The organism is Bacillus sp. CCNWLW194, from assembly GCF_037120585.1.
In the GTDB taxonomy this organism is placed as follows: Bacteria; Bacillota; Bacilli; order Bacillales; family Bacillaceae_G; genus Bacillus_A; species Bacillus_A basilensis.
The window spans coordinates 1-57671 of record NZ_JBBBBL010000018.1 but is presented as its reverse complement, the minus strand read 5'-3'; the positions used below and the strand labels follow the sequence as shown (position 1 = coordinate 57671).

Annotated in this window: 29 protein-coding genes and 4 pseudogenes (1 of these 33 running past the window's edge); 10 read left to right on the top strand and 23 right to left on the bottom strand. The window is 34.9% G+C overall.

What is annotated here, in order from left to right:
* Nucleotides 1-309 carry the 5' portion of a M15 family metallopeptidase gene (locus tag V7S50_RS28440; protein WP_242256042.1) on the bottom strand. 423 nt of this gene lie to the left of the window's left edge, so only the first 309 of its 732 coding nucleotides appear in the window; it begins with the start codon at nucleotides 307-309; its stop codon lies off the left edge, out of view.
* Nucleotides 310-567: 258 nt separating this feature from the next.
* Between V7S50_RS28440 and V7S50_RS28435 the strand changes: the two genes are divergently transcribed.
* Nucleotides 568-822, top strand: a complete 255-nt coding sequence (locus tag V7S50_RS28435; protein WP_242256077.1) for a SunI/YnzG family protein — start codon at nucleotides 568-570, stop codon at nucleotides 820-822.
* A 101-nt stretch (nucleotides 823-923) separates the two neighbouring features.
* On the opposite strand, the gene V7S50_RS28430 is transcribed toward V7S50_RS28435, so the two are convergent.
* The 14 genes and pseudogenes from V7S50_RS28430 to V7S50_RS28365 all read right to left on the bottom strand — a co-directional run bounded on the left by V7S50_RS28430 (nucleotide 924) and on the right by V7S50_RS28365 (nucleotide 42892).
* Complete coding sequence (locus V7S50_RS28430) at nucleotides 924-4190, bottom strand: VaFE repeat-containing surface-anchored protein (RefSeq protein WP_336376699.1); 3267 nt, start codon at nucleotides 4188-4190, stop codon at nucleotides 924-926.
* 499 nt (nucleotides 4191-4689) lie between these two features.
* Nucleotides 4690-6327 (bottom strand): peptide ABC transporter substrate-binding protein, encoded by a 1638-nt coding sequence (locus V7S50_RS28425; protein WP_242256048.1) that lies wholly within the window; start codon nucleotides 6325-6327, stop codon nucleotides 4690-4692.
* 263 nt (nucleotides 6328-6590) lie between these two features.
* Nucleotides 6591-6785 (bottom strand): DUF4177 domain-containing protein, encoded by a 195-nt coding sequence (locus tag V7S50_RS28420; protein ID WP_001198561.1) that lies wholly within the window; start codon nucleotides 6783-6785, stop codon nucleotides 6591-6593.
* A 687-nt stretch (nucleotides 6786-7472) separates the two neighbouring features.
* Nucleotides 7473-9122, bottom strand: a complete 1650-nt coding sequence (locus V7S50_RS28415; RefSeq protein WP_336376700.1) for a M4 family metallopeptidase — start codon at nucleotides 9120-9122, stop codon at nucleotides 7473-7475.
* An 875-nt stretch (nucleotides 9123-9997) separates the two neighbouring features.
* Nucleotides 9998-10185 (bottom strand): annotated as a pseudogene (locus V7S50_RS28410) (hypothetical protein).
* A gap of 1429 nt (nucleotides 10186-11614) precedes the next feature.
* Nucleotides 11615-12313 carry a YrrS family protein gene (locus V7S50_RS28405; RefSeq protein ID WP_252209358.1) on the bottom strand — a complete coding sequence of 233 codons (699 nt, stop codon included), beginning with the start codon at nucleotides 12311-12313 and terminating at the stop codon, nucleotides 11615-11617.
* 237 nt (nucleotides 12314-12550) lie between these two features.
* On the bottom strand, nucleotides 12551-12946 hold the full coding sequence (locus V7S50_RS28400) for a sodium:proton symporter (RefSeq protein ID WP_242256054.1): 396 nt from the start codon (nucleotides 12944-12946) through the stop codon (nucleotides 12551-12553).
* A 202-nt stretch (nucleotides 12947-13148) separates the two neighbouring features.
* Nucleotides 13149-13277, bottom strand: coding sequence for a hypothetical protein (locus tag V7S50_RS28395; RefSeq protein ID WP_336376711.1), 129 nt, complete (start codon nucleotides 13275-13277; stop codon nucleotides 13149-13151).
* Nucleotides 13278-13939: 662 nt separating this feature from the next.
* The gene (locus tag V7S50_RS28390) at nucleotides 13940-14662 is read right to left on the bottom strand and encodes a thioesterase II family protein (RefSeq protein WP_001172938.1); all 723 of its coding nucleotides are present in this window, start codon (nucleotides 14660-14662) and stop codon (nucleotides 13940-13942) included.
* A complete protein-coding gene (locus V7S50_RS28385) occupies nucleotides 14649-15353 on the bottom strand; it encodes a 4'-phosphopantetheinyl transferase family protein (RefSeq protein ID WP_063224400.1) in 705 nt (234 codons plus the stop codon). Before V7S50_RS28385 ends, V7S50_RS28390 begins: the two co-directional genes overlap by 14 nt.
* A gap of 363 nt (nucleotides 15354-15716) precedes the next feature.
* Nucleotides 15717-30599 carry a non-ribosomal peptide synthetase gene (locus V7S50_RS28380; RefSeq protein ID WP_336376701.1) on the bottom strand — a complete coding sequence of 4961 codons (14883 nt, stop codon included), beginning with the start codon at nucleotides 30597-30599 and terminating at the stop codon, nucleotides 15717-15719.
* Nucleotides 30596-37066 carry an amino acid adenylation domain-containing protein gene (locus V7S50_RS28375; RefSeq protein WP_336376702.1) on the bottom strand — a complete coding sequence of 2157 codons (6471 nt, stop codon included), beginning with the start codon at nucleotides 37064-37066 and terminating at the stop codon, nucleotides 30596-30598. Before V7S50_RS28375 ends, V7S50_RS28380 begins: the two co-directional genes overlap by 4 nt.
* Nucleotides 37067-37068: 2 nt before the next feature.
* Entirely contained in the window at nucleotides 37069-41625 is a 4557-nt protein-coding gene (locus V7S50_RS28370; RefSeq protein WP_336376703.1) for an amino acid adenylation domain-containing protein, read from the bottom strand.
* Between the two features lie 13 nt (nucleotides 41626-41638).
* Nucleotides 41639-42892, bottom strand: a complete 1254-nt coding sequence (locus V7S50_RS28365; protein ID WP_000858625.1) for an MFS transporter — start codon at nucleotides 42890-42892, stop codon at nucleotides 41639-41641.
* Between the two features lie 974 nt (nucleotides 42893-43866).
* On the opposite strand from V7S50_RS28365, the pseudogene V7S50_RS28360 reads away from it, so the two are divergent.
* The 4 genes and pseudogenes from V7S50_RS28360 to V7S50_RS28345 form a co-directional block, all read left to right on the top strand.
* A pseudogene (locus V7S50_RS28360) lies at nucleotides 43867-44368 on the top strand (ABC transporter permease); the annotation flags it as partial.
* Between the two features lie 254 nt (nucleotides 44369-44622).
* Nucleotides 44623-44841: pseudogene (locus tag V7S50_RS28355) on the top strand (MerR family transcriptional regulator); the annotation flags it as partial.
* 111 nt (nucleotides 44842-44952) lie between these two features.
* Nucleotides 44953-46416, top strand: coding sequence for an exo-alpha-sialidase (locus V7S50_RS28350; RefSeq protein WP_336376704.1), 1464 nt, complete (start codon nucleotides 44953-44955; stop codon nucleotides 46414-46416).
* A 373-nt stretch (nucleotides 46417-46789) separates the two neighbouring features.
* Nucleotides 46790-48175, top strand: coding sequence for an IS4 family transposase (locus tag V7S50_RS28345; protein WP_336376710.1), 1386 nt, complete (start codon nucleotides 46790-46792; stop codon nucleotides 48173-48175).
* Between the two features lie 993 nt (nucleotides 48176-49168).
* Here V7S50_RS28345 and hfq read toward each other — a convergent pair.
* Both hfq and V7S50_RS28335 read right to left on the bottom strand, forming a co-directional pair.
* Nucleotides 49169-49357 (bottom strand): RNA chaperone Hfq, encoded by a 189-nt coding sequence (gene hfq / locus V7S50_RS28340; protein ID WP_252209282.1) that lies wholly within the window; start codon nucleotides 49355-49357, stop codon nucleotides 49169-49171.
* 22 nt (nucleotides 49358-49379) lie between these two features.
* On the bottom strand, nucleotides 49380-49715 hold the full coding sequence (locus V7S50_RS28335; RefSeq protein ID WP_063224394.1) for a hypothetical protein: 336 nt from the start codon (nucleotides 49713-49715) through the stop codon (nucleotides 49380-49382).
* 444 nt (nucleotides 49716-50159) lie between these two features.
* On the opposite strand from V7S50_RS28335, the gene V7S50_RS28330 reads away from it, so the two are divergent.
* The 3 genes from V7S50_RS28330 to V7S50_RS28320 all read left to right on the top strand — a co-directional run bounded on the left by V7S50_RS28330 (nucleotide 50160) and on the right by V7S50_RS28320 (nucleotide 52370).
* A complete protein-coding gene (locus tag V7S50_RS28330; protein WP_242253571.1) occupies nucleotides 50160-50819 on the top strand; it encodes a GntR family transcriptional regulator in 660 nt (219 codons plus the stop codon).
* Nucleotides 50806-51798, top strand: coding sequence for a DMT family transporter (locus V7S50_RS28325; RefSeq protein ID WP_242253572.1), 993 nt, complete (start codon nucleotides 50806-50808; stop codon nucleotides 51796-51798). The genes V7S50_RS28330 and V7S50_RS28325 overlap by 14 nt, the downstream gene beginning before the upstream one ends.
* 296 nt (nucleotides 51799-52094) lie before the next feature.
* Entirely contained in the window at nucleotides 52095-52370 is a 276-nt protein-coding gene (locus tag V7S50_RS28320) for a hypothetical protein (RefSeq protein ID WP_106103767.1), read from the top strand.
* Between the two features lie 52 nt (nucleotides 52371-52422).
* On the opposite strand, the gene V7S50_RS28315 is transcribed toward V7S50_RS28320, so the two are convergent.
* The 5 genes from V7S50_RS28315 to V7S50_RS28295 form a co-directional block, all read right to left on the bottom strand.
* Nucleotides 52423-52656, bottom strand: a complete 234-nt coding sequence (locus V7S50_RS28315; protein ID WP_242253574.1) for a YuzF family protein — start codon at nucleotides 52654-52656, stop codon at nucleotides 52423-52425.
* A gap of 239 nt (nucleotides 52657-52895) precedes the next feature.
* Nucleotides 52896-53129: a hypothetical protein gene (locus tag V7S50_RS28310; RefSeq protein ID WP_242253575.1), complete on the bottom strand. Its 234-nt coding sequence runs from the start codon at nucleotides 53127-53129 to the stop codon at nucleotides 52896-52898.
* 296 nt (nucleotides 53130-53425) lie between these two features.
* Nucleotides 53426-53572, bottom strand: coding sequence for a BC1881 family protein (locus V7S50_RS28305; protein ID WP_000738544.1), 147 nt, complete (start codon nucleotides 53570-53572; stop codon nucleotides 53426-53428).
* Between the two features lie 547 nt (nucleotides 53573-54119).
* Nucleotides 54120-54581 (bottom strand): CarD family transcriptional regulator, encoded by a 462-nt coding sequence (locus V7S50_RS28300; RefSeq protein WP_336376705.1) that lies wholly within the window; start codon nucleotides 54579-54581, stop codon nucleotides 54120-54122.
* A 215-nt stretch (nucleotides 54582-54796) separates the two neighbouring features.
* Nucleotides 54797-55705, bottom strand: a complete 909-nt coding sequence (locus V7S50_RS28295; RefSeq protein ID WP_336376706.1) for an acyl-ACP desaturase — start codon at nucleotides 55703-55705, stop codon at nucleotides 54797-54799.
* Nucleotides 55706-56253: 548 nt separating this feature from the next.
* Here V7S50_RS28295 and V7S50_RS28290 point away from each other — a divergent pair.
* The gene (locus V7S50_RS28290) at nucleotides 56254-56553 is read left to right on the top strand and encodes a hypothetical protein (RefSeq protein WP_336376707.1); all 300 of its coding nucleotides are present in this window, start codon (nucleotides 56254-56256) and stop codon (nucleotides 56551-56553) included.
* A gap of 299 nt (nucleotides 56554-56852) precedes the next feature.
* Here the strand turns inward: V7S50_RS28290 and V7S50_RS28285 are convergent.
* Nucleotides 56853-56960 (bottom strand): annotated as a pseudogene (locus tag V7S50_RS28285) (integrase); the annotation flags it as partial.
* 131 nt (nucleotides 56961-57091) lie between these two features.
* Here V7S50_RS28285 and V7S50_RS28280 point away from each other — a divergent pair.
* On the top strand, nucleotides 57092-57295 hold the full coding sequence (locus tag V7S50_RS28280; protein ID WP_000410775.1) for a cold-shock protein: 204 nt from the start codon (nucleotides 57092-57094) through the stop codon (nucleotides 57293-57295).
* The last annotated feature ends 376 nt before the right edge of the window (nucleotides 57296-57671 follow it).

The following is a 57671-nucleotide window of genomic DNA, read 5'->3' as shown; positions in this document are numbered from 1 at the left end:
TGCTGCCTCTTTACGAAGGTAACTCTTTTCTAGCGTTCCACTGAATGAGAATGGTACATTTGGTACAACTAAATCCTCCGGTTTATAGTCTTCAGGCAATCCATATTCCTTATTAACTACAGCCTGTATACTAGCAAAAGAACTTGCTATGTTTTTTGAAGTACCATTTTTCTCTTTATTTATGGAGTTTTCATGAGTTTCATAGTTTGTTTTTTTTGGTTCTTTACCAATAGATTGATTGGTATAAACGATAAAGATACCAAGTATCACAATCATACATGTAAAAATCCCTACTAATTTAATTCTCATTATTCATTTCCTTCCTGCCACTCTTAATATTTCTCGTTTATAATACTACAACCATATCAAATTCATATTAATTTTAAGTGAACTTTTGTTCTTAACATATTTCTTAACAGAAAGACAGTATATCCTCCTTTGCGTTCGATACGCTAAAGATACTAACACGCAGAAACCAATACCATTCCTACATATGGAAAAATAATCTAAAAATTTATATAATAAGATTAGAAGTGTAGCATTCTATTATAGAAAGGTCTTGGTATGATGCTAGGTATTAATGTAAAAAAAACAAAAAAAGAGTTAATTATTTCATGGCAATTGACGGAGATTACGATTCCATTACGTGATGTAATCGAGGTTACCGAAGATGATACTTATGCTGGTGTTGAAGAATCAAATGTGATCCGTATTGGAACACCATATGGGACAACAGATCGTATTTTAATTAAAACAGCCAAACAAAATTATGTATTATTTACTACAAATAAAGTTTCGATTTTAAATGCCATTCATGCTTAAAATCGAATGTCCAAACTGACTCAAACAAAATCCAAATTAAGTACAAAAATGAAAGGTCTTCTATTTATTAGAAGACCTTCTTTGTAAAATTTATATAGTTTTTATACGTTTCTACGTTTGATAAATAATACAGTTCCAAGAACTAATAATAAAAGGCCAGCGCCCATTGAGATCCGCATCGATATATCTCCACCTGTAACTGGTAATATTCCTGATTTTAATGTCTTTTCTGCTTTAGGTTGTTCTGATGTTTGAATATTTTTATCCGGATGCGGCTGTTCTGATTTCGGTTGCTCTGGTTTTGGTTGTTCCGGTTTTACTTCTTTAAATTTCACTGTTTGCCCCTTATCTTCGATGTCAACATGTATAGCTACCAAGACATTATCTTGATACAATTCTTCAAACACTACCACTTCTTTACCTTGTAATGCAGAAGCATTAAATGTGAAATCGAGTGTGATAGAACCATTTTTCTCTTTTGGAGTAAACTTAGATTCTACTGTTACTTCTTTACCATCAACTAATAATGGTTTTTTTGTTGCTTTATCCATTAGTTTACCTTTTACAACGTACTCTTTACCCAAGATTAAGTCTTTGTATTCCACTTTATCTTGGATTGTTACAGATTTAGAAGCATCTAACTCTTTAGAACCATCAGCTTTGTTTGTAGCTGTCGTTTTAATAGAAGGTTCTACAAATCGAACTGTTTGACCTACATCGTTAATGTCAGCATGCGTTGCAATTACTTGACCTTCATGTAATAAGTCTTCAAACACGACTACTTCTCTTCCTTGCTGTTCAGCACCAACAAAAGTAAAGTCTAATGTTACAAAACCGTTCTTTTCTTTTGCAATAAATTTAGTCTCAGCTGTTACTTCTTTACCATCAATTAATAATGGTTCGTTAATAGCTTTGTTCATTAATTTTCCTTTTACAGTGTACTCTTTACCAACAACTAAGTTAGTGTACTCCACTTTATCCTGGATAGTGATAGAATCCTTTGAATGAACCTCTTTTCCACCATCAGCTTTGTTTGTAGCAGTTGTTTTTACTGATGGCTTAACGAACTTAACTGTTTGACCTTTATCATTGATATCAGTATGTGTAGTAACAACTTTTCCGTCTTTCAGTAACTCTTCGAATACTACTACTTCTTTTTCTTCTAAACCAGTTGCATCAAAAGTGAAATCTAGTGTAATAGAACCGTTTGCTTCTTTTGGTGTAAACTTAGTTTCAGCAGTTACTTCTTTACCATTTACAACTAATGGTTTATTAGTCTTTTTATCCATTAATTTACCTTTTAAAGTGTACTCTTTACCTACTTGTAGGTCTTTGTATTCCACTTTATCTTGGATTGTTACAGACTTAGAAGTGTGCATTTCTTTTGTACCATCTTTTTTATCAGATGCTGTTGTTTTAATTGAGGGAATCTTCTCATCTTTGACGATATGTTTAATTATTTGACCATTCTCTTTGATTTCAAAAGAAAACGTCTCTTCATTTAAAACGTAACCGTTTGGTGCAATAGTTTCTTTATATGTGTATTTTCCAAATGATAACTTTTCAAATTTAGCGATACCTTTATCATCTGTTTTACCTTTCACTACTTCTTTCCCTGCTTCGTTATAAATCGTAAATTCTGCATTTGGAAGCTTGTTGTTTCCATCAGCTACATCTACCTTTGTAATTTCCAAATCACCTTTAATAAGATGATTGACTGCTAATAACTCAATAATTTTCCCGTGTTCCTTTATTTCGAACACGATTTGTTCTTTAACAAGAACGTAACCGTTTGGTGAAGTCTTTTCTACAAATGAATACTTACCATACGCTAGATCTTTAACGTTAATCTCACCATTTTTATCTGTCTTATATTCACCAATTACTTTTCCACTTGCATCTTTTAACTCGAATACTGCACCTTCTAACTTTTTACTAATATCTTCGGTATCTACTTTTAATAGTTTTACACTACCTTTTACTTCGGTATTTTCTACTGTAAAAGTAAGTGTTTTATTGTGCTCTTTAATTTCAAAAGGATACTTTGTTTTATTTCCGATATATCCATTTGGTGTTTTTGTCTCTAAGAAATAATACTTACCAAATGTAAGGCCTTCAACATTTGCAATTCCATTTTCATTTGTTACTGCCTTTTTCACTTCTTTTCCATCTTCAGTAAAAACAGTGAATTCAACATTAGGTAGCACTTTACCTGAATCACTAAGTTTTTTTATTTCAATGTTTCCCTTTGCCTTGTTGTTTACTATTTGAACAGCCCCAGTTTCTCCTGTCTTAACCTCAATGGTTTGTGGTTTATCACCTAAAACATAGCCTGTTGGCGCTTTTATTTCTTTTACAGTATATGTACCAATTGGTAGGTTATTTAATTCTGCAGTACCATCAGCACCAGTCGTAATTTTTCCAACTGATTCATTATTCGCATTAAAAACCTCGAATACCGCACCAGCTAATACTTCTCCACTTTCTCCAACTTTTTTAATTTTTAAAGAACCAGCTGCTTCCCAATTTACTGCAAGGTCACTACTAAGCTTTTCTTCATTTCTTTCTAGTAATACTGTAGCATTCTGAACAGTATCCGTACCACGGTAAGCAATTGCTTGAACTTTTGTTAAGTTTGCAGCAACACATAGATTAAATTCACCTGTTTTTGTATTTTTAGGAATTTGGATACGGAATTTCTCTCCAACTGAAAGTTGATCTTTCACTTCACCATTTTCACTAACAATTTTTACTCCATTAGGTGCATTTTTCGCTACTACTTTATAAGAACCACTCTTAGCATTTGTTTGTACTGTGTATAGATTTGTTTCAAAGAACTCACCCTTTAATTCTGCTTTTTGCTTTTCAGCAGGAATCACATTCATAAAAATATCTTGAGTATCTTCACTTTTGTTTGCAGCATTAATAATTGTCTTAGCCGCTTTTTCAACATTTTTATTCTCATGTTTTAATTCATTTACATCAAGTTGACCTAATGCATTCCAAACCGCAAGCTGAGTTGCATAATGTGCTTCATTCTTATTAGCTACTCCCAGTTGTTCTGCACTTTTTTGTGGGAAACCATTTAATAAGACCCTATATACTACATCATCCGTTTTCCCCATTTCAGGAAGATCTTCACCATTTGGTGATTTTAATCCAAGAGTTAAGCAATAAGCAATTTGACCGCTTGAATTTTTAATCATTTCAGTTCGAATGTACTTACCTAGACTATTACTATAACTCCAGTCCATTGAATATTTCTCGTGCGTCATAACCTCTGCACTAGCCCTTGGTAAAAACACATTAAGGAATAATGCCAGTACTGATAATAATGTAAAAACTCTTATAATAACTCTCTTACCCAATTTTGAAACCTCCCTAAAATAAATTAATCGAGTATATATCGCAATATCTAAAACATTCACGATCAACCCGAGTATCATTATAAAACAACAAATTAGGAATATTAAATACGTTTGATTAAAAATTCAAAAAATTTACACATTTTAATATTTTTCAAGTTTTTAATTGAAATTACTATATACAAATCTCAAAACACGCCCACAATTAACAAAACAAATATGTATGTGAAGTATGTAAATAGCAGTTCTTTTGTTCAAGTCATTAATTTTCCACAGTATTTTTTAGCTAGTGAAAAAGGTTGATTTAAATCACAATTTGGGTTATTTTGATTTCTTGTTTTCTAATTGTAACAAACAAAAACTCATTCTTAATTTTGTTTCTATTGAACAATTAAAAAATTTGCATATTATAATCTGAAATGTAATACGACTTTTTGTGGAAAGTAAAAAAGAGTTGAATACTTTTTTATCAAGTACTCAACTCTTTTCAATTTTAAACTTTTTATTTTTGAATCAAATATGCATTTTTGTAAGTATAAGCACCACCAAATTGATGCTTTTCAATTCCTTTTACATAATCCTTTTGCAGATATGCTTTACCAGTATGATAAAGGGGAGCAATAGCAGCATCTTCTAACAACACTCTCTCGGCTTCTCGTAAATAATCCCATCTCTTCTGTTGATCTAATACAGCTTCATTTTTAGCTTTATTTATAAAATCGTCATAACTCGAATTTGAATACTTCATTTTATTATTTGGATTATCTGTCGTAAATAATTCTAAAAAACTAATTGGATCTTTATAATCAGGTGCCCAACCTACCATAGAGATTTCATACTGCCCTGTTTGTTCAAGCTGCAATTTTTGTTTAAATGGCTGTTGCTTAATCTGTATTGTTAAACCCTGTAAATGTTTTTCAAGTTCTCCTTTTATATACTCTGCTATAATTCTTTCATTATCTTGCTCAAATGTTAGAAGCTCAAGTGTGACATTTTCTATACCAAGTTCTTTTTTGGCATCTTCCCAAGTTTGTTTAGCCTTTTGTAAATCATACAAAACAAGAGAACCATTTTCCTTTCGAAAATCTTTTTGATTTGCTTCATTCGTATATCCTGCCGGTATAAGACCTTCTGCAGGTGTTGCTCCAGTACTGCCAAAATGATTTACTATCTCTTCTTTATTTATTGCTAAAGAAATAGATTGTCTGATTTTTTTATTTGCTAATGTAGTGTTTTTTTCATTAAAACGTAACATAGCTATTCCAGCTTCTTTTTTCATATGTAATTCTTTGTTGTCTTTGTATTGCTCAAAATGTTTTGCAGTAATTGGAGCACGATCAATACTACCCGATTCATATAAATTTATTGCCGTCATCGTATCTTTTACAATATTAAAATCTATTGCCTCTAGCTTTACTTGTTTCTTATCCCAATATCTATTATTCTTCTTCAATTGAAATTCTTGTCCATGCTTCCACTTTTCTAACACAAATGGCCCATTATATATAAGATTCTCCGGTTCCAAACCATAGCTACTTCCTTTTTCTTTTACAAACGATTCATGCTGAGGTAAATAAACAGGTAGTGCTAATAATTGCAATAAATATGGAACAGGCTGTTCCAATTCCACTTCTAGCGTATAATCATCTATTGCTTTTACTCCTAACTGATCAGCAGCAACTATACCTTTATTTATTTCTTTGGCATTTTTTATATAAAATAACATGTATGCATATTGAGATGCTGTTTCAGGATTTAATGTTCGTTTCCAAGCAAAAGAAAAATCATGTGCAGTTACCATTTCACCATTTGACCATTTAGCATCTTTTCTCAAATGAAATGTATATTTTTTCCCATCCTTACTTTTCTCAAATGATTTCGCTACACCAGGAATAGGATTATCTTGTTTATCCAGTACATATAATCCTTCAAATATATTTTGCATAATATGTGATGACGTACCATCCATAGCTTTTGCCGTATCTAAAGATGGGATTTCTTCCGGTATCGTTAAGTTTAATACCTGTTTTTGACTTTCAGCTTCAGCTTTATTAGTTTTATTAGTATTATTACCACAAGCTGAAAAAATTAAGGAAGTGATAATTGTAGATACTAGTAAACTAATCTTTTTCTTTTTCATAGATTTTCTCCCCGAATCCAATAAATTTTATAATTAGATATACATTACCCTGAAATATTATACCAAATTATTGAAATTCAGGTAAATACTTTTTCATTTTTAATTGAGTGAGCTCAGCAGAGTAAGATGGCTATGTTAATCCTTTTCCTGTTTCTTTATAAATATTAAGCTATAAATACCTCTCTTCATACGTTCAAGAAAAGTTTTTTTGTCAGGAAACAAAAAAACGCCTTGAATAAATCCAAGACGTTATGCTGATATTATTATTTGATTTGGCGTTTAAATATTGCCTGTAAACCATTTTGAATACTACCGCCACTGCCTAAGCCAATAATTGAAATAAGTTCCCAACCATCAATCCCTAACTTATTAAACTCGCCTTCTAAATCTAACCCCTTAGCACCAAAAAAACTTTTAAATGTACCATCAATTTTAAGTGTTTTATACTCCCATTGCATAGACAACTCTCCTAAACTAAAATAGTAAGTATGTAGATATATATACTATTAATAATACCACGTATACCTTTGTTCATCCATTTATCATCAAAATTCTCTCCCCCACAAGAATGGTCAGTTCAATTCTCTATTTCTAATTTTTCTCTTATAATTCTCTCTCTTTTACGGTTAATATCTATTGTCTGAGCTACTAGCCAGATTAATGATATATGTTTTTCTACATTCATCGTATTCAAGTGGTGTTTTCTAGTGATAGAATCCCTTAATTTTTTCTCTTTTCTTCAATTGAAAAAGCTGTTTTTCTATAAAATAATTTAGCAAAATATAGATATCATACTGGTACTCAAACTTCCAATATAAATAATGATATTTCAGTGACATTTCTAGCAGGTGATCGTATTTCACTAAAAGTAACGACAGGAGGTGCAAATGCTACAACAGATACTGTAGCTCAAGTTGAAATTTTTTAATATACAAGGACACGTAGAAAGGACATTGTTGTTGCAAAATTGTATTTTTCTTATCTTAAACAGAAGAAGAAAAGCGTGAACAATATATTTATCGAGTTATGAAGTTTACATTCTCATTTAATGAATATTTTATAGGTATATAAAGGCGTAGCAAAAATCATTCTTGATTACTCAGTAAAAAAAGACCTGGCGTTATATATCAGGTCTTTTTCAGGTCTTATTCTATACCAACTGCATCATAAGCTTTCGCTACAGCTTGTACTTCTTTTGAATTTTTACCATATAAATCTTCTGCGGCTTGAATTGCAGCTTGGCGCATCATTTTAAAATCAGATTTTGCTGTTAAATATTTTGTAAGAGCACGATAGTAAATTTTTTCTGTAGCTTCGCGGCCAACGCCATTTACTTCCACACCGTAATGCCAGCCACCTTCCGACAATAAATATGCTGCTTTATTATTGATACTACTGTTAATATGAACACCGCCATTATCATATGGTCCAGGATAATATTTTCTATAATGATCTGGATAACCTTGAGTGGGTTCTAATGGATTGGGAATAGATGCAGGATGACTTAAGGATCGCATCGCATCCCCTGCTATATCTGGTGTATAAATATCTTCCCCCATCTCCCAATCATCACGGTCTACCATCGCACCGAAAATATCCGAAAATGACTCGTTTAATGCACCAGACTCATCCTGATACTCTAAATTTGCTGTATGCTCTGTTACAGCATGTGTTAACTCATGGGCGACAACATCTAAGCTCGCAGAAAATGGAATAAACAGTTTTCCATCTCCATCACCATACGACATATACACACCGTTCCAACTAGCGTTATTCCAATTTTCTCCTACGTGAACAACAGAACGTAACTTTGCTCCTTTGTTATCATAGGAATTACGATTAAATGTTTTATTATAATAGTCGTATACTTTTTCTGCATTTACATGTGCATCAACACCTGCTTTATCTTCAAAGAACTTGAACTTACTTTCAATTTCATAACCTGTATATCCCATTCCTTTTGATGTTGAATCATAGGATTGTTTAAACAAATTTCTCCAATCAAACGTATAAACACCGTTTCCACGTTTACCATCAAATAAATGGAATGCACCTGTTTTTTCATTTTGAACAATTTCAAATGATTGTCTGTTTCCTAAAACACCATATCCAAAACCAGTAATATGATCGACCGCATTATATTTATTGATCACATTGCCATTTGTTGCATCAATAAAATAATGCCAGTAGCCTGATGCCGGTTTTGAAACAGAGGCTTTTACAAGATAGGAAAGATAATATTGTCCATCTTTTTCATAAACGTATAAATCTTTCTTCATACCATCATAGTTATCTACTTTTCCAATCTCTTTCTCAATACCAGCTTTCGCAATATTTACAGCATCATCTTCTGAAATGCTTGCAGTTGATGGGATATTTTTATTTTCTAAATTCGGTATAACTTGTCCAAAAAATGCTTTCACATTATTATTTTTATCAAGTGCTACTGTTTGATCAGATCCATATACAGGAACACCATTATATTTTTCAATAAGCTTCACATGCGTTGTTTCCGCTTCTGTGTCTTTTTCTTCTTTAACGATTTCAAAATGTTTCTCTATATTTCCTGCTAATTTAAACATGTCTTTCTTACTCTTTAAATACTCGAACACAGTCTCTTTTTTATCTAGTCCTTCTGGTGCTTTCCACTCTTCCCCAATATAAGATGGTGTTTGAAATTCTTGGTTGTATTGAATCTTTTGCTCTGCTGCATATGTACGTGACGTTCCTAATGGCGCAAAAGCCCCTAAAGCCATAGATACAGCTAATGTTGAAGATAAAATCACCTTTTTCAAAATACCACTTCCTATCCCATTTTTTTACACTTTCATATAATTCTAGAGATAATGGTAAAGTGCCTTCTATTTAAAACAGTATAAAAATTAATCAGAAAATTAAGACAATAAAACTTATAACCATTTCTTATTCCATTTTTACATTTTCTTTATCCCATATTGTTATATTCCATATCTATTTGTAAGTAACTAAATAAAAACGGAATATAAATGTATATCATTCTACCTTACTATGTAAAAAAAATAACTATAAATAGATTAAATTCCTTTTTTAAAAGAAACCTATAGAACTGAAATGCATTTGAATCGTAAATGAAAAATTACACATAAAAAGTTGAATTGATTTTTATGTTTCTACAGAAAGGGATAGGAAACGATTTCTGGTATTAGGGGCCACTCTGGGATTTGAATACAAATAAAAAAAGAACCTACCTTATTGAAGTTCCAGTAATGTACGATACAGATCGATTTAACTTACACATGTAATTTGTCATATTTGTTTAAAAATCAAATATATATTCTCTACACTCCTCAGTTATCAGTAGGTCAAGTATTTAAAAATCTCAAAAAGTCCTTTTAGATTTTCTGAAGAGACTTTTACTTAAGTAAAGTTTAATAAAAGCCGTAGGAGTTTAATGCCTACAACTTTGTAAAAGGATTTTGATTTACTATAAAATATCCTCTAAAGGTTTATTCTTAAAATTTACTTTTAACTTGATGTTGATATGACGTAACCTTAAATATTTCGAAATTTAAAAAGCTCCCTAATAATGTTAAATGGGCTTGGCTCATAAAAATGATCTGTATATCAAAGATGAATTGATTTACAGATCATTTTTATAATAATTTTTATAAATAATTGCTAAGTAGTGAATTTACATAAATGCTTTTAGAAGTTCTTGAACTAATGGGATTGCTCCACCAATAAATTTTAAAACTGCCATTGCGATTTCCATATTATTTCCTCCTCTTTTGTTAGTACTGGGATGTGATTAATCTTTATGTCCTTATTATAGTAAGCGTTTACATATATAACAATACATTTATGTATGCAATATTGCATATTTATACATTTAGACAATATTGGACCTCTATTAGTCATCATTTAATGGTACCATAACGAGGTGAGAGTCTTTAAGGGTTCTCCTTAATAGGAGGAAATATGGAAAAATCGCAAGATATTTACAGTAATCTAAAATTTAAGAGTTGGTTTAATCAAGTATTAGCTGTAGGAGGAATATTAGGATTCTGCTACTTTGTTTTATATGGGTTCTGTTTCTTAGTTGATATGTAAATATTATACAACTACACTAGTGAAGTCTTGCCTACAGAGGTAAGACTCTTTTATTGTACTCGAGATGAACAAACTACATACAATAGTTCTCAGGTTCTTCAGATTACTCTGTATGGTTCCTTGTTCCTCTATGTTCTAACCATTATCTCCTATCATTGAAAGTACATAAACTTCTATTTGAAAACTTCCATTTATATTGGAAACACAATTGTATTGATACAAAATATCTTTTTACTAGATACATATTAAAAAGACAAGCATAAGTTGGATTACGTTTTGGTACAATCTTTTTATCTTTGAAAAGGACTTAAATCTTATTAATAGATTTGAGTCCTTTTGTATGCGTTAATATATATATACATATAAATATAATATATTAAAAATAATTTAAATGCAAGAATACTAGTAAGGGAACCGCCAGCACTTCGGAAAAAACAAGCTAAGCCAAAAAATACAATAAGTTGCCCATATGGACAGCTTATTTACATAATTTTCTTTATTGGAAGTACACTTAAGACCATCTTCAACTTAATAGGAGTCTAATATCTCAAGTTTCTTAGCTAATCCCCAACTATTTAGACCTAAAGATGCATAAATATTGTAATCAAAATAATTCCCGTTTATCAATGTTTCCTATAACTCTTTAATATCCTTATAGAATATAGGCCAACCTTGCATTAAGATATTTTTCATATATTTCTTACTACAAATATAGACGGTATTATCCTTGTTGCAGTTTTAATTTTAATTAAGTCTATTGTAATTACACAGATTGAAATATCTATTCAATTTCAAAAATAGTACAGGGAATGTATATAAAAAGATCACTTGTCTTGGAAACAAGTGATCTTTTTATTAGATAAACCGCTACTTGCTAACAGCAGGTAATTGTTATCCTATTCATATGTTCAATAGATATTATAACACATTTTTTAGTTATATAGACGGAATAGTTCCTAATGAAATGAGACCAAAAATATTTCAAAATGTACCATTAATTATTTAGTATTTTAAAAATGCAATTTTGAATCTTTCGAAGCACTAAATCAGGTAGATTCTAATATACGTCTGCAGCAGGATCTAACAATTGAGTCCTAGTAATTAATGCTGGTAACATAACAAAAAGAGTCCTGATTGAAACGAACTCTTTTATGAGTTTTTACAAAAGTAAACTTTGAAACACATAATTCCATTTCTATTATTTTACCACTTGTACAGATACTGGTTTCCACCCCTGATTCTCTACCCAATCAATATCAACCTTATATTTTTTGTTACTTTGCTTATCTCGCACATTACTGTAGGCTTTATTATTACCATTATTCCCAATAAAATCGAAAATCAATTGGCTCTCTGGAACATCAACAGCATAAGAAATTGCTTTTTTCATCTCATTCCAATCTACTGTCCCTTCTTTAAATTTCATTTCAGGTTTAGCCCCTTGCTTTGTACCAATTGGCTTCCAAGAAGGATTAGTTTGAGAACCCTTTTCTTGAGATACCGATTTTTCTGCTTTTTGTTTCTCTTCTAACTGTGCTGCTTCTTTCTCTTCACGTTTCTTCTCTTCTAACTGTGCCGCTTCTTTCTCTTCACGTTTCTTCTCTTCTAACTGTGCCGCTTCTTTCTCTTCACGTTTCTTCTCCTCTAACTGTGCCGCTTCTTTCTCTTCACGTTTCTTCTCCTCTAACTGTGTCGCTTCTTTTTCTTCACGTTTCTTCTCCTCTAACTGTACTGCTTTCTTTTCTTGAGCAATTGCTTTCTTTGATGTATTAGAAGAGGTAAACAACTGGTATGTCACTATACCAACTGTCACTAATATTAAAGTAAATGCAATATTAAAAATTGCCTTTTGACGACGATTCTGTTGTTTTTCTTGAAATCTGCTTACTTGTCCCATTCTTCAAACCTCCGTGTTTACTTTCTCCTCTACTCTTTATGTATTATCCCTATAATTCTTAATATTTTTATTAAATAATAGAAATACACTACACTTTCCATACAGGATTTCATATCACAATAAAATTTGTGTTTTTTCAAGCATCTGACATATGTTATTCAAAATAGTTTAATACATTAAAAATTGATAAGTTTCTGCACTTAAACAACTTTCAATTTTATTCAAAGTTGATTCCAATTACGTCCACATTAGATCTCCTGTAGAAAGCTTTTTAACAATTAAACCTCTTCTTCCCTTATTTATAATTTTTAAATTAAATTTCCCTCTATAGTATAATAAAGATGTTTCGTTTTCTAACGGGGTATGTCGTAAAATCAAAAGGGATTTTATCTCTTTTACCTTCTTTTCAGAGTAAATTTTACCACTAGGAAATTCTATTATTCCTAATGTAATCTTTAATTCGCTCTCATCAAAAGGCCACTCCTTATTAAGTTCCCTTATCTTTTGTATAAAGCTTCTTTTGGTTTGTCCTATATAGAGCAATGTTACAGTCTTAGCATATACTCTAGAGATTGCAAATATCCCCTTCTTAGAAGCTTCTTCCCTATTATAAAAATCATTTATACTATACATTCCATACCATTTAATATGTACTGTTTCTATGAATCACACCTCATTTTTAGATAATATTATAATTTCTGAATGTTCAAATTATAATGAGTACATAGTCCTGATTACTTGAATTATAAATTGTGCTTTTCAATAATACATTTTATTATTACTAATTTCAATAATGCAGAAAAAATACAATATTATAGTTTAATTACAAAACTATCTAAAAACAAATTGAAGTCGTACCAAATATTTTATTTTTTTCAATGTTTAGTGCGCGGATGGCACCGATAAAAGCGACCCCTTTTACCCCGCCTCCTTCAAATACTAAATTACGAAATGGATATGTCATTATATACCTCCAGTAGAGAAATTTTAGATCTGTTATAGTATCGGAAGTATATTGAAATATATTCCAAATAATATTAAGAACGTTTCATGCTACGCGATACGTATGGCGGATTTATCTTTATTCAATGGATGAATTGTTTGAAAGAGAAGGAATTTGCTTGGAATGGTAATGTAGGATAGGAAATAAGAAACGGAGCGCATCTTTGGGTGCTCTTACCCTAAGTATACCTGAGTCTATTTGTTTCCTTCCCGAAAGAGATAAATAGTTTTGTTCCCATTCATGAAATAGTACAATGTATGCACAATTACATATCTAATTAATTGCTTTTAGTGTTATATTTTAATAGCGATGAATGCTATTATTTCATAAGTTGTCAACAAGCGTTATGTATGAGAAAAAGGAAGGGGCCAAATAGGACCATTCCTTTTTCTACCAATTAACTAAATTACTCTCTGGTAAAAATTTAAAAAGCGATGCAAATAAGTTGCATCACTTTTTTAGATAAATAAGGGAAGTAACTCTTACGATTCAATGAGTCTTTTTTCCTGCCTTTGAAAAGTTCGTTTAGGCTTCAATGCCCTTATTCAATGATATTTCAGCAATTCCTTTATTTTTTATATTTAATATTTTGTTCCTTAGCCATGAATATACTTAGAAAACCTCTAAAAACTATTTGATAATCTTTTAGAATCTAACTTTCTTATAATACTCTTTGCTATTTCTTCAATATTTTCATTTAGAAAGAAATGATTACCTTCAAAAGAATGAAGAGTACACGTTTTACTTGTATATTGCTCCCATATTATTACTTGATCATATGTAGTAAATTCATCATTTTCCCCATTAAATATAAGAAAATCAATATCACATGGTTGTATATTATTGTCATGAATATATGTCTCGACAATTTTAAAATCTGCTCTTAGAATTGGGAGAAAAATCTCCATTAATTCTTCTGATTGAAGTACCCCGGACGGTGTACCTCCCATTGCAATAACTTCTCTTTTAAATTGCTCATTAGAAAGATTATGTCGGATATTTTTTATTTTACTATTTGGATGATTTCTACCGGACAAAACAAGAAATTCAGGCGATACGTTTTTAGAATCTTTTATTTTTCTGGCTACTTCATAGGCGATCAAACTTCCCATGCTATGCCCGAATAGAATGTAGGGCGAATCATCTATCTGCATAACTATTTTATTGTAGACATCATTTACTGCCTCTTCCATACTTTGGTACAAGTTTTCTTCAATTCTATATCCTCTACCAGCTAACTCTATCGGGACTACCTCAATATATGGATTAAAGTGATTTTTCCATTTTGCGTAACTAAACGCAGATCCCCCAGCATGTGGAAAGCAAAAAAGTTTAGTCTTCTGCATTGATTTTCTCCTTACTTTCAAATTTGCATATATTTTGGCAAATTGAATAAATGTCTTTAATTATTATCTCTTGCGGAAATTCATCCCTTGTTGCACAAGCAGATATCTTATAATTTGGCTCAATGTTATATTGTCTAAAGTAAAAGTTTTGAGGTATATACTTATATGAAATTAAAGTTCGTGACTCTTTTTTTATAGAGAATGAATTTAACGGGATATAAAGCCCTTTTCCAATCGTTTTTATATAACTTTCTTTTAATGTCCATAAATCATAAAAATAATTAATTTGTTCATCAGAATTTATATTAGATATATCATAAAATTCTTCCTCTGAAAAAAATTCATTTGCTAATTTAAGAGCCTCTATTTCTGAAACCTTTTCTATATCAATACCCACATTAAAATTAGCAGTAGTACAAACCACCCATTCTCCTGAATGTGACAGATTAAAATGAAAGTCAGAAAAATTTTCAACAAAAGGTTTTCCATACTCATTATATATAAATCTAATTTCTTCATTATTAATTTTATACTTTTGGCAGATTAGAGATCGGATTAGTAAATCCCCTATCAGGGTCCTATTAATGTCGCATGAGTTTAATAAACGCTTCATTCGTTCTTTCTTCTCATTTGAAACCAAGTTACTAAGTTGCTTAAACAAATGACTTTCAATATTCTTTGGTATTTTCACAGCTTGAATGTGTATGATAAATCACTTCCTTTTTTAAAGGATGGCTTCATATATGTGCTTTACATAAATTCAAATTAACTTTATTAAATTGCAAATACAATAGAGAAGGTGCATATTTACATATCAATGAAAATATACACCTTTCCTCAGTAATGTCATCAAAGCATTAGCTTTTATTACAAAAAATGGGGAGCATTTACATTATTCTATGAGCAACTCATATAGGCTTCTATGTCTCTATCAATTAATTTTTGCATTATCCTCTTAAAAAGTAATACTCTTGATATATTCATTATTGCCTACACTTTATTTGCAGTTATTGGGCTGCCCTTTTCGTTCATAGCGTTGCATCTTTTGCACTCTCTACTTTTCAGTTAATGAAAGGGATGTTTCTTTTATTCCTTCAAATTCATTTAATAGATACTTAGCTATCTTTTCAACTGCGGGGAAGTCTACTATTTCTTCATGTGATCCAGGGACAGAATACTTATTTACTCTTCCTTTTAATAAAGGTCCCCAATCTGTAAACAACTCTTTTCCTTCCTCAGCACTAAAGTAGATAACTTCTCCAAAGTATGGTATCAAATCATTCTCTGCCATTAAGTTCAGGCATTTCCTATGAGCATTAATAACTTGCTTCAAATTCATAAGATCTGCATCAGGCGGGAGTACTCCTTCCATAATTAATCGCTTCACAAGCATATCTTGCTTATGGACGAGGCCTTCTTCCTGCTCTGTTAAACCTACAGGAATGAAATGCTGAGAGATATATGAGAGCATATCCTCCCTTGTTTTATGATCCTGCTCTGAAGGTACTTTAGTATCCATAAGTACCAACAATTCAACTTCCTCTCCTTGATTTCTTAGTACAGTTGCGATTTTATAAGCAATTGCACCGCCTAAAGACCATCCTCCAAGACGATATGGGCCCTCTGGCTGAACACTTTTTATTTCTTCAATGTAAAGTTGAATTAGTTCCGGCAAGGTCGAGTCGTCAATCTCTCTCTTTTCTATGAGAGGATTCTGTAAACCATAAAATGAACAGTGATTCTTAAGCAATCTTGCTAGTTGAATGTAACAAAATACATTCCCCATAAACGGATGAACGCAGAAGAAAGGTATTTTCTCTGATTCTTGTAGTGGTACCAGCGCTGATACAGATTTTGTCATATCATGCTTATCACGAATAAGGTATGCGATTCCTTCCAATGTTGGATTCTTAATCAATGTAGACACCTTAATCTCTTTTCCAAACTTCTCCCTAATTTTTGAAACTAATTTGATTACAAGGAGAGAGTGTCCCCCTCTATTAAAGAAATCATCATTTACATAGACATCTTCTATCTGTAACACATCCTGCCAGATTTTAACCAACTGATATTCAATTTCATCCCTTGGAATGATTGGTGTAGAGAAGTTATTTTCTCTTTGAATAGTTAAACTGTTCAATGCCTTCCGATCAACTTTTCCATTCATTGTAAGAGGAATCTCGTCTACCTCAATAAAGTGTGCGGGAACCATATAATTCGGTACTTGTGTCTTGAGATATTCACGCCATTCATGCATACTTCCAGCTCCAACTACATAAGCAACCAATCTCTGTTCTCCTAATTTATCCTCTGTTACCAAAACTACTGCTTCTTTTACCAATGGATGACTCTCTAGATTCGCTTCAATCTCTTCAAGTTCAATACGGAAGCCCCGAATTTTCACTTGATTATCAATTCTTCTCAAGTAATCTAAATTACCATCAGGTAAATAACGAACCAAATCTCCTGTACGATATAAACGCTCTTCTTCATTAAATGGATGACGAATGAATCGCTCTGCTGTTAATTCTGGACGATTCAAGTATCCTCTCGCTATACCTGCACCACCAATATATAGCTCACCTGTTACACCAACTGGAACAGGCAACCCATTTCTATCCAATACATAAGTTTGAACGTTCGGCAATGGACGTCCAATTGTAACTCGCTTACTATCTGTTTGGATATGATAACACGTTGTATCAACCGTACATTCTGTAGGACCGTATACGTTATAAAAATCAATTTTTTCAGTCTCTACTAGCTGTTCCCATAATGATGGCATGATTGCTTCACCACCGACCAATATCTTACTTGGTACATGAACATCAGCACTTGTTTCTAGCAATCCTCCATCTATAAGTAATTGAAGTAATGAAGGTGTCATATCAAACATTTCCAATTTATTCTCCCTAATATAGGACACAAATTGTTCCGGATTAGTGCGAACTTCACTTGGGATAATATATACACTTGAACCATGAAGCAGCATTTGTAATTGCTGAATAGATACATCAAAGGCAATTGACGCATTTAAACCGACGCGCATATTACCAGGTATCTCATGTGAGAAAACTTCTTTTTGTAAACCATATGATAGGTTTATTACAGAATGGTGCTGTACTAAAGCACCCTTTGGATTCCCTGTCGAACCGGAAGTGTAGATAACATACGCTAAGTTTTCCCCTGTTGCCTCACATATCGGCGAAAGTTTGCTTTCTCGAGAAATCATTGCTTGGTCCCTATCTAAGCAAACTGTCTTGATTTCTTTAGGTATCCAGCCTACTAATACCTCATTTGTAACCAATACTTGAATTTCTGTGTCTTCTAAAATATATCGCAGGCGGCTTTCCGGATTCGATGGATCCAATGGAACATAGGCTGCTCCAGCCTTCCAAATTCCCATGAGACCAACAACCATCTCAACTGAACGCTCAAAACAGAGACCAACCAATGACTCTGTCCCAATTCCACATTTCTGTAGATGATGGGCCAATTGATTAGCTCTTTCATTCAGCTCACGATATGTTAGTTGCTGTTTTTCATCTACCACTGCCACCGCGTCAGGCGTACGATTTACTTGCTCTTCGAATAGTTGATGAATCACATTCTCACGTGGATAGGATATAGCATTATCATTCCATTCTTCTAATAGTTGCCTTTGTTCAGCTTCCGTAATATATACCAGCTCCGATAGAGTTTGATCAATGTTTTTGAGCATTTGCATCAACACTTGGTGTAAATGACCCAACACTCGTTCAATAGTTATTCTATTAAACTTACTACAGTCATACATTAACTTTAACGATAACTGGGTTCCTGGAACTACAGCCAACCCTAATGGGTAGTGGGTTTGCTCTACTCCTTCCAATTCACCAATTTCTAGATTTTCTGAAGACTCCTCTTTCACTGGATAATTTTCAAACACATATAAACTATTAAACAACGGTGTTCCTCTAGGAACTTCACTCCATCCCTGAATTTCTGTTAAAGAAGCATACTCATATTGTCTTCTTTCTATCTCTTCCTCTTGCATCTTCTGCAACCAATCCATTACTTTTATATCATCCATCAAATGAATTCGCGTCGGTGACGTTGTAATGAAAGGACCTACGATGTTTTCAACATCAATAATCTCCGTAGAACGCCCTGAGCTTGTTACACCAAAGACAATGTCATTTTCTCCACTATACCGGCTCATGAGATATGCCCATGCACCTTGAATTACTGTACTCAAAGTAAGTTTATTGCGTTTCGCCCATCCTTGTAACGCTTGAGTCTGCTCTTCTGATAAATAGGTAACCTTTTCTGTATAACCTTTTTCTTCCTCTTTACTTTCTAAGCCCAGCAAAGTTGGTGCAGTAAAACCTTTAAGCTTTTCTCTCCAGAATTGTTCCGCCTGCCCCTTATCTTGTTCTCTGAGCCATTGGATATATTTCTTATATGGTGAGGGTTTAGGTAACTTTACAGCTTCTCCATTCATTCTCTTCTGATAGACTGTAAGTAATTCATTAAAGACCAATGGTAAACTCCATCCATCCAGTAAAATATGGTGATGGGTCCAAACAATCCGATATTCTTCCTCACCTTCTTGAATGACCGTTACCCGCATCAATGGCGCTTCATCAAATTGGAAGGCTTGTTTTCGATCTAATGCCAAAAAGACTTTTCTTTTTTCCTCTATCTCTTTAGTTGTCATTGTACGCCAGTCTTCTTTGTTCACTTTAAATGGGATATTTTCATACACCACTTGTAATGGTTCTTCAATTTCGTCCCAAACAAATGCTGTACGAAAAATTTCATGCCGCTGAATTACAGATTTCCACGCCTGCTCAAAAGTAGGAATATCCATTTTCCCTTTAATCATAAAACTTAATTGCACTATATACGGTGCAACATGTTCATTCCCTTGGTCATGCAATGTGTGGAAAATCATACCTTCTTGCAAAGGTGATAGTGGATATAAATCAGTAATCTGATTGTTCTTTCCACGATTCATTTTGTTTAGTACATTTGTCAAACCTACTTGGTTAAGATTAGCCATTGCAAAATCCGAAATGGTCAGTGCAGATTCTCTATCTGAAGGTTGAATCAATCTGCTCAGTTGATATAGCATATTCTGTGCAATACTTTGAATCGTTGGTTTGGCGAATTGTCCAACATTGTATACCCAAGTGAACTGAAGTTTTCCACTCGTTACAACCCCAATTACATCAATTACATGCGATCGCTTGGAACCGGCAGCATGATCTAAACGCTTAAATTCGTTCTCCGGCATAAACATTGCATCGCTAGAAAACATTTGATCAAATTGTCCAAGATAGTTAAAACTAATAGACGGTGTATGTTGAGAGCTCAATTGCTCACACATTGTTGCGTTCATGTAACGCAACACCCCATAATCAACACCCTTATTAGGAATTTTGCGAACTTGTTCTTTAACTGCTTTTAATGCTGCAATTGGCGTATTAGCACTAGTAATATTTAAATGAACTGGGTAAATACTTGTAAACCATCCCACGGTTCTCGATAAATCAACATCTTCAATAATCTCTTCTCGACCATGCCCCTCTAAATCTACGCTTAGTATCGGTTGCCCCTTACATGCTGCTGTAGCTTGTACCAATGCTGCTAATAATACTTCATTGATTTGGACACGGTGAGTGCTTAAAGTCTCTTGCAATAACATACGGGTCTCATTCTCATTTAACACCACAGTAATTTCCTCAGTTACTGCGCTTACTGGATTACTTATAGTACCATCTACTGGCAGTATAACTACGTCTTGTTCAGCCTGCTGCTCCCAGTAATGTAGCACTTCTTTTGATATTCCAGTTTCAGCGTAATGTTGTAATTTCTCCGACCATTCTTTAAAAGATGTACTCTTCATAGGTAATTGAATTTTTTGCCCTTGGACTGCTTGCGTATATGCTGTTTGCAAATCTTCCAATAAAATTCGCCAAGAAACACCATCCACGGCTAAGTGATGAATTGTCCAAAATAATCGGCCAGTCTTCTCACCTTCATCAAAATACACCATTCTCATTAAAGGACCATCATGTAAATTCAATCTTTCTTGTGCAACATTAATCTCTTTTTGAATAACTCCATGCCAATCCGCTTCCGGCACTTCGTCTAATGAAATGACAGTCAGCATCAATTGTTCTTCAATTCCTTCATTCCACTGTTCCCAAGTCCCATCAGGTAAACGTTCATATCTTAAACGCAGGGCATCATGGTGAAGTAGAAGGTTACGCGCTGCCTTTTCCAGTGATACTATATCCAGTTTCTCTTTCGTTCTAAAGAACATGGATTGATTCCAATGATGTGGGTTAGGATGATTTTGTGCAAAAAACCTTTGCTGAATAGGTGTAAGTATCGTATCTCCAGTTATAATTCCTTGTTCGGCTTGTACACCTTGTTCTTCTTTGACTACCTGTGCCAACTCAGCAATCGTTTGGTGTTCAAATAGTTGTTTTGGTGTCAACTGTAAACCAGCTTGCTTCGCACGAGAGACAATCTGAATGCTTAGAATTGAATCTCCACCAATTTCAAAAAAGTTATCATAAATACCAATACGTTTTGAACCTAGCACACGTTCCCAAATGATAGAAAGCTTATGTTCACGTTCATTTCTTGGGGCCGCGTACCCTTCTTGTGTTCCTTGATAATCTGGTATAGGTAACGATTTCCGATCAACCTTTCCATTTATGGTTAGCGGTAATTCTTTCATTTCGACAAAGTAGGAAGGTATCATATGGATTGGTAGTTTTATTTTAAGATACTCACGCCATTCTTCTAAACTGCCCTCGCCCACTATATAAGCTACTAACCTCTTATCTCCCGACTGATTTTCCCTAACTATTACAACTGCCTCTTTTATTAAGTCATGCTCCTGTAAAGTCGACTCAATCTCCCCAAGTTCGATTCGAAATCCTCTAATCTTCACTTGATTATCCATTCTTCCTAAATAGTCTATATTACCATCAGAAAGATATCTTACGAGATCGCCTGTTCTATATAATCTCTCGCCTTCTTTGAATGGATGAGAAATAAATCGTTCGGATGTTAACTCTGGACGATTTAAGTATCCCTTCGCTAGACCCGCTCCTCCGATATAAAGTTCACCCATCACACCAACTGGAACTGGCAACCCATTTCTATCTAATACATAAGTTTGAACGTTAGGCAACGGACGCCCAATCGTTACTCTCTCACTATCTTTTTTGATATGATAGCATGTTGCATCAACCGTACATTCTGTAGGACCATATACATTATAAAACTCAATTTTATCAGTCTCTACTAGCTGTTCCCATAATGACGGCATAATCGCTTCGCCGCCAACCAATACCTTACTTGGAACATGAACACCATCGTACGTTTCTAACAATCCGGCATCTATAAGTAATTGAAGCATTGAAGGTGTTATATCAAAGATTGCTAACTTGTTCTCCCTAATATAAGCTACAAACTGTTCCGGATCACTTCGTACTTCATTCGGAATAATATACAAACTTGAACCATACAACAGCATTTGTAATTGCTGGATAGATGCATCAAAGGCAATTGACGCATTTAAACCGACATGCATGTTAGATGGTATCTCATGTTCGAAAACCTCTTTTTGTAAACCATGCGACAAGTTTAGTACAGAATGATGCTGTATCAAGACACCCTTTGGATTCCCCGTCGATCCCGAAGTATAGATAACATACGCTAGGTTTTCTCCTGTTACTTCACATTTTGGTGAAAGAATGCTTTCTTTTGAAATCATTGCTTGATCCCTATCTAGACAAACTGCCTTGACTTCTTTGGGTATCCAATCTTCTAATGACTCATTCGTAACTAATACTTGAATTCCAGTGTCCTCCAAAATATATCGTAGACGACTTTCTGGATATGATGGGTCCAATGGAACATATGCTGCTCCAGCCTTCCAGATCCCCATAATACCAACAATCATCTCAACTGAACGCTCAAAGCAAAGTCCAACTAATGATTCAGTCCCAATCCCACATTGCTGAAGATAACGAGCCAATTGATTAGCTTTTTCATTCAGCTCTCGATATGTTAACTGCTGTTTTTCATCTACCACTGCCACCGCGTCAGGTGTACGATTTACTTGCTCTTCAAACAGCTGATGAATCGCACTTTCCTGTGGATATGCTGCGGCATTACTATTCCACTCTTCTAACTGTTTTTGCTGTAATCCTGATAGTATAGGCAACTTAGCTAATGATTTATCAGGATTCTCCACGATTACATTCAACCAGTTTCCAAAATGTTCGGCCATAGATTCAATAGTTACACTGTCAAATAAATCAGTCCTATAAACAAAAGTAAGCAATAAACCGTCTTCCACTTCTGCAGCAGTTAAACTTAAATCAAACTTAGCGATTGGAGCGTTACTCTCTATTACTTCTATATTTCGTCCATATAGTTCTGGTAGCTCCTGTCCCGTATTTTGCAAAGTAAACATGGTTTGGAAAATCGGAGAATAACTTGTACTTCTTTCAGGTTGGATAACCTCTACAATTTTCTCAAAAGGAACATCTTGATACTCATACGCCTTCAATGCTTTTATACGCACCTGTGACAACAACTCTTGAAATGCCGGTGCTTTACTTAAATCAGCTCGATAAACCAACGTGTTGACAAAGAAACCAATCAACCCTTCAATCTCTCGATAATTTCGATTTGCAATTGGGCTGCCAACAATAATATCCGATTGTCCTGTATAACGGGCAAGGAAACTTTGATACGATGCCAATAAGGTCATGAAAAGCGTTGCCCCTTCTTGACGACTTAGTTCGTTTAATTTATCCAGTAATGAGCGTGACAACAACACATTATGAGTTAATCCATGGTGGGTTTGTACTGGAGGACGCGGACGGTCCATCGGCAACATTAAAACTGGTAACTCACCAGATAATTCTTCCTTCCAATATGCAAGCTGTTGATTTAGTACTTCATCTTTCAACCATTCTCTTTGCCATTGAGCAAAATCGGCATATTGAACTGGTAGTGGTGCAAGCTCTGCTGGTTTTTCACCAATCGCCTCCTCGTAAAATGCCATCCATTCTTGAAGTAAGATTTCCATCGACCATCCATCTGAAATAATATGATGCATATTACACAGAAGAACCCATTCTTCTTCTGAAATTCTTATGAGTTTCCCACGGAACAATGGCCCTTGTTCTAAATCAAATGGAGATTCGACTTCAGTTTGAATCCATTGCTCCAACTTTCTTTCTCGCTCCTCTAATGAAAGCTTAGTTAAGTCCATTTGGAGAAGCGGGCGGAAAACGTACGGTTGAATCTGCTGGACAGGATGGCCATCCTCTTCATAAAATACAGTCCGCAAAGATTCATGACGCTCTATCAACTGATTCCATCCCAACTCCAATCCCTCAGGTAACCAATTCCCTGTAAGGCGGCATGCCATTGGCATATTATAAAGTGCACTATTAGGTGCAAATTGATCAATAAACCATAAGCGCTGTTGGGCATAAGATAGTGGAATATTATTTCCGCGTTCCATCGGCACCAATGGTGGAATTTCTCGTTTTTCGCTCCCCTTACGTAACTGATCTATTCGTTTCGATAATGCCTCGACCGTTGAATATTCGAACAGTTCACGTACTGGCAATTTGATTTGAAAGACTTCCTGTAAACGTGAGACCACTTGTGTAGCAAGTAGAGAGTGACCACCAAGCTCAAAGAAAGAATCCTGAACACCAATTTCTTTTATTCCTAGCACTTGACTCCACACTGAAGCGATAAGTTCTTCCAGCGGAGTTCGTGGGTATACAGTATTTTCGGCGGATTGTTCACTAAGTATAGGCAATGCCTTCAAATCAAGTTTTCCATTCGGTGTAAGTGGTAAAAATTCCATCTCAATAAAGTTTGTTGGAACCATGTAATTTGGTAAATGTGTTTGTAGATGTTCTCGCCATTCATGTACACTTCCTTCACCAACTACATAAGCTACTAATCTCTTGTCACCTTGATTATCCTCTCGTACCAATACAACTGCTTCTTTCACAGAAGAATGTGCCTGCAAAACAGCTTCTATTTCTCCCAATTCAATCCGGAAACCACGAATTTTCACTTGGTCATCTATACGTCCATGGAACTGGAGATTACCATCAGAAAGATAACTTGCTTTGTCTCCTGTATAATAGAGACGTTCTCCTGACTTGAAAGGATGTGGAATAAATTTTTCTTTTGTAAGATCCGGACGATTAGCATATCCACGTGCAAGACTCTTCCCTCCAATATAGAGATCTCCAATTACACCAATTGGTACTAGCTGAAGATGAGAATCTAACACATAAACTTCTGTATTCGCAATCGGTCGACCAATCGATGGCGTACCTGTTGTCACTCCTACAGGTACATAACAATCTGTGGTAACAACGGTATTTTCCGATGGACCATACTGATTAATTACCGCAAAAGGAATATCGTTAGATGGATACTGCGTTAATTGATCCCCACCAGTAATGATAAAACGAAGATCCGTTTTATCTGGCCAAGATAATTTCAAGAGCCTTTCCAAAATAGGCGTAGGTGCAAAGCTAGCTGTTATTCGTGAATCAATGAGCCAGTCCCTTAGTGCTTCTGGATTAATTCTCAGTTCCTCTGTTGACAAGTAGAGTGTTGCGCCAGCAGTTAGATACGGCCAAATCTCCTGGACAGCCGAATCAAAAGCAACCCCTGCAATCTGAGTCGCACGATCCTCTGCTGAAATATGATAAACTTCCTGATGCCAAGAAACCATATTCATTAATGAGCGATGTTCAACCATGACACCCTTCGGTTTTCCTGTAGAACCAGAGGTATAGACAATATAGGCTAAGTTCTCTGGATTTATTTGACGTGTAGGTGCGATTACGCTTTCCACCGTTAATTCTTCTAACCTCACCATTTCGACGTGTGCGAAATGTCCTTCTTGTGCTTCCGCCGTCACTACAAATTGAATTCCTGCATCTTCAATCATGTATTCTAACCTTGATTTTGGATACAACGGATCTAAAACGACATAAGCTCCACCAGCTTTTAAAATGCCTAGTAAACTTGCCATCAGCTCAGCTGACCTCGGAAGATAAACTCCTACCACTGACTCTGGGGCTACTCCCTTTCGCTGTAAAACATTTGCCAACTGATTTGCTTGTGTATCCAGTTCACCATAAGTCCACTGTTTTGTTTGATCAACTACCGCAATCGCATCAGGATGCCTTGCTACTTGCTCCTCAAATCTGTCGCAAACAAGACCCTGATGAGACATTTCCATTACAGTGTCATTCCATGTTTCTAATAACAAAGTACGCTCGGGTTCTGATAGCATGCTTAGGTCATGCAACGGATTTTGTGGGCGATGAGAAACTTCATGTAGCCATTTCTCAAAGTGTCCTGCCATCCGTTCAATAGTAGTAGCATTGAATAAATCCTTATTGTACTCAAAAGTAAAAAGTAATCCCTCTTCCGTCTCAGCTGCCATTACACTTAAATCAAACTTTGCAATTGGACTATGGCTTTCTATCATTTCAATACTTCTACTAGATAACACCGGAAACTCTTGTTTCATATTTTGCAAGATGAACATAGTCTGGAAGATTGGCGAATGACTTGTACTTCGCTCCGGTTGCACAACTTCTACAATTTTTTCAAATGGAATATCTTGATATTCATACGCCTTCAATGCCTTTTGACGAACCTGATACAGTACATCTTGAAATGTCGGTCTACCACTCAAATTAGCTCGATAAACCAGCGTGTTAACGAAGAAACCAATTAGTCCTTCAATTTCTCTATAATTCCGATTCGCAATTGGGCTTCCGACCAGAATATCTTCTTGTCCCGTATAACGAGATAGAAAACTTTGATATGCAGCTAAAAGCGTCATGAAGAGTGTAGCCCCTTCTTTTCGACTAAGTTCATTCAATTTATCATGTAGCGTGCTTGGCAGAACCAGAGTGTATGTCGACCCGTGATGTGTTTGTATTGCGGGACGCGGGCGATCCATAGGAAGTTGGAGTACAGGAAGCTCCCCAGACAATTCTTCCCTCCAATATTGGAGTTGTTGATTAAGCACCTCCTCCTTTAGCCATCCTTTTTGCCACTGAGCAAAGTCGGCATATTGAACCGGTAATGGTTCAAGTTCCGCTACCTTTCCATCCGTTGCTTTCTCATAAAATGCCATCCATTCTTCAAGTAGGATTCCCATTGACCATCCATCTGAAATGATATGATGTAGAGTACAAAGGAGTATCCATTCTTCCTCTCCCACGTGCAAAATACTTGTCCTGATTAATGGACCCTCTGTTAAATCAAATGGCACTTCTGTTTCTTGTTGAATTAAACGTTTAACTTCTTCTTCTTGATCTTCAGAAGAAAGCATAGTTAAATCCGTTTTCGGAATTGATTGAAAAGCATACGGTTCAATTTGCTGTACGGGTTGACCGTTCACTTCGTGAAAGACCGTCCGCAGTGATTCATGACGTTCTATTAGTTGATTCCATCCCGTTTCCAATGCTTCAAGTAGCCAATTCCCTGTAAGGCGGCATACCATTGGCATATTGTAAAGGGCACTATTAGGTGTAAATTGATCAATAAACCATAAGCGTTGTTGGGCATAAGATAGTGGAATAGCTTCTCCCCGTTTCATTGGTATTAGTGGCGGAATCTCTCGTTTTTTATCTCCTTTACGTAACTGATCTAATCGCTTTGCCAGTGACTCCACCGTTGTATATTCAAATAGTTCACGTACTGGTAATTCGATTTGAAAAATTCCCTGTAAACGTGACACTACTTGAGTAGCTAGTAGTGAATGACCACCAATTTCAAAAAAGGAATCCTGAACACTAATATTTTTTATTCCTAACACTTGGCTCCAAATGGAAACGATAAGCTCCTCCACTGGTGTTCGTGATGAAGTAATATCTTCACTTACGAACTGTTCTTCTAATTCTAGTAAGGCTTTCCGATTCACCTTACCATTTGGAGTGAGTGGCATACCTTCAATTTGGAAAAAGTATGCTGGAACCATATAATGTGGCAGTTGCTTCTTGAGATATTCACGCCACTCTCCAGTATCCCCTTCGCCCACTACATAAGCTACTAACTGCTTATCTCCTGGTCGATCTTCCTTCACCAACACGACTGCTTCTTTTACAGATGAGTGATCATGTAAAGCTGCTTCAATTTCTCCCAATTCAATTCGGAATCCTCTAATTTTGACTTGGTTATCTATTCTTCCAATATATTCTAAGTTACGATCATTCATATATCTCACCAAGTCACCCGTTCGATATAATCGTTCCCCGTCCTTAAAGGGATGCGGAATAAAACGTTCAGTAGTTAAATCTGGTCGATTGAAGTAGCCACGTGCCAATCCTACTCCTCCAAGGTAAAGTTCCCCTGCCACACCAATCGGGACCACTTGTTGATATTGATCTAACACATATAACTCTGTATTATCAATCGGACGACCAATCGGAATAAGTATTGGTTCTTTTTCTAAATCACAATCATAATAAGTCACATCCACAGTCGCTTCAGTAGGACCATACAAGTTAATTAACTTTGTTTGCTGAACATTGTAAAAGATCCCCTTAAACCGGCGAACCTGCTCAGTGTTTAACGCTTCTCCACTAGTAAAAACTTGAATTAAAGACGATACATCCCTTTTCGAATTATATAGTTCCATATAATCTAAGAAAGTAGATAACATCGACGGAACAAAGTGCATGGTGGACACACGATATCGTTCAATATACTCCTCAATGACCGCAGGATCTTTCTCTCCTCCTGGTGGAAGTAAACAAACACGTGCTCCTACAAATGACCACCAAAATAATTCCCAGACAGAAACATCAAACGAAAACGGTGTCTTTTGTAAGATTGTATCGTCCTCGGACAATGGGTATTTTTTCTGCATCCACTGTAGGCGATTGATAACGGAATGATGTTCAATCATTACCCCCTTTGGATTTCCCGTCGAACCTGAAGTGTATATAATATAGGCTAAGTTATTTGCTGTTACTCCACTCACCGGAGCTAAATTACTCTCTTTAGAAATCATTACTTGATCCCGGTCTAAACAAATTGCTTGAATATCTTTAGGTAACCAGTCCTGTAGTGCCTCTTTTGTTAACAGCACTTGAATTTGTGAATTCTCCAAAATGTATCTCAGGCGGTTTTCGGGATAACTTGGGTCCAGTGGGACATAAGCCCCACCTGCTTTCATAATCCCAAAGAGACCAATAATCATATCAGGAGAACGTTCAATACATATACCGACTAATGATTCAGGTCCGATACCTCGTTTTTGTAGAAAATGTGCCAATTGATTCGATTTTTCATTCAGTTCTTGATACGTTAGCTTTCCACCCTCATAAACTACCGCCACTGCATTAGGCGTACGTGCAACTTGCTGCTCAAATAGCTCATGAATCATACAATCATGACCATAAACTACGTCCGTATCATTCCATTCTTCTAGGAGTTGTTTCTGCTCAGTATCCGATAGCATTGAAAGCTTTGTATATGATTCATCTGGATGATACGTGATTTCATTTAGCCAGTTCTCAAAATGTACTGCCATACGTGCAATGGTACTACTATCAAATAAATCCGTGTTGTATTCAAACGAGACAAATAGACCTTCTTCCACTTCATAGGCAGTTAAGCTCAAATCAAATTTAGCAATAGACATATTACTTTCTACCATTTCAATACTTCTACCAGGAAAATCTAGTCGTTCTTGTTTTATATTCTGTAGTGTAAACATGGTCTGAAATATAGGGGAATGACTTATGCTTCGTTCAGGTTGCACAGCTTCTACCACTTTTTCAAATGGTATATCTTGATATTCGTAAGCTTTTAACGCCTTTTTCTTTGTTTGGTTCAAAATCTCTCGAAAAGTAGGGGTGCCACTCAAATCTGAACGGTAAACCAACGTATTAACAAAGAAACCAATTAATCCTTCTACTCCCTTATGGTTCCGATTTGCAATCGGACTACCAACTAGAATATCTTTTTGTCCCGTATAACGAGCAAGAAAGCTCTGGTATGCGGCCATTAAAGTCATAAATAAAGTAGATCCTTCTTGTCGACTTATATCCTTCAATTGACTGAGCAATTTATAAGGAAAAATCACATGATGCGTAGCCCCAGAGTAAGTCTGCTTAACCGGTCGAGGTCGATCCACTGGCAGTTGTAAGATAGGAAGCTCACCAGACAATTCTTCCTGCCAATACGTAAGCTGACGATTTAGCACATCACCTTGCAACCACTCCTTTTGCCACTTCGCAAAGTCTGCATATTGAATAGATAGTGAACTTAATTTAGCAGGATTTCCGCCCGTTTCTTCTTCATAGAAAGCAAGTAATTCATTCATGAATATACCAATGGACCAAGCATCAGAAATAATATGATGCATCGTACACAGTAATAACCATTCATCCTTCTCTAATTGAACAAGCTGATTACGAATTAAAGGACCATTCATTAAATCAAATGGTTCTTGCGCTTCTCTCGCAATTAAACTATCTACCTCTTTTTCTTTTACTTCTAGAGGAAGTTGAGAGTAATCTCTTACAGGTAATGCTCTAGGAAGGAATTCGACAATTTGTTGCACAGGCTGTTCTCCTATTTCTTTAAAAACAGTTCGTAGTGATTCATGACGTTCAATGAGTCGATTGAATCCCTTCTCTAATGCTTCAGGTATCCAATTTCCTTTTAGATGCCATACTGTTGGAATATTATATAAAGAACTGTTTGGGTTAAATCTGTCCATAAACCACAAACGTTGTTGTGCATAAGACAACGGGAGTGCTTCTTTATTCTCCTTTTTTTGCATTTGCTTCTGAAGCCATGCTCTCTTCTCAGGAGAAAGTGAACTCAGCTTTGCAAGTAAATCACTTCTCATTTTTTTACCCCTTCCTCAATCAAATTACTCTCGAATATCCCTTGTGCTTCTTCCTCTGATAGCTCTTCTAATTGCTTAAGCAGTTCTAGTAATTCTTCATCATTACTGACTTCTGCTTCTTTTTGAATATAGTCTTGAAGACTTACATTCTCCTTACTATCATTCTGCATTTCTTGATTTTTGTTATAGAGCAATTGATCAATCTGTTCCGCCAATTGCTGCACCGTATGAAACATAAATAAATCATGCAATGGTATCTCGATTCCAAAAGCCTCTTTAAGATTGGAAACAGCTTGCGTAGCGAGTAGTGAATGACCACCAATTTCAAAAAACGAATCTTGAATTCCGATGTTTTCCATACCTAAAACTTCATGCCATATCGAAACGATTGTTTTTTCCGTAGACGTACGAGGAGCAATATAACCACTTGCTATCTCCTGTCTCTCTGGTGCTGGTAAGGCCTTCCTATCAATTTTCCCATTAGGAGTGAGTGGAAATGCATTTAATCCAACAAAATAGGCTGGAATCATATAATTTGGTAGTTGATCCTTGAGATAATCACGCCACTTTTGAGCATCCCCATCTCCTACAACATAGGCAATCAAACGTGGATCGCCAGGATAATCTTCCCGCACCATCACAATAGCTTCGTTAACTAATGTATGCCTTTGTAATGCCGCTTCAATTTCTCCTAGTTCAATCCGGAACCCACGAATTTTTACTTGATGATCGATTCGTCCAACATACTCCAAATTTCCATCTGGTAAATACCTTACTAGATCTCCAGTCCGGTATACTCGATCTCCTTCTTTAAACGGATGCGATATAAAACGATTTTGCGTTAAGTCAGGGCGGTTTAAATATCCACGTGCTAACCCTGATCCACCAATGTATAGCTCACCAACTACACCAATTGGAACCATTTTTTGTTCGGCACTCAGTACATATACTTCTGTATTGAATATTGGTTTACCAATTGGTGGTACCCTATGCATGACACCCTTTTCTAATTCCATATACGTGGAATACGTAGTATCTTCGGACGGTCCATATAAGTTGTACACCTTTTCAATCGTACTTCTCTCGTATAAATCTTGAACAAGCGAATATGGCAATGGTTCTCCAGCCAAATTCATCACCTTTACCGAAGAAGGTATTGTTTTTGTTCGAACCAGTTCCTTCGCTGCCGATGGCACAGTATTAACCAAAGTTACACCTTTGGAAGACAACTTCTCTAGATGTAAAGCATTTTCAGTGACAATCACCTTACCACCCATCGTTAAGGGAACAAATACTTCAAAAACGGATAAATCAAAAGATAGCGAAGTTGAAGCTAATACTCCCGCTAATTCCTTTCGAGAATACGTGTGATGCGCCCAATGAATCATTGTTACTGTATTCCTGTGCTCAATCATTACTCCCTTTGGATTTCCAGTGGAACCTGAAGTATAGATAATATAGGCTAAGTTATCGGCCGTCACTTCACTCATACATACCGTAGTTACTTCTTGTTCTATTTCTGCTCGATTACCATCAATACAAATCACGTCAACGAATTTAGGTATAACCATTTTTTGTTGTAACTTTTCCTGTGTCACCAGTACCTTTATTTGAGCATCTTCTAAAATGTACTGCAGTCGACTTTCCGGATACGCTGGATCAATTGGGACATATGCTCCTCCCGCCTTCATAATTCCTAAGAGACCGACAATCATCTCGGATGAACGTGTAACGCAAATCCCAACCAATGATTCGCATGTTACACCATTTTTTTGTAAATAATGTGCCAACTGATTCGAGCGTTCGTCCAACTCTCGATATGTTAGTTCTTCATCTTCGCACACTACTGCAATTGCTTCTGGTGTTTTTTCCACTTGTTCTTCAAACATTGTATGAATCGTGCTTTCTTCCATATCTATAACACCCGATTTATTCCATTCCTCTAATAGTTGCTTATATTCTACTTTCGATAACATATTCAGTTCTGATAGTACACATTTTGGATGAGAGACAATTTGATTTAACCAATGTTTAAAATGACTTGCCATCCGTTCAATGGTTGTATCATTAAACAAATCAGTATTATATTCAAAGGTTAGTGATAATCCTTCTTCCGTCTCAGAAGCAAATAAACTCAAATCAAATTTGGCAACAGAAGCATGGCTTTCCATGAGTTCCATTTGTCTTTCAGATAGCTGAACAAACTCTTGTTTCGTATTCTGTAAAGTAAACATAGTTTGGAATATTGGTGAATGACTTGTATTCCGTTCAGGTTTTACGGATTCTACCACTTTCTCAAATGGGATGTCCTGATACTCGTATGCTTTTAGCGCTTTTTTTCTTACCTGCGACAAAAGTTCTTGGAACGTCGGATTTTCACTGAAATCAGCTCGATAAACCAACGTGTTTGCAAAGAATCCTATTAATCCCTCAATCTCTTTCACATTTCGATTAGCGATTGGGCTTCCAACTATAATGTCGTCCTGTCCTGTATAACGAGAAAGGAAGCTTTGATACGCTGCCATCAATGTCATAAATAAAGTGCATCCTTCTTGCAGACTTAAATCTTTGAGCTTTTCCTGTAGGGAATTCGCCACTATTAAGGACTGACTTGCACCACGATGGGTTTGAACTGCAGGTCTAGGACGATCCATCGGTAATTGTAAAACCGGTAGTTCCCCAGATAATTCTTCCTTCCAATATTGAAGGTGCTGATTCAAATTCTCTTCTTTTTGCCATTCCTTCTGCCACATGACAAAATCTGCATATTGGATAGATAACTCCTTCAATTCCGCCGGTTTGCCGCTTAATGCTCCTTCATAAAAAGCCATCCATTCTTCAAGTAAGATTCCCATTGACCATCCATCTGAAATAATATGATGCATCGTACAAATGAGAATCCATTCTTCCCTGTCCACTTTCAATAATCGTGTTCGAATCAGAGGACCTTGTCCAAAATGAAATGGTTCCTCCGCTTCGTTTTGAATGAGGCGTTTCATTTCTCTTTCCCTATCTTCCAAAGAGAGATCTGTTAGATTCGTTTGAGGAATATGTCTGAATACATGAGATTGAACTTGTTGAAAAGGTTCACCCTCTTGTTCTAGAATTGTCGTCCTTAATGATTCATGACGCTCCAACAATTGATTCCATCCGACCTCCAATGCTTCAATTGACCATTCACCTGTTAAGCGACACGCTGCATGGATATTGTACATAGCACTATTTGGCATTAATTGATTAATAAACCATAGACGTTTCTGCGCATAGGAAAGTGGGATAACTTCTTCTCGTTTCATAGGTACAAGGGGAGCAACCTCTCGTTTTTTATCTTCTTTTCGTAACTGATCCACTCGTTTCGCCAATGCTTCCACTGTATCGTGCTTGAAAAGTTCACGTAATGGAATTTTAATTTGGAACAGTTCTTGCAATCGAGAGACGATTTGAGTAGCAAGTAGTGAGTGCCCACCACGTTCAAAGAAGGAATCCTGAATGCCAATATTTTCTGTTCCTAACACTTGACTCCAAACCGAGGCAATAAGCTCTTCCGATGGCGTCCGAGGTAGCACATTTAAATCTTCAATAGCTTGCTCATCAGGTGCTGGCAAGGCCTTTCGGTCAATTTTCCCATTCGGAGTAAGCGGGAAGTGTTCTAACTCTATAAAGTGCGCTGGAATCATATGATTCGGTAATTGGTTTTGTAAATACTCTCTCCACTCTTGGGTATTTCCATCGCTTATTACATATGCAACCAATCGTTGATCACCTGGACGATCTTCTCTAACTAATACGACAGCCTCTTTAATAAACGAACATTTTTCTAAAGTTGCTTCAATTTCTCCTAATTCAATCCTAAAACCACGCATTTTGACTTGATGATCCATTCTACCTATAAATTCTATATTTCCATCAGTTAGATATCTTACTGAATCTCCTGTTCGATATAGTCGTTCCCCCAATCGAAATGGGTGCGAAATGAATTTTTCAGCAGTAAGATTCTGACGATTTAAGTATCCACGCGCTAAACCAGCACCACCAATATATAACTCACCCTCAGTTCCTATTGATTGCAAGCGTTGATTTTGGTCTAATACATATAATTGCGTGTTCTGTATTGGCTGCCCAATAGAAACAAATTCTTGATTAGGCTGAATATCAAATGCATTCACATAAATAGTGGCTTCAGTTGGTCCATAAAAGTTGGTTAATTTCACTTGTCCACTATAATTCCATTTCTGTTGAAATCGTCTAACTAACCCTGAACTTAGTTCTTCTCCACCAGAAAATACATGGCGTACAGAGGAACAATTCATGTTCAATTCAATATGATTGAAGTGATCTAAGAAAACAGATAACATCGAAGGTACAAATTGAACTATAGTAACCTGATGTTGTTTAATAACTTCAGCTATAATAGAAGGATCTTTTTCTCCACCTGGAGGTAAGAAAGATACACTTGCACCAACATGAATGCCCCAAAACAATTCCCAAACAGAGACATCAAATGAGAATGGCGTTTTCTGCAAGACCACATCCTTTTCAGAAAGCGGATATTTATGTTGCATCCATTCTAGATAATTAATTACTGAATGATGCTCAATCATTACTCCCTTTGGATTCCCTGTAGATCCTGAAGTATACATAACATACGCTAAATTTTCTCCTGTTACACCACTTATACATGGGGTTGATTCTTCTTTTTCAATTGCAGTGTAATCTTTATTCATACAAATCGTTTCGATATTTTCAGATACAAACAAGTTTTTAGAATTCTCTTCCGTCACTAGTACTTCGATTCCAGCATCCTCTAATATATATCGAAGCCGACTCTCTGGATAAGTAGGGTCAAGTGGAACATACGCTGCTCCTGATTTTAGAATACCTAATAACGCTATCATCATTTGTAATGAACGTTCCATATATACACCAACTAGAGACTCTGGGCCTACACCATGCTTTTGTAAATAATGAGCTAGCTGATTTGCACGCTCCTCCAACTCTTTATAGGTAATTTGTTCATTTTCGTAACTAGCCGCGATTGCTTCCGGCGTTTTTTTAACTTGCTCCTCAAACATCGTATGAACCATGCCTTCAGCCGAATAATTAACTTGAGTATGATTCCATTCCTCTAGTAACTGTATCTGTTCTTCTTCTGTTAAATGAGTAATTTCAAATAGTTTTGAATCTAGGCTCTTCGTCATCTGAATTAATATTTGCAATAAGTGATTCTGAATCCGATTTATTGTTTCTTCATTAAAAAAGCTTCGATCATACATCAACTTTAAAATAATTTTCTTACCGGGCATTACAATGAGTGTTAAAGGATAATTTGTTTGTTCCGTGCTTTTAACATCTAGTAATCTTAAATCATCATTTCTCTCACCTTGAATTGGATAATTTTCAAACACATACAAGGTATGAAATAAGGAACTATTTCGCGGAACCTCACTCCAGCCTTGAATATCTATCAATGAATTATACTCATACTGTCTTCGTTCCATTTCTTTCATTTGTATTTTACGAAGCCAATCTACTACTGATGTATTATCCGTTAATCGAATTCTGGTAGGTAATGTGTTAATAAATAGCCCCACCATATTCTCTGCTCCCATTAAATCAGTAGGACGTCCAGCGCTAGTTACGCCAAATACGACGTCACTGTCACCGCTATACCTACTCATCAAATAAGCCCATGCACCTTGTACTAACGTATTCAATGTTAATCGACTATTTCGTACCCACTCTTGTAAATTCTCAGTGAGTTCCTCAGATACCTGATAAACACACTCTCCATAGCCCTTCTCCTGCCCTTGATCCTTTCTTTCCATCGCTAATGGCGTAGGTGCATAGAACCCTTTTAATTCTTCTTTCCAAAATTCCTCTGCTTGACTTTGATCTTGTTTATTTATCCACTGGATATATTTTTTATAAGGAAGAGATTTAGGAAGATTCAACAATTCTCCCTTTATCATCTTGAGATAAACTTCCATCACTTCACTAAAGACCAATGAAACACTCCAACCATCTAGCAAAATATGATGATGTGTCCAAATAATTCTCGTTTCCCCTTCTGCTTCTTTAATCGCAGTAACTCTCATCAATGGTGCTTCATCCAATAAAAATCCTTTCCTACGATCTGCAGTCAAAAACTGGTGTAATTTCTTCTCCTTCTCCTCATGCGAATGGGTACTCCAATCCTCTTGATGAATAGTAAAAGGAAGACGTTCGTAAACTGCTTGTAGAGGTTTTTCTACTTCCTCCCAAACAAATACTGAGCGCAGAACCTCATGTCGTTGAATAACATATTCCCAAGCTTTTTCAAAAGTAGCAACATCCAATTGCCCCCTGAGCAAGAAACCTACTTGTACAATATAGGAAAAAGAATATTCATCATCTTGATCGTATAAAGTATGAAACAGTATTCCTTTTTGCAAAGGTGATAAACCATATATATCAATAACGTCTCCCATTTCTACACCCTCTTCTTTGTTAATTTAAGTAATACTTTGCTCAAGCTTTCTTCCGTAAGATCCTCTGCATCAGCAAAATCTGATACCGTAAAAGCAGACTCTGTTGTTGGTTTATTTATAAGTTGGCGAAGATGCCTTAACATACCATCTGCTATCACTTGAATTTTTAATTTAGAAAACTGTTCCCTACTATACATCCAAACAAAATGTAACTTTTCATCTCTCACCATTCCGATAACATCAATTAGATGAGATGGTTTGGAATCTGGAGCATGATCTAAAAATGTAAACCCTGTCTCTTGCATAAACAAAGATTCCATTGAAAACACCTGATCAAATTGGCCCAAATAATTAAAGCTTATTGAAGGCTTTTGCTGATAAACCGGAATTAACCCTTTATTCAAGTAACGTAAAATACCATAGTCAACTCCGCGATTCGGAATTCGACGCAATTGTTCTTTGACAGCCTTTAACCCTTCTATAGGTGTTTGAGTTCCTTGAAAATTGAGATGAACGGGATAAATACTCGTAAACCAGCCCACTGTCCGTGATAAATCAATACCTTCAATCATCTCTTCTCTTCCGTGTCCTTCTAGATGAATAGAAACCGTTTGCTGATTTGTAAAATCGACGATAGCTTGTCCTAATGCCGTTAATAGTACCTCATCAATCCTTGTCTTATGAGTCACTGGAACTTCGTGTAACAATGCATGTGTTTCTTCTATTCCTAAAGTCCTCGTCACTTGATCAATCGATTCTTCTGTTGTTTCTTGTATTGGATAGTCCATTGGAATTGTCATCGTTTTTATTTCTACTTGTTCATTCCAATAATCCTGTACTTCTTTTGAAATACCCGAATCACTGTATGTCTGGAGTCGTTCAGACCATTCTTTAAAAGATGTACTTTTCGCAGGTAAGCGAATTCCTTGACCTTGTTTCATCTGGTTATATACCACCTGTAAATCTTCCAATAGAATTCTCCACGATACTCCATCTACTACTAAATGATGAATCACCCAGAATATTCGATCATTTCCAGTCAAGTTATCCTCAAAGTAAACTACTCTCATTAACGGACCAGTAACTAAATTGAAACTATCTTGATTAATGTTCATCTCTTCTTGTATTATTTTATTCCACTCTTTTTCATTAACTTTGTTCCGTTTTACAACATGGAGTACTGACAGCTCATCAGTCCCTTCATTTCTCTGCCTCCATGTTCCGTTTGATAACTGCTCGTACCGAAAACGTAAAGCATCATGATGTTTGATTAAATTTAATATTGCTGCCTCTAGTAACTTCACATCCAATCTCTCTTTTACTCTTAAAAGCATTGATTGATTCCAATGCTCTGGATGTGGATGTTCTTGCTCGAAGAACCAGTACTGAATTGGAGTAAGAGGCACATCTCCTGTCACAATCCCCTGCTCCGCTTGTACTCCCTGCGTTTCTATAGCCACTTGTGCCAGCTCGGCAATAGTCGGGCATTCAAACATTTGCTTTGGAGTAAGTTTTAACCCTACTTGACTTGCTTGAGATATGATTTGAATACTGAGAATCGAGTCGCCACCAATTTCAAAGAAATTATCATAGATTCCCACCTTTTTAATACCTAATACTTGCTTCCAAATTGTAGCCAGTATCTGTTCATTACTATTCCGAGGGCCAACACATTCACTATTAATCTGCTTTTCCTCTGGCATAGGTAAGGCCTCACGATCAACTTTGCCGTTAGCTGTAAGTGGAATGGCTTCCATCTTCACGTATCCTGAAGGTACCATATAGCTCGGTAGTTTCGCTTTAAGATACTCTCTCCACGCACCTACATTTCCATCTCCTACAACATAAGCTACTAATCGTTTATCACCCGGTTGATCTTCTCTTACAATTACAACTGCCTCTTTTATAGATGCATATGCATTTAAAGTAGACTCAATCTCCCCAATCTCAATTCGGAAACCGCGTATTTTAACCTGATGATCAATTCTTCCACGATAATCCAGATTACCATCTGGCAAATACCTCGCTAAGTCTCCTGTCCGGTATAATCTTGCTTTCGGATCACTACTAAATGGATGAGATATAAAGCGCTCTGCTGTTAATTCAGGTCTATTTAAATACCCACGCGCAAGCCCTGCCCCGCCAATATAAAGCTCACCATCTACACCTATAGGAACAGGTTGTTGATAAGCATCTAATATATACACTTCTAAATCTGGAATCCGTTTTCCGATATTACTTCTCGAAGCATGATGCACATCATCTAGAGTAATTGGATAATACGTAACATGAACTGTAGTTTCTGTAATTCCATACATGTTAATTAGCTGTGGTTCTTTATCCCCATATCTTTGAAACCACGGTAACAAGCTAATGGGTTCTAACGCTTCTCCGCCAAATATCACATAACGCAGCTGCAAGTTTTTATTCTTATCTTCATGTTCACACACTCGTATTAATTGTCGAAATGCGGAAGGTGTCTGATTTAGAACTGTGACTTCTTCCTCCACCAATAATTGATAAAAATCTTTTGGCGATCGACTAATCCAGTACGGAACAACAACTAATTTTCCACCATATAATAATGCTCCCCAAATTTCCCATACTGAGAAATCAAATGCATAAGAATGAAAAAGCGTCCAAGTATCTTTTTCATTAAACTGATACCAACAATCCGTCGATTTAAATAACCGAATGACATTGTGATGCTCTATCATAACGCCCTTTGGATTCCCTGTTGATCCCGAAGTATAGATTACGTAAGCTAGATTTTGGGAATTCACATCAGAAACCGGCAAGGTCTTACTTTCTTTCCCAATCTCTTCTTGATCACGATCCAGGCAAATCGATTCAACATTTTCTGGTAACCATTTCAATTCTTTTAAACTTTCTTGCGTTACGAATAACTGAATGCTAGCATCCTCTAAAATATATTGAAGTCGCTGCTCTGGATATGTTGGATCAAGTGGAACATAAGCCCCACCAGCCTTCAAAATCCCTAAAATACCTACAATCATTTCGAGAGAACGTTCAACACACAGTCCAACTAAAGTATCAGGTCCTATTCCCTTTTTCTGCAGATAATGAGCTAACTGATTTGCACGTTCATTAAGCTCCTTATAAGTAACTTTTTCTTTTTCATACGTAACTGCAATAGCGTTTGGATAAATCATTGCTTGTCGTTCGAACAATTCATGAAGAGTTTCCCGAGGTGGGAAATCCAGCTTAGGATTGTTGAACTCAACTAAACTTTTTCTTTTATCTTCATCAGAAATAATTTCGATTTCAGCTACCTTCTGCTTTGGGTTTTCAAAAGTGTTTTCCATTATCGCTAACATAACGTTAAAAAAGCGTTTTATCTCTTCCTTAGAAAATAGCTCCTCACGATAATCAATATGTACATGTAAAGAGTCTATATCAATTAGATTTTCAATATGCACTGCAAAATCTTGTACCTCTTCACGGTTTGCGATCCATAGTGAGTCACCACTTTCATCACGATCCCTATAATCAATCGTAGTTCCGAAAAGTCTCACATTGCTGTTATTCTCTTTATTAATCTGCTTTAATAATAAATCAAATGGATATTTCTGATGTCTTAATGATTTACTTTGTTTTCTGGACACCCTACCAATAAATGAAAGCACTTCTTCTTCTGGATCAATATCCATTCTTAAAGGAACTGTACTCACCATCATTCCAATCAATTTTCGTTCCATTTTAGTCATACGGTTGCCGTAAGCCATTCCTAATGCAATATCAAGCGATGAAGTCCACCGATACATGGACAACGAGAAAGCAGCGACAAAAAGAGTATATAAACTAAATTTGTAATTTTGGGAAAATAACTCTATTTTTCTCTTCAAATGCTCCGATAATATAAACGTCTCGCGTGATGCTTTGGTACTAACTTGGTACGTATTATAGGGTTTCAATCCGGTTACAGATGGAAGTGTTTTAAATTCCTCTAACCAGAATTTTTGATCTTTTTGAAAGCGACTACTATTCAAGTATGTTTGTTCATTGGCCAGAAATTGAACATATGAATTTTTAATTTCGCCTTCCTCAGTCTCGTTATGCATTTCATAATAATATTTTGCAATCTGCTCAGTAAATATTTGAATTGATAAACCATCCATGATAATATGATGAACATTTCCAAAGACTGCACATTCATTATCGTTTAATTTTATTAAAGCGAAATAGTATAAATTTGAATTAAGTAATGTAAACCTTTCTTTTGTTTTCTGCTCAATCCATTCCTCAAGCAAATCTGAATTCTCCACATTACTGAAATCGAAAAACTCAAATTCTTGTTCTTCATGTTTAATAAAATATTGTTTAGGTTCCTGATGCCCATTTTCTTTTAATCTAATGCACAGACCGTCATTTTCACTGATAACACGATTCACAACTTGGTTTAATTTTGAATAATTCATTTTTCGATGAAGTTTAAATAAAAATCTTAAATTACATATCCCTTTATCAGAATGAATAACTTCTGTATACCATATTCTTCGCTGCGGGTGACTTAATGGAAAACATTCCTCATTGGTCATAAAAATCTTCCCTTCAAAAATTATTTGCTCTTATAGGTTCGTGTTTATGTTTAGCCCATAAATATTTCTGCAGTGAAACTCCAATTACTCCAATGACAACAAGCCCAATCCCGCCATAAACATAGAGTTGAGTTACTCCAAACAAATGCACTAATGGACCACTCATAGCAGGAGAAATAATTAGAACTGCGTTTGTTAAACTGCTTTGAATACCAAATACTCTTCCTACTTGATCTTGATCAGATTCTATTTGTAAAATGACTTGATTAGATACAAGCATCAGCCCACTTCCAATACCAGCGATAAAACTAATCAGATAGGCCAAAACGAAGACCGTACCGGGCGTTATCAAACCAATCCCCCCAAAACCAATTCCCATTAAAACCATGCCTCCACATACTACCCAACCATATTGAAATTGTTTTAATTTCTGAGTTAGTAATGCACCAAGTATTCCGCCAAGACCAATAATAGAAATGATATATCCCATTTTACTTTTATCATGTGGGAATAAGCTCTTAAATAAAGTCGGGAATTGTGAGTCTACTAATTGTAATACTGCCATGGCTATTGTAACGAAAATCATAGTTGATAATATTATCCGATTAGATAACACATAGCCCCACCCTTGTACCCAAGCGGCCCAAGTGCTTTGCTTTTGCTTTTCAACAAGTTCTTTCGATATAGTTTCTTTGAATTTTATTGTGGGTATCAGAACTAACGTAGCTAATAAACAACTTATAGCTCTTATAATGAGGCAGAACTCTGGCTGAAACCAACTCAGCAACATGCCCCCTATAAGTGGGCCTACTATCTTGGTACCCTGCTCTACTATTCCGTTGATACTTACTGCTTTAGTAAGCAAATCTGGGGATACAATCTGTCTTGTTAGTGTTTGTTGTGCAGGATAATAGAAAACAATAAAAATGGAACGAATCATTAATGCCACTAAGAGCCAGTGGATATTTTGTACAAATAAAAGAGCAATTGTTATTAAACCAACCATCAAATTACAGAACATCATAATTGGAATTTTTCTAAAACGATCTGCAATAACACCTGCCCATGAGCCAAAAATAATTCCAGGAAGTGCATATGCAACAGGGATCAATCCAATCATAGTAGGATCTACTTCCCATTCAAACCCAACTATAGTCATAATCGCTAACATATCAATAAAAACACCAAGCATAAGCAATGAATAGGCAGAGAAAACTTGTAAATAAACCCTATTTCCTAATAGGCCTTTTGAATCGGTAGTTTTCATAAAATGTGCTCCTTAAATTTACTAAAACGGATGTTTTGGTGTACACAATACCTCTTTTTTGCACATAATTTATAACTCTACATATATCCATCCGAAATTTAATAGTATTCAAACTTCAATAACTATAAAATTCAATATCTTTGGTATAATTTATGCATTCAAATATATTTATTTTTAGTTTTTATACGTTCACTTCTGACTCTAAATAATCTTTTTCACCTATAAACGTGGACAAATTAAATGATTTCTAGTTATATCGTCATTACAACCACAGTAAAAAACGATAATATTTCATTAATTTATCTGAACAACTTTCTTTGATTTTCATATTCTACAAACTAAAACTCTACTCAATGAAAATAATCCATTAATAGCTATCTAACCCTAAAATTTATAATAGTTAAACCATCCAAATTACACCCTCTTTTCAGAATTGTCTTTTTTTTCTATTTAAAATACTATCACACAAATTTTCTAGCTACTATCTTCATAAAGTTGAAATAATCAAATTGGAAAATTCAGATAAAAACAAGGTGAATTTGCAATTATCTTAGTTAATATTATTTTCACAAACGCTATTGAGTCATAACACACGATATACTCCTCTTTTTCCACATGTATGTTAATCATAGAAATTACTTCTTTTCCTTAAAACACTCTCGTTACTGGTTTATTTTTCATAAATAGGTCATACCTTTTTCCCCTTTCATTCCTCTTTATATTTTTATCATACGCAATGAAAATCTCCCCTCCTCATTTATTGTTAATGTGTTAAAAACCGCTCTTTGATACTAAGTGTTTTTCTGTCATATACGGTAGTGTCAAAATGTCATGTTTTTTATGACATAGCTATTAACCCAGCCGGGTCCCACTCAATTTTTATTATTCTTTATAAATATGACAGAAGTTCACTATCGACTATGACTCGCCGCTTGCTACACTCTCTTCATACGCTAACTCGTTGTGCTAATAAAAATGTAGCTAAAAAACTTACAAAGATAATTCCAAATGATTATACAAACGCATATCGACCTTTTATATTTGATTCCCCGGTATTAAAATGGTTAGAAAGTAAACAAGTGAATGCGATACTATCTATTCTTAGTGTACTAGTAGGAGTTGTATTTTTTATATTTACAATTAGTTTCTTATACTTCCGTTCATCAATATATTTAGATTGATATTGAGATAAAAGCCAATTTCAAATACTTTCTATATTAGGGTTAACTAAAAGAGAGATAAAAAAATGTAGCCCAACAAATTAGCATATTATTTTTTATACCTATTTTGATTTCTGTTCTTCACAGTAGCGTGGCCTTCTTGGCAATAAGGTTTTTAGCGCAGAGCAGGCACATAGACTTACCTATTGCAGGAAATTCTATTCTCATATTCACGAGCTTTATTAGTGTACAAATAATTTACTACCTTATTATTAGAAGAAGTTATTTGCGTCAAATACTTCATTCCATAAATTAAAGTGGAAACTGAAAGAAATGCTGATGGTATTCCGTATATACCTCTTACTTAAAGTCACTTTTTTAGTGAGCAAATTAAATTCTTTGTTTTACTAATGGAGTAGCACCACATCTCTATCAAGCTAAGAAAATAAAATTCCTCTTAAAATGAAAAAATACGCCATTCTATCTGCAAAATCAGAGGAAGGGATAACGTATTTTTTGCTTTATGGATAGTGTAAGGTCTTAGCTTGATGGCGATGTGGCGGTACCCCATTAGATCAAAAATTACAAGAGATTACGAATGAATTAGTTACTACAAAAGAGCATTTAGCTAATATGGAGAAAAAGCTAACCGAAGTAGAGAGGGAAAATGTTGAATTAGAAGTCTTCATAGAGAAAAAGTTAGAGAAACGAGATTAGTTATTGCTTGAAAACTTTAGGGATATACAGAAACAAAAGCGGAAAGTTTTTTTCGGTTTGTTTAAAGACTAATTAATTGATTAAATGACTCTTCAAAAAAATTTTTAAATCTATTAAATAGTCTAAACACTCTTTCATTTTTTCCATATTATATATTGAAAAAATAATAGAAAGGGTGGTCAAATGCCGCCGAAACCAAAACCAAATGATAAAGAAGTTCAAGTGAATAACCCAGTTGTTGATACAGCTAGCTTTCCGAATATAACTCAAAGCGAGACAAGCCTTGCACGTTTTAAAAAATTTATTTTATATGGATTTAATGATACCAATGATGCCACAGGGGTAGCTGGGGCATCAAGTTATTCAGGGTTTTCCTTTTCCAACGATTTAGGTAAAAGTTGGACCGATGGTGGGTCCATACCTGCCAATCCTGGAGGTCATAATAGTGGTGACCCATCTTTAGCAGTTGATAGAAATGGCGTATTCTATTATGCCCAAATTGGGGATGAATTGATTGGAGGCAGGCAAGAAGGTGTAATCACTGTTTCAACCGGAACGATCAATCCAAACAAAACAATAAACATGAACCTTCCTCAAGTCGTTGGGCGAGGACAGACTCCAGCTGCTAGTGATCCAGGCGATCAAGATAAAGAGTGGATTACAGTAGGTCCTGACGCTGATAATCCAGGAAATGAGGCTTTATATGTTGTATGGACTGACTTTGGCCCTCCTAATGGAGGTACAAAAATTCGTTTTTCAAAATTTGGAACAGGTGTAACGTTAACTCCTATTATTCCAAGTCAAACGATTGTCGCTGGAGCTAATGAAGTGTTTGGAGCCTTTCCAGTAGTGGATAAATCCGGGAATATATATGTTTTTTATGAAAGTCGTTTGCCAGGTACATTTGCTCAGCTAAATACTGCGAATCGTTCCATTCGTATGGCTAAGTCAACCGATGGAGGCAATACCTTCCCAATAAATGTACAAGTCTCTGCTGACCTATTTGCAGCAGCAGCTACAGATGTTGTACCATGCGGACCAGCCAATGAACTCCGTCCTGTTATTTTAACAGAGCAGCAACGGGTAATCAGGATGTTTGAGATCCCTCAAGCAGGTATAGGACCAGATGGTACGATTTATGTAGTATGGAATCAACGTAGAAATATTGGAGGCACAACCTTTATCGATGTCTTTTTAGCCTATAGTCAAAATGGAGGAAATAACTGGACTCAAGTGAATATCTCCAATAATTTACCCTATTCATTCTTTCCATCAGTAGCTGTCAATAAAAACAGAGCTCATATTCAATATAACCGCTTTAATGATCCTAATAATGTTGGCGGCATAGGTGATGGAACATTTGGTGTGTTTATGAAAACCTTCTCTCTTCATAAGGGCGTCGGTAAAGTAGGTAAAGAAAGTATGATCAGCACCGAATTTTCTCAAGTGCCTAATAATCATATACCAAGCGGTGGGGTTTTCGTGAATTTTGATCCAAGAGTAGTTTCTTGTTATATGGGTGAATACAATCAAGTTATTACAGGTCCAGGTCATTCATTGCTCCATTCTTGGGGTGACAATCGAAATATTTTGAACGGACAGAATAACCCTGATGTATTCTTTAGAAAAACCGAGCCAAAGCCATAACCTATTAAATTTCTCTAATAAATCTCTTTTTGCTTGCTTTTACAAGTGAAATTCTATGTTTCTGAAAAAGAAATGGAGCGTTTGAAAACTTTATCAGGAATGGGATTTATGACAGTTCCAAATCATACAAAGTTAACAGCTTTAGAGGTTAAAATTTAGCAACCAAAAGAACTAGTCTTCGGTGATTTGGAGTTGCAAGAAGATAAGATGGTATTAAAAGAAATTTTAGGGGGCCTCATCGCTATCAAGCTAATAAAAAGAAATGCCCCTTAAAATGAAAAAATACGCTATTCTTTCTGTAGAATTATAGGAAAGGATGGCGTTTTTTATGTTTGTTTCTATGTCTGACGAATTACAACTATTTGCTTAAGCGATTCAAAGTTTTTTATCTCCAAATACCTTACGGGATCTTGCTAGAGATGTTGGTTTTGTGCAACGAACCAGTAAGTACCAAGCAAAAGATTTAGTCGCTTTATGTATATGGGTGAGCCAAAACGTAGCTATGACTTCTTTAACTCAGTTATCTAGCTGTTTAGAAGCATCAACAGAAGTACTCATCAGTCCTGAGGGACTGAATCAGCGGTTTAATAAGGCGGCCGTCCAACTTTTACAACACCTACTAGCTGAACTACTAAGCAAAAAATTGGTCGTATCTATGCCGATTTCTTCTCCATACACTTCTGTTTTCAAGCGTATTCGTATTTTAGATTCGACTGCATTTCAACTCCCGGATGTATTTTCATCGGTTTATCCAGGTGCAGGAGGATGCAGCCATACGGCTGGGATGAAAATTCAACTTGAGTATGATTTGTTAAGTGGACAGTTCCTACATATTCATACAGGTCTAGGTAAACAACATGATCGTACTTACGGCTCTCTGCGTGCCCCAACTGTGACAGCGAATGATTTATGTATTCGAGATTTAGGTTATTTTCATTTAAAAGACCTTCAATATATACAAGATAAAGAGGCCTACTATATCTCTCGTATTAAGTCGAATACACGTATTTATCAAAAAAATCCTAACCCTAATTATTTTCAAGACGGAAGAATTAAGAAAGGTACAGAGTATATACAGATAGATATGGAGACGTTAATGAGCTCCCTTCAACCAGGACAAACATGTGAAATAGCTGATGCTTATGTAGGAATGATTGATACAGTGTCAGCTCGTGTAATTGTTCACCGATTAACAAAACAGCAGCAACAAAAACGATTACAAGATCAAGCTGTAAAAGAAAAAAAGAAAGGAATGAAGTATTCTCCTCGTAGTAAACGACTCAGTGGTATCAATGTATATATGACAAACACCCCTACAGATATTGTCCCGATGGGACAGGTACATGACTGGTATTCTTTGCGTTGGCAAATCGAAATTTTATTTAAAACGTGGAAGTCATTCTTTCAAATCCATCATTGTAAAAAGATAAAACCAGAACGATTGGAGTGCCATTTATATGGTCAATTGATTGCCATTCTACTCTGTTCTTCTATCACGTTTCAAATGCGCCAATTGCTCCTCATGAAGAAAAAACGAGAGCTTAGTGAGTATAAAGCCATATATATGATTAAAGACTATTTTCTTCTTCTATTCCAAACTATACAAAAAAACACTCAAGAGCTATCAAAGGTGTTACTTCGCCTGTTCAATCTCCTACAGCAAAACGGGCGGAAATCTCATCGATATGAGAAAAAAACAGTCTTTGATATATTAGGTGTCGTTTACAATTGTACCATGTCTGATAATCAAGCCGCTTGATTCAAAAAAGTGAAACCCGTTAGGGTTTATTTCGTATGCAAATCTTTCAATCACCTACACTTGCCCTTTAGAAAAAAGAAACAATCTCGCCTAAAATTGACTTTGTATAAGCTTAGCTTGATAGCGATGTGGCGGTACCCCATAACAAAGAAAAAGCACCTACTTTCATAGGTACTTAAGTAACAAAATAAACTAATACCCTCTTGTCCATTATAAAAACATTTTGATTATTAACTCGCCAATTAATTTAAATGTAGCTTTTTTAATCTCGAAATTCACTTTCAATTTACCAACTCTGAATTTTATTTTCATGTGCCCCACTCTCCTTTTTGATTTGATAAATCATTTTAGCTAATTGGACACGTAAATATAATTCTTAAGCTGTTCGAGTGTTTTTTATGTAAAAGTAGCGTTTGTTTACAACAGCCACAATAACAGTGTTTTGAATGTGTAATTTTTTGGATATTTATTCGATATACGAAGAAATGTTATAAAAACAGTGATTGAAATAAAATAAAAGTTTACATTGGAGTTTTGAATCATTTATAACTAATTTTGTAATAAATTTCTCAATATAGATATACTTATTAATTACAGTTCTAATATTCTAAATTAACAAAAAATAAATTATAATAACAATATGATGGTTATCCTTTTGTTTACTCCTTGTGCTAAAGATAAGATCGTGTTTCCGGATCTTATCTTTTTATTTTTGGATTTTAGATAAAAAAAAGGAATCCTTAATATCTTAAGGATTCTGCAACAGGAAAGAACAAACATATAATAATAAAAAGAATTACTTATATTATAATTTAAAAATAAGACAAATGTGTTGAGAAAACTCAGAATGGATTGAATATTTATATGTGCTTATTTATAATTGATTAAGAGTTGGAGTAGTAATCTGTCATCTGTTCCTTTTTTAAAGAAGATTGATCTCAATCTTCTATTTTTTTGTGTTTTTTCCTCTTTTCTCGAAAAAAGTAAAAAGAATTACTTAAGAATTGTGGAAATTGCTTGCTTGTAGACTAGTTGTTGCTTACCATGAACCATCATTAGGACGGTAAATTTATCTGTTGCAAGGATCTGCCCACGTACTGGAACACCATTCGTTAAAAATACAGTAACTTCCCCTTTTTTCTCTCTCAATTGTTCATACATATCTTCTTGTAAGTTATACATGAAATACGCCCCCTATTTGTATCTACTTTTCTTTTAATACTTGCTGCCGCTCATTGTTGTCTATTTGTATTTCCCATTCACCTTCTATTTTTCTAAACCATTTTCCTATTTTGCTTACATAATATTTTTTCACTTCACCATATGGAATCCATATTTCTTGTTCCTGTATTTGATTCATCACTTCATGAAAAATCTCATCATGCTCGTTTTTTCTAGGTTTTCGATGATGCGTTCTTACAAACTGTATGTAATCCCTACATAACCAATTAGAAATATGATCTTTTTGTTTTTGCCGGAGATTTGACCACTTTTTATATGTCTGAAGGAGTTTTCCGTTTACCATTGTATGGTTTTTCATCAACACTCATCCCCTTTTACCATCTAAATGCATATATACAATTATCGTATCACATTTAAATTAAAATACGGCTCTAGATACATATTTCGCAAGAAATCTATCCGAAATAAAAATAGTATCCAAAACAGACGAGACCGAATCCATTAAGCAAATTAATTAGGGAGTTCCACCAATAAAACGCGAATTTCGTACGCTAAGGATTTATTTCTTTAAAAAACTTGGTTTTTTCATACGTTAAGAAGGTTCCTTAAGCGGTATTTGATGATTGTTATGATACTTTGTTTTTGGCAATGATTTTTAGAACTAGTTTTTGACCGTATTTTTTAAGTTTTGTTAGTACTAAATAGAGTTCCTTAAACGCTCGTTTTTAGAATTTGATAATCGAGTATATTTTATTGGAAAATTAGAGTTGACCATAAAACCAATATCCGATATATTGGTTTTATGAAAAAAGATATTATTAAACCCATTAAACGTATGTCATTTAGAGATGAAGTATATCTAACTTTGAAAAAAGCAATCGTTACATTAGAGCTGCAACCGGAGCAACGCTTAAATGACAAAGAGTTAGCAGAAGAATTTGGAATTAGCCGTACTCCAGTTAGAGAGGCGTTGAAGCGTCTTGAGGATGAAGGACTTGTTGAATCTATTCCTGGTTCAGTTACTCGTGTTGCACCATTAAATATTGAGGAGGCGAAACACGCATTTACTGTGGTAGCAGTTTTACACTCGTTAGCTGCTCGTTTAGCAGTACCATTATTGAAAGAATCAGATATTCAAGAATTAGAGTTCAGTAATAAGGCATTACTATTATCTATTGAGAAAAAAGATATTATAAAAGCAATTGAAGCTGACGAGTTATTCCACAATGTTTTTTTAGATGTGGCAGGAAATCCTGAAATCATTCGTGCGTTAGAACGAAGTATATCTAAGATCCAACGTCTCGAGATTTCTCAGTTCACTTCTATAAATGGTCTAAAGTCAGTAGAACAACATCAGCAAATTATAGAGGCGTGCAAACATAAAGATAAAGAAACAACAGCGCATCTTGTAGAACAAAACTGGTTAAGTCTTGAGAAATTAATGACTTATGAGGCAGATTGAGGTGAGAAATTTGCGCCCTATTTTTTTAGGTATATGTGCTGCTTTCTTTTTTGCTTTCACATTTATATTAAATCGAGCAATGGAATTATCAGGTGGTAGCTGGATATGGAGTGCTTCATTAAGGTTTATTTTCATGCTTCCATTCCTTTTACTTCTTGTTATGAGTCGAAAAAAATTAAAAGTATTATTACAAGTTATGAGAGAGGATTTAAGTGCATGGTTTTTATGGAGTTTTGTAGGTTTTGGTCTATTTTATGCTCCATTATGTTTTGCTGCTGCACATGCACCAGGATGGATTATTGCGGGGACATGGCAAGTTACTATTATATCAGGATCTTTGTTAGCTCCTCTTTTTATCCAAACCTATCAAACACCAGATGGAATTATTAAGAAAAGAGGAAAAATTCCAATGAAGGGTATGAGTATGTCATTGATTATTCTTCTTGGTATTTTCCTTATGCAAATGGAACAAGCAAAATCGCTTGCTGTAAAAGATATTATGTTAGGTATTATCCCTGTAATTGTAGCTTCTTTTGCTTACCCACTCGGGAATCGTAAGATGATGGAGGTTTGTGGAGATCGTCTAGATGCTTATCAACGTGTCCTTGGAATGACATTAGCTAGCTTACCGTTTTGGTTTTTACTATCCTTGTACGGTCTTTTTACAGCAGGAATACCTAGTAAGGAGCAAACTATGCAATCTATTTTAGTTGCTATTTGCTCTGGTGTAATTGCAACTATCTTATTTTTTAAAGCGACTGATATGGTTAAAGGAGATATGCAGAAACTTGCAACCGTTGAAGCAACACAATCCATGGAGGTGCTTTTTGCTGTTATCGGAGAACTAATCTTATTACATTCTTCATTCCCCTCTATTTTATCTTGGTTTGGGATGTTTGTAATAATGCTAGGAATGATAGCACACAGTTATGTTTCCCATAAAGGTGAAACAGTGCATAACCAAAATATTAGTGCTTAATTGATATTTTAAAATGTACAGTATAAACCCTTTTCTATTTAGTAAAAGTAATTTTATTATTATAAGTTTTATGTCAGAAATTGATTAAGTAAAAGAATATGAACAAAAGCCGATGCCCTTAATATATAGGGAAATCGGCTTTTTCTTTATAAAAATTTTTCTTAGCTTCCTTTACGTTAAAGGATTAGTTTGTATATTTGAGGAGATGTGGGAGACAGGTGTATATTTAGGATAATCTAATATTTTCCATTCGAATATGATAGAATAGAAGTATATCCAAAATGGAGGAAAAACAAATGAACTCAAACACAAAACAGTTTATTTATGATATTCAGCAAAGAAAGAACAATTATATAGAAAATGTATTAATAGCAATACAACATCCTAAAAAAGAGCAATCTGAACAAGTCATTCAAAATATAGTAGAGAAGATGGATATGATGATTAGTTTAGTTACTACTTACATGGCTATTGAATCCGAATCTACAAAAGAATTAAAAGAGCTTCAGAAAGAACTTATTCATGCTCAAGCATATATTCAAAAACGGAAATTTGAAGAAACACAGAGATAAAACCCTGTGTTTTTACTTGGTGCACTATGACATTAATTTTTTATAAATTTGATTATTGCTTTGGCATAATCCATACAATTTGTTGAATGCGTACAATATATGGCGCCGTATCTTCAATGAGCAAATGATCTGGTTTCACATCCTTTAATTTACCTCTTATATTGCCTCTTACAGTTTCAATAACCACATGTTTACCAATTACTGATTGTAATGTCTGATATACATAGGGATTAGGCGCACTTACCATATTTTGTTCACTCAAGTCATTTCCTTTCGAATAACTCATTCTATAAGACTCCTTTCTAACTTGCATTCTTTCTACTAATATATGATATAAATCTTATAAATATGCTAGAAGGATAATTCATTATAGGAACGAAAATAACATTTTAATAGGGTACGGTTTCTATTTCTACATTACTAAAAAAATGATTTATATAAAGTTACTTTTACCAGTTAACAGGAGATGATAAAGGGATATTTTGAATGTACATTTAGGTTGTTCTTTTCAAGATATGTGTCATTTTAAATACGCCCTTTGTTAGCATACTGCTCATACTTTTTTTGAGATTCTTTCGTAATACGTGCGTTAAGTAAAATTGCTAATAATAAAAACACTCCATATTTTCCTCCTGTAGCTCCTATGATAATCACACTACTACAAACAAGTATAATTAGTAGGATAAACGAAACTGAATAAATACGGTCATAATTCTTTGACATCTTTTCGTATTTTATGCGTTCTTTCCTTGCATTCATCTAAATTCCTCCTTTAAATTATCCATTTCACTATCAAATAAATCTCACCCTTAAAAAGGAAATAATATATCGTTATGTAAATTAGTTTGTTTTTTTATGAACTAATTTATATAACGTAAAAAGAAATCCTACCAATATTAAGCTTTCTACCATGATAATCCCGACCCTCTCCTTCCTTTTAACCCCAACACATCAGATAAAAGTTACGTATATCCCATATTAGCTGTAGCAAACAAAAAGGATCTTCCCTTCTCGTAAAGGTTGATCCTTTTCTTCTTGCATACAACTATTTTTACCTATTCTTGATTAATTAGAATAATAGCTGGTCCATCTACACGAATTCCACCAACTTCGATTTTTTCGTAAGGCTCAACAGTAATGGAAATGATTCCATCCCGCTTCTTTAATTCATTACTTAATTCTTTTGTTAACATTTTTTTCATGTGTACGCTCCTTCTTATTGCTTAATTTACTATTGTAATGTAAATGGAATTTAAAATGGTTTCCTGGCCAGAAAACCATTTTTTGTAGTTGACCATATGGTGTTACCAGTTCGTTTATCAATTTTACATAAAGAAGAGAAACAATTATTATTCACTGTCTCAGTAGATGTAAGAAATCCTTAAAGGTAGCGGTGAGATTGATTGTTTTTTCTTCTAGAAATAATGACTTAGATAGTATATTACCTAAAACAATGAAAGCCCTACCTCTCTTTCATCCTTACGGATCCTTGTCCGTGCCAGTTTGAATCAGGATTGCAAAAATCAAGTGACTATTTAATCGAGTTATTTGATGAAACTTCGAACGTTCGTAAAAGAAATTTAAAAATAAAAATGGATTAGATTGAAGTAATAACAAAAGAGGTTCCTACTCTAAAAGTGAGTTGAAGAAATTTAATGTCTTTGAAATGATTTGCTTTTAATACTCATCACATTCCCGAAAAAATTCAGGATGTTTTCGACGGATATAATACATTGTCTATAATGAACCTTAACAGAAACTTTTTATTTGATTTTCAGTGATTCCTTTAATTAATTCTAGTTCACTAATCAAAAACTTATATGCATCATCCAACAATTTTTTTTCGCTTGTATTCAGTGCTTTTTCTTTCTTCATACGCATTAAATCGCGTACAACTTCAGCACCTTCTTGTATTTCACCCGTTTTTATTTTTTCCGTGTTCACTTTATGCCTTTGTTTCCACGGCAGTAATTTACAGGATTCTTCATGGTGAAAAATGTGTATAATGTGCTTTAATGCAAGCATATCAGTAACTGGGCGTATATTTGAATTCACTATTTTACCCGTAGGAATCATGACTTGCATCTTACTGATCGACATTTTTATGACAAAATACTGTTGTTTTTTTCCTGAGAATTCTTTTTCTTCTATGGCTTCAATTATACCTGCTCCGTGCATTGGATAAACAATGTTATCGCCAATTTGAAACATATAATCCACCTCCATATATGGTAACCTTCTTAACCTTAACACATATGTAGTTTTTTAACAAATATTTTATAATATCATAAAATCATTTTTATCGTCAACCATTTTTAACGAAAATTAAATTAAGTAAAAAACACCCCCAAAACAATAGGGAGTGTGTCAGATTCTCCATAAAGGGAAAGGGAATTCCCCCACTTATATTCTGAAATCTCTACTCATTAACGTGGATTAGTTTTTCCTTGAAAACGGCCAAATCGATCCCGTATTTTTTTCAATCTTATATGGTACTCCAAAATCTCAATTCTTGCTTTTTCAGCAAGAGGGGCAATTGGTCGTAAGTCTTTTAACCCCCAATACTCAACCACTACATCAAGTACTTGATCAAAATATTGTAGTGGTCCATAGTTTGCTTCTTTTGCAATCACAGCCATTCTATTTTCAAAATCAGGCATGACGGCACCTGGCATTTTAAAATTCCTAATCACATTGGCAATATGGTAGCAATAATTAGGTTCTAATTCCAAATGTGGTCGAATGACGTCTCGATAAAAAGCATAATGAAGAGTCTCATCTTTGGCAAGACGACGTAATAATGTAGCAAGATCTGGATCATGCTTACTTGCAACCTTAGCAACATTATTGTAAAACACCATCGTTGCAAGTTCTTGTAGCGTCGTATACGTCATGGCTTCGATTGGTGTATGAAAATCTGGCTCAAATCCACCCTCAACGACTGACTTTCTTAATTCATGTATTCGTTTAGGGTTCACACTTCTAGTGAGTAGTAAATATGTCTCCAATAAATTCGAATGTTGATCCTCTTCTGAAGTCCATGTGTGAATAAAGTCCGTAATAACAGAAAGGGATCCTTTAAAAGTTGCAGATAAATACGTTGTAAACCATGGTAAATTCACTTCTGTTAATAAAGCTGTTTCAATTGCTGTAATTACACCAGAAGGAAGAGTAACTTGACTTTCATCCCAAGGAACTCTTTTAAAGTCCATGCCCTTATCCCATGGTAAAAACTCATGATAACCCCAGTCTATCTTCTGCGCTCTTATTTTATGTTGTTCATACAGTTCTTTTAAACGTGGTTCTAATCGGAAATCTAAATCATTTGTTAGCATCTATAAGTGCCCCCTTTTCTTATCATATAAATTGTCATTTTATTTTTACCCTTAAAATTTTCTACAAATAAATATTACGTTCCTTTTTTAAAGTCAAACACAATAAATTTGTAATAAAATTTCTTAAGAGCGCTATATTTTTATAGGATTTTTTTATATCAAAAGGGACCCGTTTCATATATTTTCTTTTTATAAAATAGATACTGAGGCATACAATATGTTAATTAGCCTAAATAAAAAAACTAACCTCAGTAAATACAGAATAACATTCATGGATGAAGATTCTCCTCATGTTGTAAATCTTGGTGAGTGTAAAAAGGTGCATGCTTATAAAGAATCATTTTATAATAAAGATAGCTAGTGTTTTATACACATTAACAACTTATTTAGATATAAATCCAATATATTAGATTAAGCACTTGAAAACCAAATACAGTGGATGAGATAGCCTTAAACAACAAATCCCAACTAGAACAATGTACATTGGCTATGTATGGTGAGTTAGACCAAATTTTGTTATACAACAAAAAAGGGAAGAGGCGATAAACATGCAGTCAACAGAAGCGCATATGAAGGAAAAACAACGTAGAGAAAAAATAGAAATTATATTTAGTCACAGGGTAAAAGGGGAGAGTTATTTTCACGGCTCTTCCTATCAATGGAAAAACATTGTATATCAAAATTATGATAGAATACAACAAAAAGAGATGGAAGTTGAACAACTCATTTCGAAAATGGAAAAAGCAGGGGTTCGTTTTACGCAGCACCGTTCACTCATACACTATCCTGTCATTGAATTTGTAAACTATATAGCTAAGATTTATAAGGATTCCCTCGAAATACAATAATCATATTTAAAATAAACCTTTATAAAAGGTTTATTTTCGAGGCTTTTTTAACTAAAATCTTAAAAAATCATTACAACATTCTTTTTATTTTCAATACTCTTCGGTTTTGTTATAATATCAACCATAGCGTATTATATTCGTTTGTATATTTTCATATTTTGGGGATTTTATTACACAAAAAGACAACTCTTAATTGGAGTTGTCTTTTATTTTTTTCGATATACACAATACTATTCTGATACAAAAACATCAAGATTCTTACAACCAAAGAAAAATTAGGATTTCTAATAAGAGAGATTCTACTTTATTTCCTCATATTCCGTCATTATTTTATGAAACGTGTTTTTCTTTAGCTCTAACATTTGCATAAACATAGTAGCTGTCTTTTCTTCACCTTTACATTTATTACAAAAAATGTTATTATTAAAATGAATTATTTTTGTTCGGTGTAAAGGATTTGTAACTTTTCACCTTTATGATCACTGAGAGCAAGGATAGTATTACATTGTGTGTGTTTACACACTAGGAGGCAATACAAATGGAAAAAGGTAATGTGAAATGGTTTAATGGCGAAAAAGGCTTCGGATTCATCGAACGTGAAGGTGGAGACGATGTATTCGTTCATTTCTCAGCGATTCAAGGCGAAGGTTACAAAACTTTAGAAGAAGGTCAAGCAGTGACTTTTGATTTGGAGCAAGGTCAACGTGGACCTCAAGCTTCAAACGTACGTAAAGCTTCTTAATTTTACAAACCAGGGAAGGCAGGCTCTTTTATGAGAGTCTGCCTTTTTTTCCGTGAAACAAAGAACCCCCGACTCATAAAGGACATGAAAACAGTAAATCAAATGGTAAACCAAGTCTAGCATATACTTACGGAGTATCCTAATTTAATTTTTGAGCTACCAACTTTATAAGCCTTTTTTCTAGCATAAAAGTACCCCCTAAATGAAAATTCTCTTTCTCTACAGTTAGTTATTTTGAGAAGTTAGCTCATTTTTTATTTTGGGCGTGTTTACATTTCTTAAGTGGATGGTGATGTGGTACTACCCCACATCCATCAACTTAAGGATTTAGACTATTTTTGAAGTTAAAAGCACGTTACTATTTTCTTATGTTAAT

Bases quoted from the DNA above. Each gene is read 5' to 3' on its own strand.
- V7S50_RS28435 (WP_242256077.1), top strand. From the start codon at position 568: ATGCTAGGTATTAATGTAAAAAAAACAAAAAAAGAGTTAATTATTTCA.
- V7S50_RS28425 (WP_242256048.1), bottom strand. From the start codon at position 6,327: ATGAAAAAGAAAAAGATTAGTTTACTAGTATCTACAATTATCACTTCC.
- V7S50_RS28420 (WP_001198561.1), bottom strand. From the start codon at position 6,785: ATGCAATGGGAGTATAAAACACTTAAAATTGATGGTACATTTAAAAGT.
- V7S50_RS28405 (WP_252209358.1), bottom strand. From the start codon at position 12,313: ATGGGACAAGTAAGCAGATTTCAAGAAAAACAACAGAATCGTCGTCAA.
- V7S50_RS28400 (WP_242256054.1), bottom strand. From the start codon at position 12,946: ATGTATAGTATAAATGATTTTTATAATAGGGAAGAAGCTTCTAAGAAG.
- V7S50_RS28395 (WP_336376711.1), bottom strand. From the start codon at position 13,277: ATGACATATCCATTTCGTAATTTAGTATTTGAAGGAGGCGGGGTAAAA.
- V7S50_RS28390 (WP_001172938.1), bottom strand. From the start codon at position 14,662: ATGCAGAAGACTAAACTTTTTTGCTTTCCACATGCTGGGGGATCTGCG.
- V7S50_RS28380 (WP_336376701.1), bottom strand. From the start codon at position 30,599: ATGAGAAGTGATTTACTTGCAAAGCTGAGTTCACTTTCTCCTGAGAAG.
- V7S50_RS28375 (WP_336376702.1), bottom strand. From the start codon at position 37,066: ATGGGAGACGTTATTGATATATATGGTTTATCACCTTTGCAAAAAGGA.
- V7S50_RS28370 (WP_336376703.1), bottom strand. From the start codon at position 41,625: ATGACCAATGAGGAATGTTTTCCATTAAGTCACCCGCAGCGAAGAATA.
- V7S50_RS28365 (WP_000858625.1), bottom strand. From the start codon at position 42,892: ATGAAAACTACCGATTCAAAAGGCCTATTAGGAAATAGGGTTTATTTA.
- V7S50_RS28350 (WP_336376704.1), top strand. From the start codon at position 44,953: ATGCCGCCGAAACCAAAACCAAATGATAAAGAAGTTCAAGTGAATAAC.
- hfq (WP_252209282.1), bottom strand. From the start codon at position 49,357: ATGTATAACTTACAAGAAGATATGTATGAACAATTGAGAGAGAAAAAA.
- V7S50_RS28335 (WP_063224394.1), bottom strand. From the start codon at position 49,715: ATGAAAAACCATACAATGGTAAACGGAAAACTCCTTCAGACATATAAA.
- V7S50_RS28330 (WP_242253571.1), top strand. From the start codon at position 50,160: ATGAAAAAAGATATTATTAAACCCATTAAACGTATGTCATTTAGAGAT.
- V7S50_RS28325 (WP_242253572.1), top strand. From the start codon at position 50,806: ATGAGGCAGATTGAGGTGAGAAATTTGCGCCCTATTTTTTTAGGTATA.
- V7S50_RS28320 (WP_106103767.1), top strand. From the start codon at position 52,095: ATGAACTCAAACACAAAACAGTTTATTTATGATATTCAGCAAAGAAAG.
- V7S50_RS28315 (WP_242253574.1), bottom strand. From the start codon at position 52,656: ATGAGTTATTCGAAAGGAAATGACTTGAGTGAACAAAATATGGTAAGT.
- V7S50_RS28310 (WP_242253575.1), bottom strand. From the start codon at position 53,129: ATGAATGCAAGGAAAGAACGCATAAAATACGAAAAGATGTCAAAGAAT.
- V7S50_RS28305 (WP_000738544.1), bottom strand. From the start codon at position 53,572: ATGAAAAAAATGTTAACAAAAGAATTAAGTAATGAATTAAAGAAGCGG.
- V7S50_RS28300 (WP_336376705.1), bottom strand. From the start codon at position 54,581: ATGTTTCAAATTGGCGATAACATTGTTTATCCAATGCACGGAGCAGGT.
- V7S50_RS28295 (WP_336376706.1), bottom strand. From the start codon at position 55,705: ATGCTAACAAATGATTTAGATTTCCGATTAGAACCACGTTTAAAAGAA.
- V7S50_RS28290 (WP_336376707.1), top strand. From the start codon at position 56,254: ATGCAGTCAACAGAAGCGCATATGAAGGAAAAACAACGTAGAGAAAAA.
- V7S50_RS28280 (WP_000410775.1), top strand. From the start codon at position 57,092: ATGGAAAAAGGTAATGTGAAATGGTTTAATGGCGAAAAAGGCTTCGGA.